Below are 57,671 nucleotides of genomic sequence, written 5' to 3'. Positions count from 1 at the left end.
TGCCCGACGCACTGCCCGCCCGCGCGGCCGCGCTGCGGCGTCTCGCCGAGGCGCTCGTGGCCGCAGGTGAACTCGATCTCGCCGATGCGCGCGCACTGCATCCGAAGGCCGCCGCAACGCTCGATTCTTGGCGCGATGCGGGTTGGGTCGAATACGAGTGCGTGGAGTTCGGCGCCGCGCCGCGCGCATCCGGGCAAATCCCGACCGTAAAATCTACCGACGAATGCGACGGTGCGAGTGGCGGCGTAATCCCGTCCATCAGCACGAATGGAAACATCGGTGCCCGCGCAACGATCGCGCCGCATCGGCTCAGCGACGAGCAGCAGGAAGCCGTCGAAGCGATTGTCGATTCGAGCGGCTTCGCGCCGTTTCTGCTGCACGGCGTAACGGGCAGCGGCAAGACCGAGGTCTATCTGCGCGCGCTGGCCGCGCGGCTCGAACGCGAGCCCGACGCGCAGGCGCTGGTGCTGGTCCCCGAAATCAATCTGACGCCGCAGTTCGAGGCGGCGTTCCGCACGCGCTTCGCGGGCGTGCTGCCCGAAGGCGCGATCGTCACGCTGCACAGCGGGCTGGCCGAAGGCGAGCGCGCGCGCCACTGGCTCGCCGCGCATACGGGCCGCGCGCGCATCGTGCTGGGCACGCGGCTGGCCGTGATGGCCTCGCTGCCGCATCTGGCGATGATCGTCGTCGACGAGGAGCACGATCCCGCCTACAAGCAGCAGGAAGGGCTGCGCTACTCGGCGCGCGATCTGGCTGTGTGGCGCGCCAAGCAGCTCGCCATTCCGGTCGTGCTGGGCTCGGCCACGCCGTCGCTGGAAAGCTGGTGGCAGGCCGATCAGGGCCGCTATACGCGCCTCACGCTGTCACGGCGCGCGATGGCCGACGCCGTGCTGCCGACGGTCAAGCTGATCGATCTGGAAGAGGAGCGGCGGCGCGGGCGCGCCTCGTTCGAGGGGCTGTCCGGCCCGCTGGTCGCGGCCATGAAGGCGCGCCTGGAGCGCGGCGAGCAGAGCCTGATTTTTCTGAACCGGCGTGGCTATGCGCCGACGCTCGCCTGCGACGCCTGCGGCTGGGTCGCGGGCTGTCCGCGCTGCAGCGCCTACGTCGTGCTGCACAAGCCCGAACGGGCGCTGCGCTGCCATCACTGCGGCTGGGAAGCGCGCATTCCGCATTCGTGCCCGGAGTGCGGCAACGTCGATATCGCGCCGATGGGACGCGGCACGCAACGCATCGAGGAAGCGCTCGCGAGCGCGGTGCCGGGTGCGCGGGTGCTGCGCATCGATGCCGACAGCACGCGCCGCAAGGGCAGCGCGCAGGCGCTCTTTTCCGACGTGCACGCGGGCGAAGTCGATATCCTCGTGGGCACGCAGATGGTCGCGAAGGGGCACGACTTCCAGCGCGTCTCGCTGGTGGGCGTGCTGAACGCCGACAACGCGCTGTTCTCGCACGATTTCCGCGCGAGCGAGCGCCTGTTCGCGCAACTGATGCAGGTGAGCGGGCGTGCGGGCCGCGCCGGATTGCCCGGCGAGGTGCTGGTGCAGACGCGTTATCCGCGTCACGCGATCTACCACGCGCTCGCGCGCCACGATTACGTGGGTTTCGCGAATTCGCAGGTCAAGGAGCGCCGCGACGCGCATCTGCCGCCGTTCGTCTATCAGGCCTTGCTGCGCGCCGAAGGGCGCACGCTCGAAGCCGCGCTCGCGTTTCTCGCCGAAGCCGCCGCCGCGCTCACGGCGATTCCCGCCGCCTCGCGCGTGATGGCCTACGACGCCGTGCCGCTCACCATCGTCAAGGTGATGAACGTGCACCGCGCGCAGCTGCTCATCGAGAGCCAGTCGCGCGCGGCCCTGCAGGCGACGCTGCACGCGTGGCAACCGGCGCTGCGCGCGCTACGCGGCGTGCTGCGCTGGAATCTCGAAGTCGATCCGCTCGATATCTGACGCGCCTGGCGGGCAACCCCCGTTGCCTGCTGTCGGCGCCTTAGCGCTTCGCCGCTCCCGACGCGTCTCCCTGATCGGCGCGGGCGACGCGCAGCTTGCGCGTCTCCGACAACGTCGCGCCACGAATGAACAGCACGGCGCACAGCGCGCACATGCTCCAGACACCTGCCACCACCAGCCACTTTTCCATTTTTTGGTCCTCGCGCCGGTTCGAACGTCCGGCTCCCCGTTGTTCTTTGTATAACGGCACGGCGACAGAAACGATTAGGGTTACCCAGAAAGTGTGGGCCAGGGAAAATACCGAGTGCAGCCGCACTGCCACGACTGGCGGGCATCCGGCGCAAACCCAGGCCACACGGGGCTTCACGCGGGGTGCAACCAGACATTTTGAATGGTTGCACCTTTTTAATTGGAGGGGTACGATTCGCCAACTTTTTCAGTCTTGGCCGGTGCGGGTCAGCCGGCATACGAAGGAAACATGGCTAGCACCACCCTTGGCGTCAAGGTCGACGACCTCCTCCGCTCGCGGCTCAAAGACGCCGCCACGCGCCTCGAGCGCACCCCGCACTGGCTCATCAAGCAGGCCATCTTCGCTTACCTCGAGAAGATCGAGCACGGCCAGCTGCCGCCGGAACTGAACGGCCACGTCGGCGCTACCGATCTGGGCGACGGTTCCACCGACGGCCCCGACGAGTACGCCTCGCATCCCTTCCTCGAATTCGCGCAAAACGTGCAACCGCAGTCGGTGCTGCGCGCGGCCATCACGGCCGCGTACCGCCGCCCGGAGCCGGAGTGCGTGCCGTTCCTGATCGGCGAAGCGCGCCTGCCCGCCAATTTGACCGGCGACGTCACCAAGCTCGCGACCAAGCTCGTCGAAACGCTGCGCGCCAAGCGCACGGGCGGCGGCGTCGAAGGCCTGATCCACGAGTTCTCGCTGTCGAGCCAGGAAGGTGTCGCGCTGATGTGCCTCGCCGAAGCGCTGCTGCGCATTCCCGACCGCGCCACGCGCGACGCGCTGATCCGCGACAAGATCAGCAAGGGCGACTGGAAATCGCACGTGGGCCACGCGCCGTCGCTGTTCGTGAACGCCGCGACCTGGGGCCTCATGATCACCGGCAAGCTGGTCACGACGAATAGCGAGACGGGTCTGTCGTCGGCGCTCACGCGCATGATCGGCAAGGGCGGCGAGCCGCTGATCCGCAAGGGCGTCGACATGGCGATGCGCCTGATGGGCGAGCAGTTCGTCACCGGCGAAAACATCTCCGAGGCGCTCGCGAACAGCCGCAAGTTCGAAGCGCGCGGCTTCCGCTACTCGTACGACATGCTCGGCGAAGCGGCCACGACCGAAGCCGACGCGCAGCGTTACTACGCCTCGTACGAGCAGGCGATCCACGCGATCGGCAAGGCCGCGGGCGGACGCGGCATTTACGAAGGCCCGGGCATCTCGATCAAGCTTTCCGCTCTGCATCCGCGCTACTCGCGCGCGCAGCAGGAACGCACGATGAACGAACTGCTGCCGCGCGTGCGTGCGCTCGCGGTTCTCGCGCGCCGCTACGACATCGGCCTCAATATCGACGCCGAAGAAGCCGACCGCCTCGAACTCTCCCTCGACCTGCTCGAAGCGCTCTGTTTCGATTCGGAACTCGCGGGCTGGAACGGTATCGGCTTCGTGGTGCAGGCGTACCAGAAGCGCTGCCCGTTCGTGATCGACTACATCGTCGATCTGGCGCGCCGCAGCCGTCACCGCATCATGGTGCGCCTCGTGAAGGGCGCGTACTGGGACACGGAAATCAAGCGTGCGCAGCTCGACGGCCTCGAAGGCTATCCGGTCTACACGCGCAAGATCTACACGGACGTCTCGTACCTCGCGTGCGCGAAGAAGCTGCTCGGCGCGCCCGACGCGGTGTATCCGCAGTTCGCCACGCACAACGCGTACACGCTGGCCGCGATCTATCACCTCGCGGGCAACAACTACTATCCCGGCCAGTACGAATTCCAGTGCCTGCACGGCATGGGCGAGCCGCTGTACGAAGAAGTCACGGGCCCGCTCGCGCAGGGCAAGCTGAACCGTCCGTGCCGCGTCTACGCGCCGGTCGGTACGCACGAAACGCTGCTCGCGTACCTCGTGCGCCGTCTGCTCGAAAACGGCGCGAACACGTCGTTCGTGAACCGCATCGCCGATGAAACCGTGCCGGTCGCCGAACTCGTGACGAACCCCGTCGACGACGCCGCGAAGGTCGTGCCGCCGGGCGCGCCGCACACGAAGATTCCGCTGCCGCGCGAACTGTTCGGCGCCGAGCGTCTGAATTCGATGGGCCTCGATCTCTCGAACGAACATCGCCTCGCGTCGCTGTCGTCGGCGCTGCTGGCGAGCGCGCATCATCCGTGGCGCGCCGCGCCGATGCTCGCCGATATCGATCAGGCCGAAGGCACCGCGCGCGACGTGCGCAATCCGGCCGATCATCGCGATCTGGTCGGCACCGTGGTGGAAGCGACGAGCGAGCACGTGAGCGCCGCGCTCTCGCACGCTGTCGCCGCCGCGCCGATCTGGCAGGCCACGCCCGTCGATGCGCGCGCCGACTGCCTCGCGCGCGCCGCCGATCTGCTCGAAGCGCAGATGCACACGCTGATGGGCCTGATCGTGCGCGAAGCGGGCAAGTCGCTGCCGAACGCCGTTGCGGAAATCCGCGAAGCGATCGACTTCCTGCGCTATTACTCGACGCAGATCCGCGAGGAATTCTCGAACGACACGCATCGTCCGCTCGGTCCGGTCGTCTGTATCAGCCCGTGGAATTTCCCGCTGGCGATCTTCATGGGCCAGGTCGCCGCCGCGCTCGCCGCCGGTAACACGGTGCTCGCGAAGCCCGCCGAACAAACGCCGCTGATCGCCGCGCAAGCCGTGCGCATCCTGCGCGAAGCGGGCGTGCCTGCCGGTGCGGTGCAACTGCTGCCGGGCGATGGCGAAACCGTGGGCGCGGCGCTGGTCGCCGATCACCGCACGCGCGCCGTCATGTTCACGGGCTCGACCGAAGTCGCGCGCCTGATCAACAAGACGCTCTCGCAACGACTGGATTCGGATGGCCGTCCGATTCCGCTGATCGCCGAAACGGGTGGTCAGAACGCGATGATCGTCGATTCGTCGGCGCTCGCGGAACAGGTCGTCGCCGATGTGCTGCAAAGCGCGTTTGACTCGGCGGGCCAGCGCTGCTCGGCGCTGCGCGTGCTGTGTCTGCAAGACGATGTGGCCGAGCGCACGCTCGAAATGCTCACGGGCGCGATGAAGGAACTGGCGATTGGCAATCCTGATCGTCTCTCGGCCGACGTCGGTCCGGTGATCGACGTGGAAGCCAAGCGCGGTATCGACACGCACGTCGCGACGATGCGCGAGAAGGGCCGCAAGGTCACGCAGATGTCGATGGCCGACAGCTGCGGCGCAGGCACCTTCGTGCCGCCGACGCTGATCGAAATCGACAGCCTCGACGAACTCAAGCGCGAAGTGTTCGGCCCGGTGCTGCACGTGATCCGCTATCGCCGCAGCCAGCTCGACAAGCTGCTCGAACAGATCCGCGCGACGGGTTACGGCCTCACGCTCGGCATCCACACGCGTATCGACGAAACGATCGCGCACGTCGTGGGCCGCGCGCATGTGGGCAACATCTACGTGAACCGCAACGTGATCGGCGCGGTGGTCGGCGTGCAGCCGTTCGGCGGCGAAGGGCTGTCGGGCACGGGTCCGAAGGCTGGTGGCGCGCTGTATCTGTCGCGTCTGCTGGCCAAGCGTCCGGCGGGTCTGCCGCAGTCGCTCACGAAGGCGCTGGTGGTCGACATGCCGCAAGGCGAGAACGGCGAGCGTCCGCAGTCGGCGCAAGCGAATCTCGCGGTGCTGCGCGACTGGCTGATCGCCGAACGCGAACCGGCACTCGCGGCGCGCTGCGAAGGCTATCTGGAATACGTGCTCGCGGGCGCCACGGCCGTGCTGCCTGGCCCGACGGGCGAGCGCAACACCTACACGCTTTCGGCGCGCGGCACGGTGCTGTGCGTGGCCTCGACGCCGACCGGCGCGCGCGCGCAACTCGCGGTCGTGCTGGCGACGGGCAACCGCGCGCTGTTCCAGGGCGCGGCCGGTGAAGCGCTGGTGACCGCGCTGCCTGCTTCGCTGAAGCCGCACGTTGCGATCAAGAAGACGGCCGATGCCGACTTCGACGCCGTGCTGTTCGAAGGCGACAGCGACGAACTGCTCGGTCTCGTGAAGGACGTGGCCAAGCGCGGCGGTCCGATCGTCTCGGTGCAAGGCGTGGCGGCGCATGCGCTCGCCAACGGCGACGAAGATTACGCGCTCGAACGCCTGCTCACGGAACGCTCGGTGAGCGTGAATACCGCGGCCGCAGGCGGTAATGCAAATCTGATGACGATCGGCTAAGCACAGTCCATACTGTCGATCGTCTCAAGACAAGGAAGCGGCAAGGCTCGCGCCGAAGCCGCTCATTTGATACCTGGTACCAAGGAGAAGCTATGCAACACACGATGAAGCAGCTGGCAGGCGCAGCGCTGGTTGCGGCCCTGTCGCTGGCGGGGACCGCGCAGGCGCAGCAGGCGGAAGACGTCAAGATTGGTTTCGCGGGCCCGATGACCGGTGCGCAGGCGCACTACGGCAAGGACTTCCAGAACGGCATCACGCTGGCCGTCGAGGAAATGAACGCGACCAAGCCGGTGATCGGCGGCAAGCCGGTTCACTTCGTGCTGGATTCGGCGGACGACCAGGCTGACCCGCGCACGGGCACGACGGTCGCGCAGAAGCTCGTCGACGACGGCATCAAGGGCATGCTCGGCCACTTCAACTCGGGCACGACGATCCCGGCTTCGCGCATCTACGCGAACGCAGGCATCCCGCAGATCGCCATGGCGACCGCGCCTGAGTACACGCAGCAAGGCTTCAAGACCACGTTCCGCATGATGACCTCGGACACGCAGCAAGGCTCGGTGGCCGGCGCGTTCGCGGTGAAGAACCTGGGCCTGAAGAAGATCGTCGTGATCGACGACCGCACGGCTTACGGCCAGGGTCTCGCCGACGAATTCGCGAAGGCTGCGAAGGCTGCGGGCGGCAACATCATCGACCGCGAATACACCAACGACAAGGCCGTCGACTTCAAGTCGGTCCTGACGAAGGCCAAGGCGATGAACCCCGACCTCGTCTACTTCGGCGGCGCCGATTCGCAAGCCGCGCCGATGGTCAAGCAGATGAAGTCGCTGGGCATCAAGGCGCCGCTGATGGGCGGCGAAATGGTCCACACGCCGACGTTCCTGAAGATCGCGGGCGACGCGGCCAACGGCACGGTGGCTTCGCTGGCGGGCCTGCCGCTCGACCAGATGCCTGGCGGCAAGGACTACGTCGAGAAGTACAAGAAGCGCTTCGGTGAAGACGTCCAGACGTACTCGCCGTACGCTTACGACGGCGCGATGGCCATGTTCGACGCCATGAAGAAGGCCAACTCGACCGACCCGGCGAAGTACCTGCCGTTCCTCGCGAAGACGAGCATGCCGTCGGTCACGTCGGCTGACCTCGCGTATGACGCGAAGGGCGACCTGAAGAACGGCGGCATCACGCTGTACAAGGTCGTCGACGGCAAGTGGACGACGCTGCAAAGCGTGGGCGGCAAGTAATCGCTGCCTGACCCTGACCGCTCTGCGCGGTCAGGCGCTGTAAAAAAGCCCCGCAGGCTTCAAACCTGCGGGGCTTTTTGTTTGGGCTTCGATCGCGACGGTGCGCGACTCGCGCGAAAGGTGAGGCTATTCAGGATCGCTAACGACTTGATGGCACTTCACTGCGCTCGCGCCTTGCGCCCCTGTTCGCGAACCTGTTCGAGCGTGGCGGCGGGCGTGCTCGCTTCCTTCGTCACGCGAATCTCGATCAGCGCGGGCTTGCCCGCGTTCAACGCGCGATCGAGGGCACCCGCGAACTGCGCCGTGCTCGTCACTGTTTCGCCGTGCGCGCCGAACGACTGCGCGAAGGCCGCGAAATCCGGATTGGTGAGCTGCGTGCCGTGCACGCGGTCCGGATAGTTGCGCTCCTGATGCATGCGGATCGTGCCGTAGTGGCTGTTGTTCACGACGATGAACACCACGTTCAGGCCGTACTGCATCGCCGTCGCAAGTTCGGACGAGGCCATCATGAAACAGCCGTCGCCCGCGAGCGCGACCACGGCGCGTTGCGGATACAGCGACTTCGCCGCGATGGCCGCGGGCACGCCGTAACCCATCGCGCCGCTGGTGGGCGCGAGCTGCGAGCGGAAGTGTCGATACGCGAAATGCCGATGCAGCCACGTCGCGTAGTTGCCCGCGCCGTTGGTGACGATGGCGTCGTCGGGCAGGCGCGCGCGCAGTTGCTGCATCACTTCGCCGAGTTGCACGTCGCCGGGCATCGGGCGCGGCGCGCGCCACGCGAGATAGGCGTCGTGCGCCTGCGTCGCGCTGCCGGTCCAGGCGACCGAATCGGGCGCGGGCAGCGCGGCCAGTTGCGCGGCGAACTCCGCGAGACCGGAGACGATCGGCAGATCGGCGGCATAGACGCGCCCGAGTTCTTCCGCGCCCTGATGCACGTGAATGAGCGTCTGCTTCGTCTTCGGAATATCGAGCAGCGCATAGCCCGCCGTGGTGGCTTCGCCCAGACGCGGCCCGAGCGCGAGCAGCACGTCGGCTTCGCGGATGCGCGCGCTCAGCGCCGGATTCGCGCCGAGGCCCACGTCGCCCGCGTAGTTCGGATGATCGTTGTCGAGCGTGTCCTGGAAGCGGAACGCGAGGCCCACGGGCAACTGCCAGTTCTCGACGAAACGTTGCAGATCGGCGCACGCCTGCGGCGTCCAGCCGTGGCCGCCCGCGATCACGAACGGCTGCTTCGCGTTCGCGAGCAGATCGCGCACGCGCTCGATCTGCGCCTGCGACGGCGAGGCCTGCACGCGCTGCGCGGCGGGCGGCGTGGCTTGCGCTTCGGCGGCGGGAATCGCGCCGCTGAGCATGTCCTCGGGCAGCGCGAGCACGACGGGACCGGGACGCCCCGACATCGCCACATGAAACGCGTGGCTCAGGTATTCGGGCACGCGGCGCGCGTCGTCGATTTGCGCGACCCACTTCGCCATCTGGCCGAACATGCGCCGATAGTCGATTTCCTGAAACGCCTCGCGGTCCATCTGCTCGCGCGCGACCTGGCCGATCAGCAGGATCATCGGCGACGAATCCTGAAACGCGGTGTGCACGCCGATCGAGGCGTGCGTCGCGCCCGGCCCGCGCGTGACGAGCGCCACGCCCGGCTTGCCCGTGAGCTTGCCGACCGCTTCGGCCATGTTGGCGGCGGCGGCTTCGTGACGGCACACGAGGGTGTCGATGCGCGTGGTCTCGTCGGCGAGCGCGTCGAGCACGGCAAGATAGCTCTCGCCGGGCACGCAAAACACGCGCTCGACGCCATTGGCGACGAGCGCATCGACGACGAGGCGCGCGCCGGTCACGCTGGCCTTGTTGTCGTGATCGGCGCGATTCGGTTCGTTCGGCTGCTGCATGGCGATGCCATCTCCTTCGTTCTTGTCGTGAATCGGGTGGATCGTTTCGAGTTGCTTCCAGTCGCTTCGAGTCGCTTCGGGTGACGTCAGCAGCCGCACGCGCTCACATCAGCATTCGACGATGTTGACCGCGAGCCCGCCGCGCGACGTTTCCTTGTATTTGGTCTTCATGTCGGCGCCGGTTTCGCGCATCGTCTTGATGACCGAATCGAGCGAGACATAATGCGCGCCGTCGCCGCGAAGCGCCATGCGCGCGGCGTTCACGGCCTTCACCGAGGCCATCGCGTTGCGCTCGATGCAGGGAATCTGCACCATGCCGCCGACCGGATCGCAGGTCAGGCCGAGGTTGTGTTCCATGCCGATTTCGGCGGCGTTCTCCACCTGTAGCGGCGTGCCGCCGAGCACGGCGGCGAGCGCGCCCGCCGCCATCGAGCAGGCCACGCCCACTTCGCCCTGGCAGCCGACTTCCGCGCCCGAGATCGACGCGTTGAGCTTGTAGAGAATGCCGATCGCGGCGGCCGTGAGCAGGAAGTCGATCACGCCTTGCTCGTTCGCGCCCGGCGTGAAGCGCACGTAGTAGTGCAGCACGGCGGGGATGATGCCGGCCGCGCCGTTGGTGGGCGCGGTGACGACGCGGCCGCCCGCGGCGTTTTCCTCGTTCACGGCGATCGCGTAGAGATTGATCCAGTCGATCATCGAGAGCGGATCTTGCAGCGCGCGCTCGGGATGCGCGGTGAGCGCGCGATAGAGCGTCGGCGCGCGGCGCTTGACCTGGAACGGGCCGGGCAGCGTGCCGTCGGCGTCGGGATTGTTGATGCCACAGCCGCGCGACACGCAGGCCTGCATCACGTCCCAGATGCGCAGGAGGCCGGTGCGGATTTCCTCGTCGCTATGCCAGATGCGCTCGTTTTCGAGCATCAGCTGCGCGATGCTTTTGCCCGTCGACGCACACAGCGCGAGCAGTTCCGCGCCGGAGGTGAACGCATGCGGCATCTGCTGCGCGGCGGCCAGCACCTTGGTGTTCGGCGCGCCCGCCGTGACGACGAAACCGCCGCCCACCGAGAGGTAGGTGCTTTCGCGCAGCGTCGCGCCGTTGGCGTCGAGCGCGCGCAGCTTCATGCCGTTCGGATGCTCGGGCAGCGCCTGGCGATAGAACGCGATGTGCTCCTTCATCACGAACGGAATCGTGTGATGGCCGAGCAGCGCGAGCAGGCGCGAGGTGCGCACGGCTTCGAGACGCTGGTTGATGGTCTCGGGGTCGACGGTGTCGGGCGCGTCGCCCATCAGGCCGAGCATGACGCCGCGGTCGGTGCCGTGGCCCTTGCCGGTCGCGCCGAGCGAGCCGTACAGCTCGACCTTCACCGAGGCGGTGGGCGCGAGCAGCCCGTCGCGCTCGAGTCCTTCGGCGAACATCAGGGCCGCGCGCATCGGTCCGACCGTGTGCGAGCTGGACGGCCCGATGCCGATTTTGAAAAGATCGAAAACGCTGACTGCCATGGGTACTGCTCCTGCTTGATCGTGTCGGTTTCAGGGGATGCAGCGCGGTGCGGTGCGCGGCATCGAATACATGCGCCACCGCTGCAACCCGAAACGCGCGATCAGCGCGCCGGCAACGGCAGGCAGACGGCAAGCCACGCGGGTGGCGTGGCTGCCAGTTTCAGGGCGATCGGCGCATAGCGGCCGTCGAGCCGCGCAGCGAGGTGAAACAGTTCGGCGGCGTTCTTCGGGTCCCAGGCGCCGGTGTAGCCGGGCAGACCGGCCTCGCGGCGCTTGGCGTCGAACGGCACGCTCGAATGCACGAACTCGTCGTGCGTCTTTTCGCCGAGCGCGTAGGGCGTGAGCCAGTCGAGCGCGCCCGCGAGCGTCGCGCCGTTGGCCGCGCGCTCGGGCAGCCAGTTGCGGTTGTGGCGGCGCGCGGCGAGCGCGGCCGTCACGAGCGGCTGCAAATCGTAGGTCACGTAGTGCAGCGCGTCGCGCTCGGTGAAATCGAGCGTGGAACCGTCGGGCGCGACGTTGTCGCCGATATGCTCGACGAACAGGCGCTGCGCCGTGGCGATCATCTTGCGGTTGTCGAGCGTGAACGCCGTCATCGCAATGAGTTTGACCCGATGGCTCTGCCAGTTGTTCGCGAACGTGCCCTTGAGCGGGCGCGGCTGCGCATCCACCTGCTGGATGTAGCCGTTTGCGAACTTGTTCAGAAACAGCATGGTCGCGTTGCGCGTCTTCACCGGCAGCGCGCTCGCGGTCATGTCGTAGGCGAGGATCAGCGCCTCGAAGCGCGTTTCGTCGATCGGATTGAAGCTCGGCTGATAGGTCGTGACCCACGCGAACAGGAAGCGGTCGACGAGCTTCAGGAAGCGGTCGTCGCTGGTGGCGCGCCAGGCGAGCGCCGCGTTGCGCATCAGGTCGAGTTCCTTCTCGGCCTCCACGCTCTGGTCGTAGATGCCCTCGTGCGGCAGCGTGCCTTCGGTGTGCAGTTTCGCGAGCGGATGCGGCACGTCGTTCACGTGCGCCTGCACCTCGGCCACCAGCGCTTTCACGCCGGGGTCCGCATTGGTGCGCTCGCTGGTCTGCAGGGCGGGCGCCGCGCAGAAGTTCATCGCCGCGCGCGCCGGCTGCGCCGCGCTCAAGGCCGCGAGGCCCGCACTCACGAGACACGCCGCCGCAAGCGTGCGCGCGCGGCCGCGCGCCATGCGGCCCGTGGCCTGCGTGATTGCCGGATGCCCGGCAAAGGCCGTTCCCACCTTCCGCGCCATGCGCGACTCCCTGGTTCAAGGCTGACAGGTGTGTGATGTTAACGGTTTGGCGGGTTTTGGCGAAGTTTCGCGGCGGCAAATGTAACGAAAGTAATGGCGTCAGTCGGGGCGCAAGGCGAGACACGAGGCGGGTCGCAGGGCGGCGCGCACGCCGCCGCGTCAACCGGAGGTCGCGCGGCGGCATGGCGGTGTCCAACACCTGTGACTCGTTCGTGACCCGACTGTTACTCGCCTGTTACGGTCATTCGCCCGCGGTTTCGTCGGCGTAATCGGCGATCGGCACGCACGAGCAGAACAGGTTGCGGTCGCCGTAGACGTTGTCGGCGCGGCCGACCGGCGGCCAGTACTTGCGCGCGACCAGCGACGCAACCGGATACGCCGCCTGCTCGCGCGAGTAAGCGTGCGCCCAGCCGTCGGCGACCACCACGGCGGCCGTGTGCGGCGCGTGACGCAGCGGGTTGTCTTCCGCGTCGGCGCGGCCGTCTTCCACGGCGCGGATTTCCTCGCGGATCGCGATCATCGCGTCGATGAAGCGGTCCAGCTCCTCCTTCGACTCCGACTCGGTCGGCTCGACCATCAGCGTGCCCGGCACCGGGAAGCTCATGGTCGGCGCGTGGAAGCCGTAGTCCATCAGGCGCTTGGCGACGTCGTCGACGGTGATGCCGCTCGCGTCCTTGATCGGGCGCAGGTCGAGAATGCACTCGTGCGCGACGAGGCCGCCGGGGCCGCTGTAGAGCACCGGGAAGTGCGGCGCGAGCTTGTTCGCCACGTAGTTCGCGTTGAGGATCGCGGTTTCGGTGGCTGCGGTGAGGTTCGCCGCGCCCATCATCGCGATGTACATCCACGAAATCGGCAGGATCGAGGCCGAGCCGTAGGGCGCCGCGCTGACCGCGCCGATGCCGTGGCCCTGATCGGTCGAGCGCTTGTAGCCCGACGAAAGCTGGTTCGGCAGGAACTGCGCGAGGTGCGCGCCGACCGCGACCGGACCGACGCCCGGGCCGCCGCCGCCGTGCGGAATGCAGAAGGTCTTGTGCAGGTTCAGGTGCGAGACGTCGCCGCCGAACTGGCCCGGCGCCGCGAGACCGACCATCGCGTTCATGTTGGCGCCGTCCACGTAGACCTGGCCGCCCGCCGCGTGCACGATCTCGCAGACTTCGCGCACGTTTTCCTCGAACACGCCGTGCGTGGACGGGTAGGTGATCATGATCGCCGCGAGCTTCGCCGCGTGCTGGTCGGCCTTGGCCTTGAGGTCGGCGAGATCGATGTTGCCTTGCGCGTCGCACGCGACCACCACGACCTGCATGCCGGCCATTTGCGCCGACGCCGGGTTCGTGCCGTGCGCCGAAGCGGGAATCAGGCAGACGTTGCGGTGCGCTTCACCGCGCGAGGCGTGGTACGCCTGGATGATCAGCAGACCGGCGTACTCGCCTTGCGAGCCAGCGTTCGGCTGGAGCGAGACGGCGGCGTAGCCGGTCGCGGCCACGAGCATCTGTTCGAGCTGATCGACCATTTCGCGGTAGCCGACGGTTTGCTCGGCGGGCGCGAACGGGTGGATGCGGCCGAACTCGGGCCACGTGACCGGCAGCATTTCCGAGGTCGCGTTGAGCTTCATCGTGCACGAGCCGAGCGGGATCATCGAACGGTCGAGCGCGAGGTCCTTGTCCGACAGGCTGCGCAGATAGCGCAGCATTTCCGTTTCCGAATGGTGACGGTTGAAGACCGGATGCGTGAGGTAGGCGCTTTCGCGCGCGAGCGATGCCGGGAAGGTGGTGCAATTCGTGGCGGCGCTGGCGGCGGCGAGTTCGGCGTCGAGTGCGTCGACCGACGGCGTTTCGCCCGCGAACGCGGCTTGCGCGAACACGGCGAGCAGATCGGCCAGATCGCCGCGCGTGGTGGTTTCGTCGACGGAGACGCCCACGCGCGTGTCGCTCACGCGGCGCAGGTTCATGCCGCGCGCGAGCGCCGCGTCCTGCAGCGCCTGGGTGCGCGCGCCCGCTTCGAACGTGATCGTGTCGAAGAACGACGTGTTGACGAGCGTGTAGCCGAGCTTTTGCGCGCCCGCGGCGAGGATCGCGGCCACGCGGTTCACGCGCTGCGCGATGCGCTTCAGACCCTGCGGGCCGTGATAGACCGCGTACATGCTGGCCATGATCGCGAGCAGCGCCTGCGCCGTGCAGACGTTCGAGGTGGCCTTTTCGCGGCGGATATGCTGTTCGCGCGTTTGCAGCGCGAGGCGCAGCGCCGGGTTGCCCTGCGCGTCGACGGTCACGCCGACGAGACGGCCCGGCATCTGGCGCTTGAAGTCGTCCTTCACCGCGAGGTAGGCGGCGTGCGGGCCGCCGAAGCCCATCGGCACGCCGAAGCGCTGCGAGTTGCCCACGGCCACGTCCGCGCCCCATTCGCCGGGCGGCGTGAGCAGCGTGAGCGCGAGCAGGTCGGCGGCGGCGATCACCGCGCCGCCCGTGGCGTGCACGGCTTGAGCGAGTTCGCGGTAGTCGCGCACGTCGCCGTTCACGCCCGGATATTGCAGCAGCACGCCGAAGGCGTTCGCCTGCGCGGCCTCGGCGGCCGGACCGACCTTCACTTCGATGCCGATCGGCCTGGCGCGCGTCTGCACGACTTCGATCGTTTGCGGCAGCACGTCGTCGGCGACGAAGAACACGTTCGACTTCGACTTGCCCACGCGCTGCACGAGCGTCATCGCTTCGGCGGCGGCGGTGCCTTCGTCGAGCAGCGATGCGTTGGAAATGGCGAGGCCCGTCAGGTCGACGATCATCTGCTGATAGTTCAGCAGCGCTTCCAGACGGCCCTGCGAGATTTCCGGCTGGTACGGCGTGTAGGCCGTGTACCACGCCGGGTTTTCGAGCACGTTGCGCAGGATGACGGCCGGCGTGTGCGTGTCGAAATAGCCCTGCCCGATGTACGAGCGGAACACCTGGTTCTTGTCCGCGAGCACGCGCAGCGCGGCGAGCGCTTCGGCTTCCGAGCGCGGCTGCGAGAACGGCCCGAGCGGCAGCGTTTCGGTGCGGCGGATCTTCGCCGGAATCACCGCGTCGATCAGCGCCGCGCGCGACGCGAAGCCGAGCGCGTCGAGCATCGCCTGCTGGTCGGCCGTGTCGGGGCCGATGTGGCGGGCGGCGAAGGCGTCGTGCGCTTCGAGCGCCGCGAGCGAGAGAGCCGTGGGCGAGGTGTTCATCAGACGATCCGGGTGTTCGAGCTTCATGAGGTTTCCTGCCGGCGCGGGCGGCGCGTCGCGTGTGCCGCGATGCCGCCGCGCCTGTGCGTTGGGACGGGCTTTCGACGAAAGCCGTCCCGGGGTTTAGGCGCCGATGGCCTTCTCGTAGGCGGCGGCGTCGATCAGCGCGTCGAGCTTGGCGTCGGCGGCCGGCTTGATCTTGAACAGCCACGATTCGTAGGGCGCGCCGTTCACGCCTTCGGGGGCGTCGACGAGCGCGGCGTTCGATTCGACGATCTCGCCCGACACCGGCGCGTAGATGTCCGAGGCGGCCTTGACCGATTCGATGACGGCGATGGCGTCGCCCGCCGTGACGGCGCGGCCGGCTTCGGGCAGTTCGAGGAAGACGATGTCACCGAGCGCTTCCTGCGCGTGATCGGTGACGCCGACGGTCAGCGTGCCGTCGGCTTCGGTGCGGATCCACTCGTGCGATTCGGTGTATTTCAGATCGGCCGGGATGCTCATGGTTGCTCCAGTGCGTGGTTCGGTTTATGGCTTGAAAAAGGGTGGGCGTGCGCGCCGGAATCCTTGCGGATCAGGCGACCAGCACCTTGCCGTTGCGCACGAACGGCAGTTTTACCACGCTTGCGGGAAGGGCTTTGTCACGGATCTGCACCTGCACGACGTCGCCCGGCTGCACGCCCGCGGGCACGCGCGCGAAGGCGATCGATTCCTGCATCGTCGGCGAGAAGGTGCCGCTCGTGATCTCGCCGTCGCCGTGCGGCGTCAGCACTTTCTGGTGGGCGCGCAGCACGCCGCCGGCCTTGCCGTTTTCCTTCTGCAGGATCAGGCCGACGAAGGTCGAGCGCGTGCCGTTCGCTTCGAGCGCGGCGCGGCCGACGAACGCGCGCGGCGTCTTCAGATCGACGGTCCAGGCGAGGCCCGCGTCGAGCGGCGAGACGGCGTCGTCCATGTCCTGGCCGTAGAGGTTCATGCCCGCTTCGAGACGCAGCGTGTCGCGCGCGCCGAGGCCGCAGGGCTTCACGCCCTGATGTTGCAGCGCGTCCCAGAATTCGCAGACGGCGGCGGCGGGCAGCACGACTTCGAAGCCGTCCTCGCCCGTGTAGCCGGTGCGCGCGATCATCAGCTCGCCGAACGGCGTGGCTTCGATCTTCGCGGCGTTGAAGGGCTTGAGGATTTCGGTGGCGCTGCGCGAGGAGGGCGCGACCGCCCAGACCTTCTCGCGTGCGTTCGGGCCTTGCACGGCGACGATCGCGAGATCGCGGCGCGGCGTGATGGTGAGGCCGAAGCCGCCTTCGGCGTTGAGCTTCTCGAACCAGGCGATGTCTTTTTCGGCCGTGCCCGCGTTGACGACGGTGCGGAACGTGTCCTCGGCGAAGTAATAGACGATCAGGTCGTCGATCACGCCGCCTTCGGGGTTGAGCATGCAGGAGTAGAGCGCCTTGCCGGGCGTCGTCAGCTTGGCGACGTTGTTGGCGAGCGCGTGCGAGAAGAAGTCGCGCGCCTTGGCGCCCGAGAAGTCGACGACGCACATGTGCGAGACATCGAACATGCCGGCGTCGGTGCGCACGGCGCGATGTTCGTCGATCTGCGAGCCGTAGTTGACGGGCATGTCCCAGCCGCCGAAGTCGACCATGCGGGCGTTCAGCGCGCGGTGCGTGTCGTTCAGCGGGGTGCGTTTGAGTTCGGTCATGAGGCCTCAGGCGGTCGCGAGGTTTTCCGTGCGAAATTCGCGCGAAAACGAAAAAGGCCATGCAGGACTCGCCGCAGGCACGATGCCCGTGGTCGGTTCTTGCATGGCCCCTCTGTCCTCGGTACCTGAGAGATTGCGTCGGGAAAGACGCGCGCCCCTTCGGTGGGCAGCCTGAACGCCAGGGTTACGATCCCTCCGCCGTTCTACTGCCGCTCTCCAGAGTTGCGGACCTGAGTGCCGTCTCGCGCGTCTCGCACGCGGGTGCGAAACAGGCGAAGCAGCGGTCCGGCGCGCACGGTCCTTTTGCCTGAGAGTTTGTGGGTTGCCCCTTCGGCGGCGGCGTTCGGATTCGACTCGCGAACGTCGCGCTCTCCCGGCGCGCGCAGCGATTGTGCGGGACGCCGGCGGGCTGTGTCAATGCGGAAAAATTGGGCGCGCTTTGTGGGCGCGTTGTGTCCACGTTCTGTGCGCTTGGGGCGTGCTTTGGGCGGGGAACAGGTGTGGAACGTGCGGACGCCGCTCGCGCTTGCTCGCAGACGATGCGCCGAACGCCGTCGCGCAAGGCTCGCCGTCATGCGGCCCCGAAAAATCCGCGCGCGTGCCGCGAGCGCGATCCGCGAATCCGCGCCAAAAGAAACGGGCCGCGCAGGGCGGCCCGTGAGATCGCGATGAGTTCGTCGACTTATTCGCCGACTTATTCGCCGATCGCGCGCGCCGCCGTATCGAGTTCCTGATTGAGCACGTGCTGCTCGTCGCCGGAGATGCCGCCGCCGTGCTGCGTGGCCATGTCGTGCGCTTCGGCGCGGATCGTGTCGAGACGATGATGGAGTGCGGCGCCCTGCGGCGGCGGATAGTAGCCCTGGCTCACGCGCGCGTCGATGCGGTGGCCGAGGTTGTCGATGCGTCCGTCGATCTGATGCAGACGATCGACAGCCGCTTCATGCGGATTCGGGCCGGAGTGCGGCGCAGGCTGCTGGTTGACGACGCACGCGGCGAGCGTCGAAACGAGTGCGGTGGCGCAGACCAGCCGGATGGCACGGTTGAATCGGGTCATTGAGACTCTCCTTGTTGTCGACCTGGCGCGGGCTTGCGCACCGCGCCGGTCCCCCGCAACCCGGAGGTTGCGGAGTGTTGTTGCGCTGTTTTTCGGCGTTGTCCGTCGGCAAACGCGTCGCGCGCGCCGCGCGATGACGGCGCGGCGGCACGGACTTGTAACCGTTTGTATGGACCTTTCGGATGCGTCGGCGGATTGCAAGCCGCGCGGCCGTGGGTGACACGGCGCGCGATTCAGCTTTGGGTTCGGCTTGTGGTGCGGCCCGTGACGCGGCCTGTGATTCAGCCCGCGCGCGTGAAAGCGAGCGTGCGGCCTTCCTCGGCGCTCTGCATCGCCAGCTCGACGATCGTCATCACGTCGATGGCATCCTGCGGGCTCACCGGGAACGGCTTGCCCTCGCGGATGGCGGCGGCGAGCGCGCGGTACAGATCGGCGTAATTGCCCGCGGCGTTGGGCACTTCGCGGTCGGACTCCTGGCCGTCGTCGGCCATGACATGCAGACGGCCCGCTTCGTTGCCGTCGCCGAAACCGGGCTGGCCGGGGCGCAGCCCCGCCTTCAGCTGGTCTTCCTGCGTATCGAGCCCGTTCTTCAGATAGCTGCCGCGCGTGCCGTGAATCGCGAAGCGCGGCGCATACGCGGCCAGCGCGCTCGCATGCAGCACGGCGTCGAGCCCCGCGTAGCGCAGCACGAGGTGCGCGTAGTCGGGCGCGCTGGCGTTGTCGCGGCGCGTGTGCACGAAGGCCGTGACCGACTCGGGCGCGCCGAACAGCGCGAGCGTCTGGTCGATCAGATGCGGGCCGAGATCGTAGAGCAGGCCGCCGCCGCGCGTGGCGTCCTCGCGCCAGCGCTGGCGCACCTGCGGACGGAAGCGGTCGAAGTGCGATTCGTAATGCGTGACGCGGCCCAGTTCGCCGTTTTCGATCAGCCGTTTCACGGTGAGGAAGTCGCCGTCCCAGCGGCGGTTGTGGAACGGCGCGAACACGAGGCCGCGCTGCTTCGCGATGGCCGCGAGCGTGCGCGCTTCGTCGGCGGTCAGCGTGACCGGCTTGTCGACGAGCACGTGCTTGCCGCGCTCCAGCGTGCGGCGCGCGAGGTCGTAATGCGTGTCGTTGGGCGTGGCGATCACGACGCATTCGATCGCGTCGAGCGAGAGCAGCGCGTCGAGGTCGGGGACGATCGCGGCGTCCGGGTAGTCGGCTTGCGCGCGCTCGGCCTGGCTCGTGGCGATGGCGGCAAGGGTCACGGGCAAATTCGCAGCGCCGCTATGGGCGATCACGGGTGCATGGAAGGTCTGGCCGGCGAAGCCGTAGCCCATCAGGCCGATTTGCAGCGGTGCTGTCATGTAAGCGCGTCCTTTTTCCAGCGTGGGAGCGGCACGGCGGGTAGCGATGCCGCGGGTGGCGGGAGCCCGTTATTGTGGCACGCGCGGTGGCGCTCGGGTGGCGCGCACGGTTCGGGGCACGGCACGGCGCGCCTCGCAGCGAACGGGGACGGATCGGCATATCGGCGTATCGGCGTATCGGCATATCGACGTAGCGCCTCACCGCCCAGCCGCGACGTCCCGGAAGGGCGCGAACCAGGCGGCACAGGACACGCCGTCGCGCCATTAGCGGGGCGACATCGGTGCGACGCCGCGTCGTGTTAACATCGCTGCTCTCGCGTGAAGGGCCGCCGCGCCATGAGCATCGTCTGCATCATGCGCAGGTCTTGCGCCGCACGCCTCCCGGCAGTACCACCCGTTTTTCCAATCCAGCAACGATGTCCGCAGGCCTGAATCCCGCCCAGAACGAAGCGGTACGCTATCTCGACGGTCCCTGTCTCGTGCTCGCCGGCGCGGGCAGCGGCAAGACGCGCGTCATTACGCAGAAGATCGCGCATCTGATCGAAGCGAAAGGCTTCGAGCCGCGCCATATCGCCGCCGTCACCTTCACCAACAAGGCCGCCGCCGAAATGCGCGAGCGCGTGGGCAAGCTGCTCGAAGGCAAGACGCTCACGACGCCCGGCAAGGAAGGCCGCAAGGTGCCGGCCAACCAGCTGACCGTCTGTACGTTCCACTCGCTGGGCGTGCAGATCCTGCGTCAGGAGGCCGAGCATCTGGGACTCAAGCCCCAGTTCTCGATCATGGATTCGGACGATTGCTTCTCCATGATCCAGGAGCAGGTGGGCTCGACCGACAAGGGCTTCATCCGCAAGATCCAGTCGATCATCTCGCTCTGGAAGAACGGCCTCGTGATGCCCGAGGAAGCGCTGGCCACGGCCTCGAACGAGGACGAGCACCAGGCCGCCATCGTCTACCGAAACTACATGGCGACGCTGCATGCCTATCAGGCCGTCGATTTCGACGATCTGATCCGCCTGCCCGCCGAGCTGTTCGCGAAGAACGAGCCGGTGCGCGAGCGCTGGCAGAACAAGCTGCGCTACCTGCTGGTCGACGAGTATCAGGACACCAACACCTGCCAGTACGAGCTGCTCAAGCTGCTGGCGGGCCCGCGCGCGGCGTTCACGGCGGTGGGCGACGACGACCAGGCGATCTACGGCTGGCGCGGCGCGACCATCGAAAACCTCGCGCAGCTGGGCAAGGATTATCCGAAGCTGCACGTCGTGAAGCTGGAGCAGAACTACCGCTCGACGGTGCGCATTCTCACGGCGGCGAACAATGTGATCGCCAATAACCCGAAGCTGTTCGAGAAGAAGCTCTGGTCCGAGCACGGCATGGGCGACACGATCACCGTCACGCCCTGCAACGACGAGGAGCACGAGGCCGAATCGGTCGTGTTCCGCCTCTCGGCGCACAAGTTCGAGCGCCGCGCGCAGTTCCGCGACTACGCGATTCTGTATCGCGGCAATTTCCAGGCGCGCATCTTCGAACAGGTGCTGCGCCGCGAGCGCATTCCGTACGTGCTCTCGGGCGGCCAGTCGTTCTTCGACAAGGCTGAAATCAAGGACATCTGCGCGTATCTGCGCCTGATCGCCAATCACGACGACGATCCCGCGTTCATCCGCGCGATCACGACGCCGCGCCGCGGCGTGGGCAACACCACGCTCGAAGCGCTCGGCTCGTTCGCGGGGCAGGCGAAGGTGTCGCTGTTCGAGGCGGTGTACATGGGCGGCATCGAGGCGCGGCTGTCCGCGCGCCAGGTCGAGCCGATGCGCGTGTTCTGCGACTTCATGCAGCGTCTGGCCGAGCGCGCAGTGAAGGATCCGGCGACCGTCGTGCTCGACGAGCTGATGGACGCGATCCACTACGAGGCGTATCTCTACGACGCCTTCGACGAGCGCCAGGCGCAGTCGAAGTGGCAGAACGTGCTCGAATTCCTGGAGTGGCTCAAGCGCAAGGGCACCAAGCCCGAGCAGGAAATCGGCGAAGACAGCGAGGCGACCGGTTACGACAACACCGACGGTCTCGCCGACACCGGCAAGAACCTGATGGGCCTGATCCAGACCGTCGCGCTGATGTCGATGCTCGAAGGCAAGGAAGAGGACCCGGACGCGGTGCGCCTGTCGACGGTGCATGCGTCGAAGGGACTGGAGTATCCGCACGTGTTCCTGGTGGGCGTCGAGGAAGGGATCATGCCGCATCGCGGCGGCTCGGAAGACGACGTCATCGACGATTCGCGCATCGAGGAAGAACGCCGCCTGATGTACGTGGCGATCACACGCGCGCAGCGCAGCCTGCATCTGAACTGGTGCAAGAAGCGCAAGCGGGCGCGCGAGACGGTGGTGTGCGAGGCGTCGCGCTTCATCCCCGAAATGGGACTCGACGACGCGCCGCCGCCCACCGCCGAGGAAGCGCCGATGTCGCCGAAAGACCGGCTCGCAAGCTTGAAGGCGCTGCTGCAGAAGGGCTGATTTTTTCCGCTTTTCGCGCGCGCGGGTTTGGCGTGAACTGGAAACGAGAAGGGCCGCATCGGAATCCGATGCGGCCCTTTGTTTTTGCCGCGTGGGTGCGTAAGCGGCGTGCGGCTTACTTCGCGGCGCTCACCATGTAATCGACGGCGGCCTTCACATCGGCGTCCGAGGCGTTCGAGCCGCCCTTGGGCGGCATCGCGCCCTTGCCGTGCAGCGCGTAGTTGTAGACCGTGTCCATCGGTTCCTTCAGGCGCGGCGCCCAGTCGTCCTTGTTGCCGAATTTCGGCGCGTTGAGCACGCCTGCCGCGTGGCACGCCTGGCAAACCTGCGTGTAGAGCGCCTTGCCGGCCTGCGAGGCGTCGGCGCTTTGCGTGGCGCCACCGGCGGCTGCATTGCCGCCCGACGCGGCTTGCGGGATTGCCGCGATGGCGGCTGCGGCGGCGGAAGCCTGCGCGGCGTTCGCATCGGCGCCCGATGCGGCCGGAGCGGCTGCCGCTGCACCCGAGGCGGCGTTCGCCGCGCCCGGCGCGGGTTTCGGCGGGTCCTGGAAATTCGCGCCGCCGTGATTCGCCATGTAGGCGACGGCGAGGCCGATTTCGTAGTCGCTGTAGTCGTCGGGGCTGGTGCCGCCGCGCGGCGGCATGGCGCCCTTGCCGGAGAGCGCGGTGTGCCAGAGCGTGTCGTAGCCCTGCGCGATGCGCGGCGCCCAGTCGCCCGCGTTGCCGAACTTCGGCGCGCCCGCCGCGCCGCTCGCGTGGCAGGCGGAACAGACGGCCTGGTAAACCTGCTCGCCGGTCTTGTAGACGCGCGGCGCATTGGCGTCGCGGATCGAGACCTGCGCGATCGGTGCGATGCGCGAGGCGATCTGCTGGGCGGAGAGTTCTTCGGTGCCCGCGCCGGTGCGCGTCGTGTTGTCGACGTAGTAGGCGAGCAGAACGATGATGACGATAGGGACGGCAAACCCGGCGATGACAGCGGCGATCAACTGGCCGGGCGTTTTGATCGGGGCTCCGTGGGGTGCTTCGCTCATGCTTGTCTCGACTCCCGTTGGTATTGTGGTGAGCGGTACAGCAGGACGGCAATGGCCTTGAGAATGATCAAACAGGAACGATTATAGACGCAAGGTTTCGCGCCCGGTGGCGGCGCGCGGGGGCGCTTAAGCGGGCGTTTACCCGCATTTTTAACCGCGTTGCCGCGTGCCGCGCGAGGTGCTGTGTAAACGGTGTCGGATCATAACGCATCGTGTGCCTGCGGTCCGTTGTGCGTCGGCTTTGGGGCCGCGCTGGAACCGTCCGGGACCCGCCGTGGCCGCGATCGCGGTGGCCCGCGCGCGGTGGACGTTGTCACCGAAACCGGGTATCCTCTCGGTCTCTACGGCGCTGCTATCCCCGTATTTTTCGGTCTGGCTGGCAGCGCTTTCGCACGAATGGGCCCGGAGTGCATCACCTGGCCGGTTCGCGCGAGTCTCGCGCCCGTAGCTCAATGGATAGAGTACTGCCCTCCGAAGGCAGGGGTTGCTGGTTCGATCCCAGCCGGGCGCGCCAAGCCTATCAAGCCTTTCTGGCTTTTTTCCCTTTTCCCGACTCGAAAGCGTTGCCCAATAGGGCAGCAGCAGGGCAAATGTCGCGCGGGAAATGTAAAAAAGCCCGCTCGTCGGCGGGCTTATCGTCGTCACAGTTGGCCTAGACTTGCGGCACGGGCCCTGGGGTCGGAACGTTCAGGCGCTGAATACGGCTAACACCTTCGCCATTCTCGATGATTTTTGTGATGCTCATCAGGGCGCAGGTGTGCATGTAGCAGTGGTGCACTGTCAGCACGAGATCTTGCAATTCGCCATCCGCTTCCAATCGCTCAATTTTGAGGCCGATGTCCTCGCACTTATCGAAGTGGAGGTGTCGAGCGTGAGTTTTTTGGCCATCGTGATCTGCAAGAACATCAACGATCTTCTTTGCTTTTTCGGCAGCGTCTTTATCGCCTTGGAACATGCCCGTTTCCAACCAATTTTGGACCATGTTCTTGGACCAGTCGATCGCTCGATGGCACGAGTCGAGGAAGGTCGGGTGATATTTGCCGATGATCGTTTGCCACAAAGGCAGGCTCGCTGGCTGCGTGCGAATTTCTTCGATTGCTCGCTTGAACTCGTCGAGGACAGCCGGTGCCGATACGCCGCCCAATTGTGGGTCGATAGGGCCCAGACTGGACTGCTTGCCAAGCACAATGGACTTGGCTGAGCAGGCAATCATTGTTCCAGCCGACATGGAAATCTGCGGCACGATGACTCGTACATCCGTGCCGAACATTGCACGGAGATAGAACACAATCGACTCCGCTGCTGCGATGTCGCCGCCGGGGGTGTGGAGAATCAGATCCAGACCTTTTGACCGGTCCATCCCGTGGATGGCAGTCATGAACCCACTCTTATCGTCGTCGTTAATGGACAAACCCGGCGAGTTCCCCACCGCCGGGTTTAGCCATCCTGAATAGTACGCAACGATATTCCGGCCAGTCTTGGCAGCCAAAAGCGCCAAATACTTATGTCGGACGGTGTCATGCGAATTGGGTACGTGATTGTTTTCGGCCTGCTGGATTTCGTCTAGTACTTCGGACCAATTCGGCATTGAAACGTCGTGTCCTGCTTATCGGGTGTGATTGGTGTAGACGACGGGCGTGGCGGCGTCATACATGGAAAAGATCTGGAACGAGCGAAGCTCAGCCTGCGGCGCAGCGTTCACTGCATTCGCGGCAGTAGTAAACATCGCGGCATGAAGCTCGGCCAACGTCTTTTCCCCGACGAGGTTGGCGTCGACCGGCATGGCTTGCGGCGAGGTAGTCATTTTGTTCTCCGAGAGTCGGGAAATTGGTGCCACAACAGTTATACGGGCGAATAACTTCGATTGGCTATCGCACCAAGCGCAGCACGGCGGCTGCGCTTGGCCAGAGCGTACAAAGATTGTATTTGCTTGTCAATATTTATGCGCGGAAGTGTGCATAAGTACTTGTACAGTAACTGTTAACGGCGCGATCTCTCAGTTGTGAAGCGCACACGGCGTTCCGAATGCACAGACCCGTAGTCGGCGAGTGGTTTTAGTGAGAAAACTTAACAAGTGCCAGCCGTCTTAACATGAACCAAAATGCCGGAAAGGCCGCGTAGATCGAGGTTGGGCCACTGTGCAGGTTGTTAATGCTTTAACAAAATTTGCAAAGGGAAAATTTTCTGCGCGTGGGGTAACGGTCGGTCGAGGCGGCCGGGGCGGCCAAACTTTCGACCGCCCCGGCCCCAATTGCGTTAGCTCGCAACGGCCTCGATCACCGTGATTGCCTGCGGGTAGTTCGCGATCACGTCCACGCGAGCGTGGCAGAGGAAGCCGATTTCGCCAGTCTTGGCATAGGCTTCGCGCAGCAGGCCGATGTTCAACGTCTCGCGCAGCGCGTATTGCACCGTCGAGAAGTTACCGACGAACACCAGGCTCTTGGCGTTGCCGTCGCCGAGGTTGACCGGTACGCCGTTGGTCGAGAGCTGACGCACGCCAGCCAGCAGCGGCGGCGCGTTGAGCGGTTGACCCGTCGTATCAACCAGACCAGCGAGGCCGACCAGCGTGCGCGGTGCCATGATTGCAGCAGTCGGCGCGGGCGCCTTGTGTTCGAGCTGGGTCTGATACGCGGCAAGCATGTCGCTATAGGCGAACTTCGCGCCTGCCTGCTCGATCTTCGTCACTGCCTCCATGCCGTACAGGCCGAGCGGCTGCGGTGCCACGCCACTGCCGACGAGGCCAGCGCGGTCGAACTCCAGCGCGAAAGCTTGCGAGATTGCCTGCGTCACTGCGCGCGACACGTCGTCAGCATCGGCCAGCAGTTCGCGGCTGATACGCACGATGCAGGCGAGCGAGCGGGGCGTCGCCACCACGCCGCGGAACGTCGGTTCGCTTTCGGCGACGGCGCCCAGCTCGTTACGCCATGCGGGCGTGGGCAGCGTGTCGATGCCCGCCACGGTCACGCTCTTGGCTCCGTCCGTCACCGGCAGGATGCCTGCGCCAGCCGTGAGCAGTGCGCTTTGGTCGACCATTGCGTCGAGGATCTTCGGCATGACGATGCTCGGCACGGCATAGCCGCCCGCCGAGTCCGTACCGACTGCGAGCGATGCCTTGACCGCATCCGAGCACTTCATGCCCGCTACGCCGCGCAGGAAGTCGGCCATGTTGATGCTGGCGTCTTCACCAGCGGCTTGGGCGCGCTGCTTGTAGTGCGCCGAGATTTGCGCCGAGCGCAGACCGCGGGCCGCATAGATCGGCAGTTGCTCTTCGCGTGCGTTCGCACCGCTAGCGCCGCCGTGCATCTGATGCGATGCGAGTGCGACGGAGTGCTCGTCGACTGCGGTACGCAGCTCCGCCAGTTCGGCCTCGTTTTTTTCCTTCAGGCCGTTGACGGCTGCCGCCACGCCTTCAACCAGAGCTTTGATGTCCGCGCCGCCTTGGGCGTGAACGGATTGGATGCCGCGCGGAACGCGAACCGAGTTATTCGTTTGCATGTGATGCCTCATAAAGTGAATTCGGGAATTTGCTTCGTCACGACCCGCTCAACAGCGCACGGCGTGTTGTGCATCGTGGATACGGTAGCGCCCGGCATACCGCCTTATGCATCGGCCCCATGACGCGCGAACGCATACATGAGGCCGTTTGTCAATAGTGTATAGGACTACTTAGTGGTTAACAACACCGGCCTCAAGGCGGCACACCTCCGCCGTCTCGCCCGCAGCGTCAACGACGCTGATGACCGTCTCCAGCAGCCCGCCCGCCATCGCGCAACTGCGTAGCTCGATCATTCCGCCTGCGTTGAGCACGTGCGAGCAATTCGCGTAATGCTGCGGATTCTCGACACGCAATTGATCGAACGCGGCTTGAAACAGGTTCTTCACAGCGCCCTGATATGCGGCGATGGTCTTTTCGGTCGTGTTCATCGGTCAAACCTCCAGGTGCGTTTCTCGACGGCTGCGCGCGCGGCCGCTGCGGCGGTCGCGTCCGTCAATCGTTGATTGAAGTGGTGCAGGTTCGGCAGCAGGTCTGCCAGCGGACCCCGCACGGCGCGCGCGAGTACATCGTCGCGTTGCTCGTCGGGCCATTCCTCCAGATCTGCTAGCCGCTCGATCATTCCGACCAGTTCGGTTTGCATCCGCTGGACGTCGGCCGCTCCGATGTATGGCGCCCACGGCCAGAATTCGCCGAATGCGTTTTTCTCTGTGGGGCTATCCGGGGCACTGACAAAACTGACAGAAGGTTGCGCGGCGGGCTTCGCTGTGTCCGTCACGGATTGCAGGCGAGCGAGGTACTTGTTCATCGTGTGGCCTCCGGTTGACTGGCCGCGCGCGTGGCGCACATCAGCCGAGTAACAAGCGAGTCACGCGTGGTCACGCGTGCGGGTAACGAGTCACGGCGGGGAGTCACTTCCGTGCCCCCGGGTGAATGCGGTAAGTAGTCTTCGCGCGCCCGCCAGTCTCGGCGGCTTCAGGCAGGAGATAGCCGTACTCGATCAGCACGCCAATGGCTTTTGTCGCTGCCTCGCGGTTCTCCAGTCCCGACCATTGATTGCGGTACACGTCGCGCGCCGTGAATCCGTCCGTCAGGTCGCCCGCCTTGATTCGCCGCAGCAGCGCCTTTGCGCCGCTCACCTCCGCGACCAGCACGGAGCCATAGGCGCGCTCTGCGTGACTGCGCAGGTACGCGGCCCACGCGAGCGCCTGATTCATTGCGTAGTCCGTTACCGGGCCAATGCCGCCGTTGGCGAGGTGCAGCACGAGCGCGAGCGAGGGCACCAGCTTCCGGTACTTCGCGAGGTGCGATTCCATAGCGGGGTGCAGGTCGCCACTGCGCAGGGTGTTTTCGTGCTCCGTTCGCCATTCGACGAAGATTTCCATCGCCTCAGGCGAGAGACGCAGGAAGGGCGGGTTGCCGTCCGGTTCGCCGTCAGGGTCGGCGGGAATTTCCGCCTGCCACGTGTCGACCGGGTCGGCATCGACCAGGCGCTTGAACGCGGCGTGCGCCGTGTGCTTCGCCTCAGCGTCCGGCCAGCAATCGACGTTCTCCCACGTCTCGCGTGGCACGTCGGGCCAAACCAGCACGCCGAAGCGTTGCACGAGGCCATCGTCCGCCGACCCGCCACCGATCGCGCTGCGCAGGTATTCGGATAGGCGCCCGGGTTGCGTCGATCCGATCAGCGACAGACACACGGCTTCGATGCGCTGATGTCCGCGCATGATGCGGTCGACAACGTAGCCATCGTTACCATTCCAGCCGGTCAGGTAGAAGCCGCGTGCGCTCTCCTGCCCGTCGCGGTCGAGTCCCTTCAGCAGACTCACCAGCTCGTCACGGAACACGCCCACGCCCTGCGGGTTGTCGGCGCAGATCTCGCCCAGCTTCTCGACCGTCGCATCGTTGACGAGGTAGCGCGTCAGTTTCGGTGGTTCCAGCGGTTCGGATTCGTACTGGGTGATTGCCGCGTCGGGGTTTTTCTTGAGCGCCGCCATAGCCTTCTTATCCGCCGCGTCCTGACGCATCTTGTGGATCTTCGATTCGGACTCGTGCAGCGCGAGCTCGTCGTCAAAGCGCTGGCTCGCCTCCATGTCGAGACGCTTTACCGGCGCGAGCACGGCGCTCATCGCTGGCGACTTCATCACGCCTGGGCGGCCAACGATGCAGACCCACTGATTGGCGTATTCGGTCCAGTCGTCGCGCAGCTTCGGACGAACGCCTACGCGCCGGCCGATGGCGATACCCAGCGCGCCGATGATCGTAGCGCCGATGAAGTCAGGTGGACATTGCACACGGTTGGCAATGTCCTGCGCCCACGGCCGCAGGCTCTCGGGCAGCAGTGCCATGTTGAAGGGTTCGACCGGACGCAGCGAATCCGGCAAGGGCTCGATCTCCGGCCATGCAACGCCGCCAGTCGCGTCGCCCTTCGCAAGAAAAGCCATGCGCGCCTTGTTGACTTCGCGGCGCTCGCGCGCGGCGCGCAGATCGTCGTCAGTGAGCGCGAGGTCATCGAGAAAATTGCTCACAGGCTTCCCTCCCGCAGCGCGCGCATGATCCAGATCTTCGCGGCCGCCACGATGTTTTCCGTTACCCACGTTCCGTGGAGCTTCCATTCCTCTTCACCCATCCTTTTCCTGCTGATTTCGATTTCGCGCGCGATCTGTCGATTGACGCGATCCTTGATGGTTTGGGCTTCGCTCATGACCGGCCTCGTAAGGACTGCTGATCGCTTTGAATACGCCGAAATTTGCGGGGCGCTTTCGTGGCGGCGCCTTCTGCGAAAACCGGCTCAACAGCGCTGATGGTGAAGCCGATGCCGCCAGTTTCGTCGCACATGCGTCGAGCTTCTGCCCACGCTTCGCGTTGGTCAGCGCGCGCGGCGCCGTAGTGCGTGCAGGAGCGCCAGAGGCCGTCAACCTCGCGGCCAGCATCAAACCAGATCGGCATCCAGAGGGGCTGGTTCATTGCGCACCCTCCGAAAATCGAACTGCTTCGGCCTGCGCGCGCTCGGCGTAGTTACCGGCCAATTCCTTGCCAATTTCTGCCAGCGTGAGGTCGTCAAAGCCGCACGCGTCTCCGGCCGAAGCGATGTATTCCAGAACGTGAAACAGGGCGTTTGCCTGGCGAAGAGCGCGGGCCGCCGCCGCCAGTTCGTCGGCCGCGCGGGCGGCGGTTTTGCGGGCAGACTTCTCCAGCTCGGGAAACTGAGCCACGCGGCGCTCCTGCTCACGCACCGCCTCGGTTTCCTGCGCCGCTGCTTGCCTGCGCAGTGCGAGCGTTGCTGCTTTCTTGCTCGTGCCGTTCGAGGTTGCACCCGCGATATGGGCAGAGAAAAGCGCCGGATCGTTGAGGGTTTGGGCTGCGTCAAGCATGGCGCACCTCCACCGGCTGGGCGAGCGCGGCCAGCACGAGCAAGGCGTCGGCGCAGATGTCGAGCGCGTCAAAGACGGTGGGCGCGAGCGCAGCGGCGCGCAGGGCGCAGTTTGCGAGTTCGATCGGGGATTGCGTTTGCTCGGGACGAGCGAGGGCTTGGCGCATGGTGCGGCCTCCTAGAACGGGGTTCACCCGCTCCCCATCGCCAAATGGGGTGGGCGGGCACTGGGCGGGGTTGGCGAACCGGCGTTCTAGGAAACCGGCAGACCCGAAGGTCTCCCCACCCAGGCCCACCCATTGATCGTATAGGCGCGCAAAGGCAGTACGGACGTAAAAAATCCGCCGAGTGGCGGATGTCCGCCTAGAACCAATCAGGTCGCCAAACCCGGTGGCTTTTGTGTCGGCCACGGAAAAAGTATACGCGCCTCCGTTTACGCCATGCAAGTGCATTTTTTCGAAAAGAGCCCCCGGGGTCACTGACACAACTGCCACAAGCCCCCTTTTGTCAGTTGTGTCAGTGAGAGGTGGGGCAGTATTCAGAAATTCGAGCATCAGTTCACCCCCTTCGGATCGAAGGAGTGCGCCGCGAGCGCGAGTCCGCGCATCAGCTCGGCCGCCAGTGCGGGCTTGAACATGACGCCCTTGCTCGACGGTCGATAGTCGCCGTCGTCAGTCACGTACCAGACGCGGATGTCGATGTAGGTGTTGCCGCGGTATTCCTTCACGTCCACGCGCAGGCGTTCGCTCGGGTTCTTCACCGCATCAAGGAAACGCACCAGAGGGGCGACTTCGGCGGTAGAATCCGCGATGTTGTTTTTGGTTTGAGCAGTTCCGAGGGCGCCCTGGCCGGCGCCCTTATTCTTTTGCATCATGTCCACCTCTGATTAGGCTGCATGAGTGGCCGGAGCCTCGTGGCACGATTGCCCGGCAGTCTGTTCCGCGAGCATTCGGGCTTCCCATTCTTCGGCGCACTTGTGCGTGATAACCACGCGGCGACCGAGGCGCAGCTCTTTCGGTGCTTTGCCCTGGGCTTTGAGGGTGTAGTAGTAGACGCGGCTGAAATGGTAGGCCGCGCAAAACTGCGGAATGGTGTAGCTTTTTTCCATCTTTTCTCGCCTCTGAATATTCGATTGCTCTGATGAACAACCGTGAGCGCGAGTCTAGATTTCGAATATCGAAAGCGAGCAGAAAAGCACGGCCAAGATTAACCGGCTATTTCCTTGACGGCCTGTTAGATTTTTGATAGGGGCGCGCCAGCTTTCTTAAGCCAGTATGCGGGGTCGCCTTTATAGGAGCCCGCTAGCGAAAGGATTTCGGTTATCGCTAGCACCGCGAACCCGTTTCGCGACCGATTGAATTCGGCCCCGATGCCCGCGTCATCAAACATCTTCTTCATGCGCAGCGCAGCGACTAGCCTAGGTTCGTTCGCTTTGAAGTCATGGGCCGGAAGAGACTCCGCCGCTGCGGTGGAGGCTCGTGACAGCGCCCTCAATTGACGAAATAGCTCTGGAATGTCTAGCTCCACGTCGAAATGCCTGGCATATATTCTCGGGTCGGCTTCGTACTCACTCGCCATAGCGGATCTGAGGCATAGCAATGCTTCGCGGTCCAACTCCCGAAGCGATTTATTTATTCGCTGGGCCTGCGTGGAAATGGAATGGAGAAGTTGTGTCCGTTTCTTCTGCGAATGAGGTACTTTGCCGATGCGCTGAAAAAGCTCGCGGGCAAGATCTTCAAGCGCATCAACGAATGCATGAGCATCGCCGTCAATTACCGGAGCGGCGACTGCTTTCGCTTGCCCGTAGGTAGCAGACAAGCGGTCGCGCACATCGCCACTGAAGTGCAGGCCGTGATGGTCTTGGAGCAGATCAAGCGAAATGCGGCTGCCTGGCTTATTCATTGACTGGCCTCACGTGCATTTCCTTCTGTGCTGGGTGTCGGTCGATTCAGCTTTGCCACTGCGGCCGATAGATGCTCGGGCGCGAGGTGTGCGTAGCGTAGCGTCATCGCTAAATCTGCATGGCCCAGTAACTCGCGCACCGTGTTGAGGTCCACGCCCGCCATCACAAGACGCGACGCGAAATGGTGTCGCATGTCGTGCCATCGGAAGTTGGTGATCTTGGCGTCCTTTAGCAGCTTTTGCCATGCCGTTTTGACGTCCACGCGCACGCCGCCATCTGCACTCGCGAAAACAATCGAGTGATTGGACTGCTCCCGCCACGCCCTGAGCGTTGTCAAGGCCTCGGTGTTGAGCGGAATATGCCGCTGCCGCCCGGACTTTGCCGAGGCGTCGATTACGGTGAGGATTGCGCGGTCGAGATTGACGTGTTGCCAGTCGAGCTTGAGCAGTTCACCTTGCCGCAAGCCGGTATTGATCGAGAGCAGCACCGCAGGCTTGAGGTGGTCGACAAACGCCGGTTTGCGCAAACCCGGCATGAGATCGTAGCCGCGCGCCGCCCGCCAGGCATTCGCGCTTTCGCGCCCCTTCCTTTCGCGTTCCTCCCGGGCATCGAGCGCAGCTCGCAAGCGGCTTTCCTCATCGTCTGACAGCCAGCGTACCTTGCCACTGGGCGCTTGCAATGCCTTGACCGTCCGCATTGGGTGTTCAGCAATCACGCCCCATTCGAGCGCGCGAGAGAACAGGCCGCGCAGCGCGGACAGATCGCGATTGACCGTGGCCGCGCCGATTCCCGCCTTGATGCGGCCGGATCGCCATTTCTCTATGATCCAGCCGTTGAATTCGCCGAGTGGCTTGTCGAGGTGGTCCGCGAACGACTTGCGCAGGCGCGCGAGAGTCGCGGCGCTGCTCCGGGTGTTGGCCGTCAGCCAGTCGGCGTAGCGGTCATTTATGAACGCCGCGAGGGTCGGCGTGCCCGTAATCTTCTCGGCCTCTACCTTGCGTCGGCGACGCTCAAGGACGTCCGCCGTTGTGTCGCCGCGCTTATCCACGTCGCGCAACTCGACCTTCACAAGGTCGCGCATCGGCTTGGGATCTTTCTCAGGCCAGTAGCCGATAACACGGCGCCCCTGCTTTCCGTCGGGTTTCGTCCACCGGATCGTGTACGAGACTGTGCCCGCCGGCGTCACTTTGACAACGAATCCACGCTCGACCGAATCCACGAATTCCTGATACTTGCCGGTCGGCTTGATTGCCCGCATGAAGTCGCGGTCGATTTTGAACTTCTGCCCCATGCCCTCACCCCTGCAAGTAGGGCAAAAGTATAACCTAGGGCAAAGCTAGGGCAGATCCTGCGCTGAACATGCAAATACTCGCCAGAACAGTGAATTACTAAGCCATTGATTTTAAACGGTGTGCGAGACGCTCATTTACACCCAAAAACAGCTTTTCCGACTCTCCGAAGGCAGGGGTTGCTGGTTCGATCCCAGCCGGGCGCGCCAGAATTTAGCATCACGCGGTATCGAGCAAGGCCCTATGGCGAAAGCCTGGGGCCTTTGTTTTTTGCGCCGCGTTTTGTGTCTGCCAAAACGCGCCCGCCAGACCGCCCGCCAAAACGCGCCCGCCAGACCGCGACACCCGCCTCACACGCCCAGCCACTCGGCGCACGCCACGCGCACGCGCTCCACGACGGCGGGCCACGGCTCATCCCGTCCGCGTCTGAACAGCCGGACCGTCCCCGGATACCACGGCGAGTCGTCGCGGCCATGCATCCAGCGCCAGTCGACGTCGTACGACGGCAGCAGCACCCAGCACGGTTTCCCGAGCGACGCCGCGAGATGCGCCGTCGAGGTATCCACGCAAATCACGAGATCGAGTTGCGCGATCAGCGCCGCCGTGTCGGTGAAATCGCCGAGTTCCGCGCCGAGCGGCAGGATCGGGAAAAACGCCGGCAAGGACAGCGCCTCGTCTTCCCCCGCGCCTTTTTGCAGGCTCACGAACTTCGCGCCCGGCAGGCTCCAGAGCGGCGAGAGCGCGTTGAGCAGCGGCAACGAGCGGTGCGCGTCATTGTGATGTTTCGGGTTGCCCTTCCAGACGAGGCCGATGCGCGGCCCCGCGCCCAGTTCGTCGAGGCGCGCGCGCCAATGCTCGACGCGCGCCGGTCGCGGCGCGATGCGCAGCGGCGGCGGAATCGTATCGGGCGTGGTGCCGAGGCGCAGCGGCGCGCTCAGCGGACTGATCCAGTAATCGAATTCGCCGGCGCGCGCGAGCGCGATCGCGGCTTCGTGACTGAGCACGGCGTCGACGCCATCGGCATCGGCGAACAAGGCGTGCAGCGGCGGCATGCACGCAAACTCGACGCGCGCCGCGCCGCGGGCCTTCAGCATGCGCAGATAACGGCCGAACTGCAGCATGTCGCCGAGCCCGTCCTCCTGCCAGACGAGCAGCGATTTCCCGTCGAGCGGCTCACCTTGCCAGCGCGCGCACGGCAGCATCGACTGCGTCGCGTGCGGCGCGAAGCCGGGCATGCCGTAACGGCATTCGTAGAGCAGAAAGCCTTCCTCGAAACGTCCCACGCTGATGAGCAGCATGGCGAGCCGGAACATCGCATCGCCGTAATCCGGGCGTAGCGCGAGCGCGCGGCGATAGGCGGTTTCGGCGTGTTCGAGCTCGCCGAGTTCTTTCATGATGCTGCCGATGTTGAAATGCGTTTCGGCGATATCGGCGCGCAGCGTGAGCGCGTGGTGAAACGCGGCAAGCGCATCGTGCAGACGCCCGCGCGCGAGCAGCGTGCAGCCCAGATTGTTGGCCGCTTCGACGCGGTTCGGCGCCAGCCTGAGCGCGTCGCGATAGGCGGATTCGGCATCGGCCAGCCGCTCCGTCGCGTGCAGCAGGCAACCGAGGTTGTAGTGCGCTTCTGCGAAGTCGGGGCGCAGCGCGAGCGTCTGGCGGTAGGCGTTTTCCGCTTCGGGCACACGCTTGAGCGCGGCGAGCACGCAACCGAGATTGTTGAGCGCCTCCACGTAATCCGGGCGCATCTGCAGCGCGAGACGGCAGGCGAGTTCGGCTTCCTGATTGCGGCCGCGCTGTTTATAGAGCGCGGCGAGATTGTTGAGCGCCTCGGGATACTGCGGCTGCGCGAGCAGCGCCTGGCGAAACGCCTCTTCGGCTTCGTCGAGCTGACCGCGTTCGCGCAGCAGATTGCCGAGGTCGTGATGCGCGAGCGCGAACTGCGGATGCGCCGCGATCGCCTTGCGCCAGGACGCTTCCGCTTCGGCGGGCTTTCCGTGTGCCGCGTGGATCAAGCCGAGGCCGTGATGCGCGGTGGCGCAATCCGGCTTCGCTTCGATGCAGCGCTGCCAGAGCGCGTGCGCCTGCGCAGCCTGGCCCGCACGCATCGCGCACGCGGCGGCGAGTTCGAGCGCATCGATCCGCTGGGCGTCCTCGGACGTGGCCGCGGCGCCGACGAGCGGCGCCAGCAGCGCCAGGGCTTCTTCGAACCGCTGGCTGAGGCCGAGGGTCGCGGCTTCGCTCAGAATGGACGGGAGCGAGGGAGAGCGGGTTGCAGTCACAGTGATCGCAGCAGGGGGAGGCTGCACAGATTAAGCGATGCGCTCGCGCGACGACGGCTCGATCTGAGCGCATAGCACGGCTCAATTCTGCCGATCGGATATTGCGCGGCGTGTCGGTTAGCCAGGCGTAAGGTGGCTCGCGCGCCCGGCGCGGAATGTCATGACGTTATTGCGGCAATTAAAGCAATACGCATCGCCACGCGAAATCGCCGATCAAAGACGCGGTATTTCCGCCTCCGTCGCGCCACCGTGCCGAACCCGCTCGAAACCCGCGCCAGCCCAGCGTGCGCGGGCTGTTGCGGCGACTGGCCCACGCCCTGTCCGCGTGAAATATCCGCATCAATCGTGTAAGGAATTGGGCGCGTCGCTAAAGATTTTCCAGGCCGGGTCGTTATCACAAACAAGGCGGCCGGCCATCGCACCGCTGCCGTTACCAGGGCTGACTGGCCCCATCTGGAGAATATCCATGCTTGGAATCAATACCAACATCAACTCGCTCGTCTCGCAGCAGAATCTGACGGGCTCGGGTAGCGCACTTTCGCAGGCGATCACGCGCCTCTCGTCGGGCAAGCGCATCAACAGCGCGGCAGACGATGCAGCAGGTCTGGCGATCTCGAACATCATGCAGACCCAGATCAACGGTCTGAATCAGGGCGTGTCGAACTCGAACGACGGTACGTCGATGGTCCAAACCGCATCGAGCGGTCTGGCTTCGCTGACGAGCAGCCTGCAACGTATCCGCCAGCTGGCTACGCAAGCAGCTAACGGTTCGATGACCGACGACGATCGTGCAGCACTCCAGAAGGAAGTGACGCAGCAGATCTCGGAAGTGAACCGTATTGCGTCGCAAACGACGTACAACGGCATGAACCTGCTCGACGGCTCGATGGGCACGGTCACGTTCCAGGTCGGCGCAAACGTCGGTCAGTCGATCACGCTGAACCTGTCGCAAGACATGTCGTCGGCCAACCTCGGCACGGGCGTTCCGCAAGCTGGCAACACGCTGGGTTCGTTCACGAACCTGTCGCTCGACTCGACCGGCGCGCTGAGCTCGGACGCTGGCGGCGCAACGACGGCTGGCCCGGCAACGATCACGACGATCAACGTTCTGTCGGACGGCAGCGGCGGCTTCACCCTGACGGACCAGAACAACCAGGCTGTCAGCTACGCAGACGTCTCGGCAGCGTTCTCGGGCGCAGGCGTCACGTCGGATGCGAACGGCAACGCCGTCATCGATTCGAGCGCAGCTTCGGCAGGTGCAGCAGGTTCGACGTTCGCTTCGGCAATCGACACGGCGATGTCGGGCGCGAGCACGAGCGTTGGCTTCTCGTCGGCAGCTGACGACGCAGTCGGCGCACAGATCGACTACCTCAACACGACGTCGAAGGTTTCGGACATCAACATCAGCACCGCAAGCGGCGCAAGCATGGCGATGGAATCGATCGACAACGCGCTGACCACGCTGAACAACCTGCAGGCAACGCTCGGCGCGGCACAAAACCGCTTCAGCGCAATCGGCTCGACGCAGCAAGCTCAGTCGACCGACCTGGCAAGCGCACAGTCGTCGATCCAGGACGCGGACTTCGCGCAGGAAACGGCGAACCTGAGCAAGGCACAGGTTCTGCAGCAAGCGGGTATCTCGGTGCTGGCACAAGCGAACTCGCAGCCGCAGCAGATCCTGAAGCTCCTCCAGTAAGGCGCTTCCCGCTGCAGGCACACGGCGCGCGGTTCATCGCGCGCCGGTCGTGCACCCGTCGGGAGGCTCGCCTCCCGATTGTCGTTTTTAGCGTTACCCCGTTCCAACCGCACGTTACAGCACGCTAACCCGCGCTAACCCGCCTTGCCGACGCACGGAGCCTTTTCATGTCCACCGTAACCGGATCCACCACCAGCGCGATCGCCAGTGCCGTCGCCACCACGACAGCCGCCGCCAACGCAACGGTGCAGTCAGCCGCCCAGTCGATCATCAGCGGCTCGACGAATTCGTCGATGGACACCAATTCGCTCGTGACTGCGCTCGTCAACGCGAAAACTGCAGGCCAGGCTGCGACCATCGCCGCCACGCAGACGCAGGACAACACGCTGATCTCGGCCTACGGCACGCTCTCCGCGGCACTTTCCGCGTTGCAGGCAGCCGTCGAGCCGCTGAGCGACGGCGCGACGCTCGGTACGTTTTCCACCACGCTGAGCGGCACCGGCGTGACCGCCTCGGCGACCACCGGCGCAGTCGCGGGCTCGTACTCGCTCAACGTGTCGCAGGTCGCCACGACCCAGGTGCTGACCTCGGGGGGCTACACGGCGACCACGAGCCTGGCCTCCGGCCCGGCCACGATGACGCTGAGCGTCAACGGCAAGTCCAGCACGATCAACCTGACCAGTTCGAACAGCACGATTTCGGGCATCGCGTCGGCGATCAATTCGGCCAGCGACAATCCTGGCGTGATCGCGACCGTGGTGACCGGCTCGGACGGCGCCCACCTCGTGCTGCAATCGTCCTCGACCGGCGCGTCGAACGGCATCAGCATCAAGGTCAACGACACCAATACCGATTCGAGCGGCAACGCCGACGCGCTGAACAATCTCGCCGTGACGACCACCGCCGGCGGATCGATTTCGAGCGCCAGCGACCTGACCGCCACGGACAGCGGCGGCAAGACGTATAACCCCAGCCAGTCGACCATTTCCGGTTCGGGCTGGACGCAGACGCAGGCCGCCCAGAACGCCTACTTCACGCTCGGCGGCGTGGGCGTGACGAGCGACACGAATGCCGTGAAATCCGCGCTGACCGGCGTGACGGTGAACCTCACGTCGGCGGCCGTCGGCACGACCCAGACGCTGACGATCGCGCAGGACACCGACGCGGAATCCGCGGCGATCGACAATTTCGTCACGCTCTACAACACGCTCGTCACGACGGTGAACTCGCTGACGGCGTACTCGTCGACCTCGACTTCGCAGGGCGTGCTGCTCGGCGATTCGACGGTCAACATGATCCAGAATCAGCTCGCCAAGATCGTGGGCAGCGGCGTGGGCAGCGGCACGGCGAAGTCGACGCTGGCCGCTATCGGCATCACGCTGCAGGCGGACGGCACGCTGTCCGTCGACGACACGACGCTGAGCGACGCGCTGAAGAACAACCAGTCGGTCGTGGCCTCGCTGTTCAATCCGACGACCGGCATCGCCGCGCAGCTCGACGACAGCATCACGACCTACACGTCGGCGGGCGGTATCATCCAGAACCGTACGGACGCGATCAACTCCGACCTGACGAGCCTGACGAACCAGCAGACGCAGCTCACCACGTGGCAGGCGCAGCTCACGAGCATGTACACGGAGAAGTTCTCCGCGCTCGACACGCTGATGGCGACGATGAACAACAACTCGCAGTACCTCACGCAGCTGTTCGGCGGCACCAACAGCGCGGGTGCGCTGGCCACCAACAAGAGCTAACCCGCGGCAGGGAGCGAAACATGCAGAACGTAAGCACGATCGAGCGCATCTGGGCGATGACGAAGGACCTCGAGCTGGCGGCCGCCGTCGGCGAGTGGGAGCGCGCAACGGAGCTCGCGAACGAGCGCTCGCCGCTGCTGACGTCGCTCGGCGCGCAGCCGTCTCAGGAAGTCATGGCGCGGCTGCGGGCGATCCACGAGATCGACGCGCGCATCGTCGAAGCCGCGCGCGCCGCGCAGGTCGCGCTCGGCAGCGAGTATCAGGCGAACATGCAGGCGAGCCGCAATGCGGGGCGCTATCTGAGCATGGCGCGTTACTGACACGACTGTCGCTCCTGCTCGCTGCGTCCTTCGCGGCGCACACGTTGTTGATGAAGCCCGCCTTGCGCGGGCTTTTTTGCGGCCATCGTTTGCGAAGTGCTCTTTTTTCGCGCCGCAGGGGAGCAGGCCGCACGCGCGCTTCGCGCGGCAGAAAGGAGGGCCGCGCCCGTCCGCTATCTGGCGCTCCCTAATTCCCTTCGGACTCCGCGCGTTTTCGCCGGATTTCCCGCGCGAAACGGACTTCGAGGGCAAATTAGCGCCCGTTTTGGCGCTAGCTCGGCCCATCGACGCGCGAGCCCCCGCCTCATAATTTGACGGTTCCGACTATCCGACGCATGCGCGCCTTTTTGTCATGACCGCCTTCCTTACTCCCGATCGCACGGCCTCGCCTGCGGCCGACGCGCAGCACAATCGCGACCTGGCGTTCGCCATGCAGAGCGCGATCGAACATCATCGCCAGCAGCAGTTCGATACGGCCGCCGCGCTCTATCGCTCCGTGCTGCAAATCGCGGGCGATCACGCCGACGCGCACTATCACCTCGGCGTGCTGTTCATGCAAACGGGGCGTCCCGCCGAAGCCGTGCCGCATTTCGAGGCGGCGCTCGGCCAGGTGCCGAAGAACGGACAGATCTGGGTCTATTACATCAACGCGCTGGTCGCCAGCGAGCAGACCGAGGCGGCGCGCATGGCGCTCGATCTCGCGCGGCAGCACGGGCTGCCCGAGCCGGCCGTCCAGACGCTGCGCGCGCGTATCGAAGGCGAAGAAGACGCGCCGGTCGTCGCGGCGCCTGCGCCGGAAACCGCCGCCGTGGCCGTGGCGAGCGCCGACGATGAGGGCGCTGCCGAGGCCGTGGCCGAAAGCGCAACCGAAGAAGCCGCGCCCGAGTCCGACGAAGCGGACAAGCGCGTGAAACTCGACGTTCGCCGAGCGAGCGCCAAGGAAATTCGCCAGTTCCAGCAACTCGTCAGCAGCGGCAAACTCGACGCGGCGCTGAAGGCCGGACGTCGCCTGACGCAGCAATATCCGGCGCATGGCGATTGCTGGATCGAACTGGGCCGCGTCCTGCAGAGCACGGGCCACTATGGCGAAGCGGTCGAGGCCGCCGAGCACGCCGCCCGCCTGCTGCCGAATCATCTCGTTGCCCAGCTCGTGCTGGCCGACCGTCTCGTGGTGGCGCGCCAGTACGGCCGCGCCGCGGCGCACTGCGAACGGGTGCTCGAAAAGCATCCCGAGAACGCGGCGCTGCATCGCAATCTGGGTTCGTCCTTGCTGGAACTGGGCCGGATCGACGAAGGCTTCGCCGAATTGCGGCGCGCCGTCGAGCTTGCGCCGACCAATGCGATCGAAATCGACGCGCTCGCGACCGCGCTCGGCAAGCACGGGCTGTTCGACGAAGCGGAAGCCGCCTATCGCCGCGCGCTCGAACTGGCGCCGATGCAGGCGTCGACGCACAGCAACCTGCTGTTCTATCTGATGCACAAGCCCGACTTCGACGCGGCCAGCCTGTTCGCGGAGTTCCGCGAATTCGCCGCGCGTCATGAAGCGCCGCTGCTCGGGCAGCGCGTCGCGCACGCGAACGATCGCGATCCGGCGCGGCAACTGCGGATCGGCTTCGTGTCGGGCGACCTGATCAATCACCCCGTTGCGTACTTCTTCCTGTCGGTGCTGGAGCATCTGGCGCGCGATTCGAGCCTGTCGCTGCACATCTACTCGAATTACCTGATGACGGACGCGTTCACCGACCGCATCCGCCGCCACGCGCAGACGTGGACCGAAGTGTTCGGCATGAACGATCAGGCCGTGGCGCAGAAGATCCGCGACGATCGCATCGACATCCTGATCGATCTGTCCGGCCATACCGGCCGCAACCGCATGGTGGCCTTCGCGCACAAGCCGGCGCCCGTGCAGGCGAGCTGGATCGGCAATCCGTCCACGACGGGTCTGGATTCGGTCGACTACTACTTGTCGGATCGCTTCGTCACGCCGTTCGAGGCGTTCGAGAGCCGCTTCTCGGAGAAGCTCGTGTTCCTGCCGGCGCTCGCGCCGTTCAAGCCGCACCCCGACGCGCCGGCCGTCAATGAACTGCCCGCGCTGAAGAACGGCCACATCACGTTCGGCAGCTTCAGCCGGATCGTCAAGATCAGCAAGGACGTCGTGGCGCTCTGGGCGCGCGTGCTGCGCGAGGTGCCCGATTCGCGCATGATCATCGGCGCGGTGGCGGCCAAGGATCAGATGATCAAGCTGACGCAGATGTTCGTCGACGAAGGCATCGACGTGAGCCGCATCAGCTTCCTGCAACGCGCGGGCGTCACGACCTATCTGCAGCAGCACAACGTGATCGACGTCTGTCTCGATACGTTCCCGTTCGGCAATTCGACCACGACCATGCAGGCGCTGTGGATGGGCGTGCCCACCATGACGCTGCCCGGCGACTCGATGGCGAGCCGCAGCAGCACCGGCTGGCTCACGCTGCTCGGCCTCGACGCGGCGTTCGTCGCGCAGGACAAGGACGATTTCGTGCGCAAGTGCGCCGCGCTGGCCGCGGACCCGACGGCGCTCGCGATCGTGCGCAGCGAGCTGCGCGAGTATTGCCGCCAGTCGGTGCTGATCGACGCGGAGGCGATCGCCGATTCGGCGTCGCGCGCGTTCCGCATCATGTGGCAGCGCTGGTGCGACGGCCTCGCGCCCGAGCACTTCGAAGTGGAGGCGCAGGCCACGCAGACGCCGGCTTCGATGCTTGCCGAGCCGGCGCAGGCCGACATGGCCGCGGCGCCGGTCGTGATCCCCGAACCTGCTCCCGCAGCGCGTTCGCCTGTCACGGAGCACGCGCACGTCGCCGTAGCGCAAGCAGCGATTGCCGCGACGACCGCCATCGCCCAGATCGATGCCGCGTCGGCAACGACGTCGACGGCGTTGCAGCCTTGCTACGAGCAGGTCGTGGTGCTGTGCCCCGTCGTGACCACGGGCGGCCCGGAAGCGCTGCATCAGTTGGCTCAGGTCATCAACGCCAACGGCGGCAACGCGCAGATGGCGTACTACGGTCAAGGCTCGACGCTCGCTGAAGACGGCCACTTTCTGCGCGCCGCCTATGCGCCCAACGCCGAATTCGAAGCCGCTTACGCGCGCTACGCACCGACGCCGCTGAAAGAGGCGCCGCTGAACCCCGGCACGCTGATCATCTTCCCCGAGGTCCAGGCCGCGCGTGCGCGCACATTCCCCGGCGCGAAACGCGCCGTCTGGTGGCTCTCGGTGGACAACGCGATTGGCTCGATTCCCGAACTGGCGGACCCGGCCTATGCGTCGGAACTGCTGCGCGAGCCGGGCATCATCCATTTTTATCAGTCGGATTACGCACGCCGCTTCCTCGAACGGCACGGCGCGCGCGAAGTGCTGCCCCTGTTCGACTTCATCAATCGCGACTATCTGAACGCGGATCTGAGCGCGTCGGCGCCGGCTCGAAGACTCATCGGGTTCTTCCCGCGCAAGGGCGGCGCGCTGGCAACGCGGTTCGTCAACCAGCACCGCGATCTGCCGGTTGCGCCGATCCAGAACATGTCGCGCGAGCAGGTTCGCGCGACGCTGGCGCAGTGCGCCGTCTATATCGACTTCGGCCATCATCCGGGCAAGGATCGCGTGCCGCGCGAAGCCGCCGTGTCCGGCGCGGTCGTGTTCCTGCACGAACGCGGCGCCGCGAGCTGCTACGCCGATCATCCGCTCGATTCGTTCTACCTGTTCCGCGAGCAGGACATCGAAAGCGGGCTGCTGCACGCGAAGATCACCACGGTGCTGGCGCGCCATGCCGAGCACTTCGCGAAGCAGCGCTTGTATCGCCAGCGCGTGCTGATGGAAGTCGACGAGTTCGCCCTGCAGGTCAAGACGGCCTTTTTCGACAAACAGTCACGCACCTGAAGCACCTGCACGATGAATATTCTGATCGTTGGCTCCGGCCTGTATGGATCGATTTGCGCGTATGAGCTGGGCCGGCAGGGCCATACGTGCAAGGTGATCGAGAAGCGGGCGCACATTGGCGGCAACGTCTTCACGCGATACGAGGAAGCCGCCGACTGTCACGAGCACGTCTACGGCGCGCATATTTTTCACACCAATTCCGAGAAGATCTGGAATTACATTCGGCAGTTCGCGGAGTTCAACCACTACGTCAATCGCGTCAAGGTTGCGCACGGCGACGCGCTGTACAGCTTTCCGATCAATCTGCTGACGCTGTACCAGGTGTTCGGCACGCGCACGCCGGAAGCGGCGCGCGAGCGCCTCGCGGCCGAGCTTGTCGCGAACGACAATCCCGCGAATATGGAGGAGTTCTGCCTTTCCGCGATTGGTCCGACGCTCTACAAGCTGTTCATCGAGGGCTACACGGCCAAGCAGTGGGGACGGCATCCGAGCGAGATGCCCGCGGCGGCGGTGAAGCGGCTTCCGGTGCGCTTCACGTTCGACGACAACTATTTCAATGACCGGAATCAGGGCATTCCGGTCGGCGGCTATACGGCGATTATCGAAAAGATGCTGGAGCGCGCCGACGTGGAAACCGGCGTCGATTTCAACGCCGACCGCGACGCGTGGATGAAGTCCTATGACATGGTCATCTACACGGGCGCGCTCGATGCCTTTTTCGATTATCGGCTGGGCACGCTCGAATACCGCTCCTTGCGCTTCGAGCGCGAGCTGCTTCCGGTACGCGACTATCAGGGCAACGCGGTGATCAATTACACGGAGCAGTCGGTGCCGTGGACGCGTGTCATTGAACACAAGCATTTCGATTTGAGTCTGAAGGCCGACAAGACGCTGGTGACGCGCGAATATCCTGCGTCGTGGGAGCGAGGCCAGATCGAGTACTACCCCGTGAACAACGACACGAACGACGGGCTCTACCAACGCTATCGTGCGCTGGCGGACGCGCTGGGTCACAAGGTCCATTTCGGCGGACGACTCGCCGAGTATCGCTACTACGACATGCACCAGATCGTCGGGGCCGCGCTGGCGTTTTGCAGCAGGGTTTCGGCTTGATGGGACGCGCGACGGTGCGCGAATTGAGGTGTGAGGACGCAAGGCGCGGCTAAAGCGCCGGGCGGCGCGCATCGGTGAGGGCGCGGACGGTCATGGCATCCGCGCGATGGTTTCAGGCGTTGTGCGATGGCTCGCTGCAAGCAGGCACAAGGCGGCGTATGCTCAGCCGTCTTGGGTCCGCCCACGCGGCCGGCCCGCAGCCGTTTGCCCACCTCAATCTGGAGCCACCATGGAACAACGCAGGATCGGCACTTCCGCCTTGCAGGTCGCACCGCTCATGTTCGGCGGCAACGTGTTCGGCTGGACCGCCGACGAAGCCACCTCGTTCTCGATTCTCGACGCCTTCACCGACGCGGGCCTGAACTTCATCGATACCGCCGACGTCTACTCCGCCTGGGTGCCGGGCAACGAGGGCGGCGAGTCGGAGACGATCATCGGCAAGTGGCTCGCGCGCAGCGGCAAGCGCGACAAGGTGGTGATCGCCACCAAGGTCGCGAAGTCGGCGTGCCGTCCTGGCCTCTCGGCCGCGAACATCGAGGCTGCTGTAGAGGATTCGCTGCGCCGCCTGCAGACCGATTACATCGACGTGTATTTCTCGCACGAAGATGACCAGAAGGTGCCGCTCGAAGAAACGCTGGGCGCATACCAGCGTCTGATCGACGCCGGCAAGATTCGCGTGGCGGGCGCGTCGAACTATACGGGCGCGCGCATCGAGGAAGCGCTCGCGGTCGCGCAGAAGCACGGCCTGCCGAAGTACCAGATCATGCAGCCGGAGTACAACCTGTACGACCGCGCCGCCTATGAAGCCGATCTGGAACCGGTCGCGCTGGCCCAGCAGATTGCGGTCGTGCCCTATTACAGCCTCGCAAGCGGCTTTCTGTCGGGTAAATATCGTTCGCGCGAGGATCTGTCCAAGAGCGCGCGCGGCTCGCGCGTGGAGAAGTATCTGGATCACCGCGGCATCCGCATTCTCGCGGCGCTCGATTTCGTGGCGGAACGCCACGGCAGCACGCTCGCGGCGGTGGCGCTCGCGTGGCTGATCGCGCGTCCGAGCATCACGGCGCCGATCGCGAGCGCGACGTCGCTTGAACAACTCGAAAGTCTCGTCGCGGCGGTGCGCCTCAAACTCGACCCGGCGGATATCCAGGCGCTCAACGACGCGAGTGCCTGATCAGACGATTGCCGGCGAACGACCGCCTGACGGCCGCGCGAGCGGCGCTGGGCGGTTAATCCAGGTGTCCTAACGGACATGGCGGACGGGCCGGACGCCGCCCGCCACGCAAGTCACTGAGTAGAATCAAGAAAGTGTGGTCTGCAAGATCGTTTCCTGATATCATTGAGAGTGAATTGAGATCTTTGCCTGTTTTGTTGCCGTGTTCGTTACTGTTGGCGGCCGCAAACCGGCGGTCAGGTGTGTTGCAGCAAGGTCAACCTGATCGCGTTCCGCTGTGAACCCCCTACTTCTCTTTTCCGGCCTCCGTGGCCGCCTTGCCTCTCGTTCAGCCCCCGTGTGGCGAACGACCGGAGGGCCGGTGCGTGAAACGTCATTCGACGTTTGCGCCTTTGAACATATCAAGTGTTTTGAGTTAGGAAATACATGACGACGATTCTTCTGAAGGAAAACGAGCCGTTTGAAGTGGCTATCCGCCGCTTCCGCCGCGCAATCGAAAAGAACGGCCTGATCGCTGAACTGCGTGAGCGCCAATCGTACGAAAAGCCGACAGCCGTTCGTAAGCGCAAGAAGGCTGCTGCAGTCAAGCGCCTGCACAAGCGCCTGCGTAGCCAGATGCTGCCGAAGAAGCTCCACTAAGAGCTTTTTCAGCGCTTCGGCGTTCCGCCAGACGGCGGCGCATGCTTCGAAAGAAGCTGCGCCGCCGTTTGCATTTCTGCGCGGGTTTCGTTGATCGCGCGTTCAGGCGGCTCGCATCAAGTAGCGGCTTGCGCGCGCGATTTCGCGGGTGCCGCCCTGGTCTTCGCCTTCGCTTTTGGCTTGACGCCGCCGAGCGCGGCACAGGCGGCGCGGCAACTGCAATCGCGTTCGTGGTCGTTCACCATGCCGACCGCCTGCATGAACGCATAGCAGATCGTCGTGCCAATGAACTTGCAGCCGTACTGCTTGAGCGCCTTGCTGAGCGCGTCTGAAACTTCCGTGGACGTGGGCGCATCGCGATACGACGCGAGGTCGTTTTGAATGGGCGTGTCGTCGACGAATGACCAGATGAACTGCGCGAGCGAGCCGTGCTCGGCGCGAATCTGCTGCACGGCGCGCGCATTGAGAATGGTCGCTTCGATCTTGGCGCGGTTGCGCACGATCGAGGCGTCCTGCATGAGCGCTTCAACGTGCTTCGGCGTGAAGCGCGCGACCTTGTCGACGTCGAAGCCCGCGAACGCGCGGCGATAACCTTCGCGCTTGTTCAGGATCGTCGACCACGACAGCCCCGCCTGCGCGCCTTCGAGAATGAGCATTTCGTAGAGGTGCTGGTCGTCGCGCGAAGGCACGCCCCACTCTTCGTCGTGGTAGCGCGCGAGTGCATCGCTCGTCACCCAGTTGCAGCGGTGTGTCACGTTGAGTTCTCCTGGCCAGTGGCGCGTGCGGTGTTGTCCGGTCGTGGCGCGTTTTGATCTGCGTTTTGGTCTGTGTTGCAGTCTGTTTAGTCTATTGCGCCAGGCAAGGATAGAGGATCGCGCTCGCCGCGCCACCTGGCCGTCCGGCTAATTGTGCGAACGCCGCCAAGCCGTTAGTCTCTGCGGCACGGCGGGATTTCGCGGTTTCGTGATGTATCGGCGAAACTTCGGCTCAACTTCGGCAAAACATCGATTCAACATTCAACGGCGCGCGCGGCGCGGCAAACACTATGCAGACAGAGACCTGGTTGATCGGCGTGGACGGCGGCGGCACCGGCACGCGCGTCGCGCTCGGCAACGTTCAGGGCGAGGAGATCGCGCGGGCGTCGGCGGGACCGTCGGGGCTCGGCCTCGGCATCGCGCGCGCCTGGCAGGCGATTGAGGAAGGCGCGCGCGGCGCGTTCGCGCAGGCCGGCATCGCGTTCGACTGGTCGCGCTGCGTGCTCGGCTGCGGGCTCGCGGGCGTGAACAATCCCGACTGGCTCGCGCCGTTTCTCGCCACTGCGCCGCCGGTCGCGGGCCTCGTGGTCGAAAGCGACGTCTACACCACGCTGCTCGGCGCCTACGGCGGCGAACCCGGCGTGGTGGTCGCGCTCGGCACCGGCAGCATCGCGGCAGCGCTCGATGACCAGGGCGTGTGCCGAATCGCCGGCGGCTTCGGCTTTCCGTCCGGCGACGAAGCGAGCGGCGCGTGGTTCGGTCTGCGCGCGATCGCCTGGGCGCAGCAGTCGCTCGACGGCCGCGTCAAGCCCGACGCGCTCTCGCAGGCGCTGCTCGCGCAAACGCAATCGAGCGATCGCGAGAGCCTGATCGTCTGGCAGTGCGCGGCCAACCAGACCGCCTACGCGAGCCTTGCGCCCGTGGTGCTCGCGCATCGCGAGCATCCGTTCGTGCGCAAGCTGCTGGCGGAAGCCGGCGAGGCCGTCGCGCGGCTGATCGATGCGCTCGATCCGGCGGCGTCGCTGCCCGCCGCGCTCGCCGGTGGCCTCGGTCAGCCTTTGCGCGAATGGGTGCCGGAAACCGTGCGCGAACGTCTGCGCGCGCCGCTGGCCGATTCCGCGAGCGGCGCGCTGCGTCTCGCCCAGCGCGAAGCGGCGCGGCTCGGACGCGCTTGAAGGTATTTGAATCGGGTCGAAACCGTTTGAGCGCGCGGCGCGGGCAGCGCCGTGCGGCTCACCCCGCCGCTGCCACGCCGCCTCGCACAAGGTGCTAGCATTCTGGGTTTCCCCGCTCATCGACTGAATTGCCATGTACAAGGTCATCGCAACCGATCTCGACGGAACGCTGCTCAACGCCGACCATCAGGTCGATCCGTTCACGGTTGCCACGCTCCAGACGCTCGACGCCCAGGGCATCCAGTTCATCATCGCGACCGGCCGCCATTACTGCGACGTCGCGGCCATTCGCGGCGTGCTGGGCGTGCCCGCGTATCTGATCACCTCGAACGGCGCGCGCGTGCATGCGCCCGACGACGCGCTGATCCACGCGAGCAATCTGCCCGAGCCGATGATCCGCCGCCTCGTCGCGCCCGACACCGTGGGCGCGCATGGCCGCGTGATCGTGAGCCTCTACACCGACAAGGAATGGTTCATCGACCGCGACGCGCGCGAACTGCTCGCCTTCCATCAGGACTCGGGCTTTACGTATAACGTCACGGACGATCTCGCGTCGCTCGGCGGCGCGGGCATCGCGAAGGCGCTGTATATCGGCGAACCGGCCGATCTCGCGCATGTGAGACACAGCCTCGAACGCGAGTTCGGCGACGCGCTCTACATCACCTACTCGCTGCCCGACTGTCTCGAAGTGATGGTCGCGGGCGTGTCGAAGGGCCGCGCGCTGCGCGTCGTGCTCGAGCGACTCAATGCGGAAGCCGCGCGCTGTGTTGCTTTCGGCGACAACATGAACGACATCGACATGCTCGAAACGGCGGGTCATCCGTTCATGATGAACAACGCGAATCCCGATCTGATCGCGCGTTTGCCGCAGGTGCCGCGCATCGGCAACAACTTCGAAGCGGGCGTGGCGCATCATCTGCGCAAACTGTTCGCGATCGAAGACGAAATCGCGCGTTAATTCCGGCGGTATTTTTAAGCGGTATTTGTTAGGGATTCGGGCGGCTTGTGTGCCGGTCAAGCGCCGCGTGGAATGCGCGGCGCTCGCTCACCTGGCTCGCTGACATCCTATTGCGCCGAAGGCAGCGCCGCGCACGGACAGTCGTCCGCGCGGCCGTCGAGACCTTCGCGATCGTGCGCGAAACTCGCGCGCGGCGTCTCTCCGCTCCAGTCGATACGCACCACGTAGATGCTGTCGAAATCGGCGCTCTTCCATTTCGGCACGTCGGACGCCGTACCGCCGTGCTCGGTGACGATCTTGCGCACGAGCGATTCGATCTCGCGATGCTCCCAGCCGATCAATACCGTGCGCTTGTTCCACGTCGGATCGAGCAGCGTTTTTTCGAGCGCGTCGGTGCTCGAATGACCGTAGGGCGTTTGAATCGGCAAGCCGAACTGGATGGCGGTCGGTTCGACGGTCGCGAGCGGGCGCACATAGTAATAGGCGTGGCCGCGGTCGTCTTTTTGCTCGCCCGGATCGGGCGCGAACACGGCGTCGGGCTTGCCGTATTTCGCGGCGATCACCGCAGGCAGCGCGAGCGCGCGATTCAATCCCTTGCAGTTGAGCTGGCCGAGCCCCGCATCGGGCTTCTCGCCATGACGCACGAAGATCAGCGTTTCGACATCGTGGCTGGTTTTTGCCTGTGCGGCGCTCGCACCCACAGGCGTACCCACCAGCGCGGCCACAGCCAGGGCGGCGCACATCGCAGCACGTTTCGCGAACGGGATCGGAAGGCGGTTCGCGCGAGGCGCCAGCGCCGAATATCGTGAATGCGTCATGCCGGGCGCCTTGATGTCGGGGTGAACGGGTCGCCCGATTCTAGCCGAGCCAACGAAAACGGGCGCCGCAGCGCCCGTGACCGTCGCGATGCGGGCGTGGCCCGCACCTGCTGTTGCCGTGTTCGATCAGGCTTCGCGGCGGCCCGCGATCATCGGATAAACCACGCCCGCGATCACCGCGCCGATGATCGGCGCGACCCAGAACAGCCAGAGCTGCGAGACGGCTTCGCCGCCCACGAAGAGTGCCGGGCCGGTCGAGCGCGCCGGGTTCACCGACGTGTTGGTGACGGGAATCGAGATCAGGTGAATGAGCGTGAGGCAGAAGCCGATTGCGATGGGCGCGAAGCCGGCGGGCGCGCGCTTGTCGGTGGCGCCGAGAATCACGAACAGGAAGAACGCGGTCATCACGACTTCGCAGACGAAGGCGGCGACGAGCGTGTAGTGGCCCGGCGAATGGTCGCCATAGCCGTTGGTGGCGAAGCCGCTCGCGACGAGGTCGAAGCCCGGCTTGCCCGTGGCGATGCACGCGAGCACCGCCGCGCCGATGATGGCGCCGATGACTTGCGCGACGATATACGGCACGAGGTCGCGCACCGGGAAGCGGCCCGCGACCGTGAGGCCGACGCTGACCGCCGGGTTCAGGTGGCAGCCCGAGATATGGCCGATGGCGTAGGCCATGGTCAGGACGGTGAGGCCGAATGCGAGCGCGACGCCCATGAAGCCGATGCCGAGCCCGTGCTCCGGGCCGGCGAAGCTGGCGGCGAGCACTGCGCTGCCGCAACCGCCGAGTACGAGCCAGAACGTGCCGAACATCTCGGCGAAAAGCCGTTTGGATAAGTGCATTGTGTGACGCCTCAATAAGTCATTTGATGGGGCCGCTTAATGCACCGGCTCCAGGAAATGCCAGATTCTAGGCAGTCGCGTAAAGAGTGGGTGTCAAGGATTGTCAATTCTGATGTAATTGTTCTCATTATTGCGACGGATGCGTTCCGAATTTCATCGCCTCTGCCGAATAGCTATTTATCCGAATAACGGCATAAAACAGTATTAATAGCGATTGCTAATTCGCTGCATTGCGTCTAATCTCCGTTCGAGTCGGTTACATTGACAAAGAAGGGGGGAGGAAAAATGTCGCAATATTCAGAACTCAAAGCCCAGATCGCGCGTCTCCAGGAACAGGCCGACGAGGCGCGGCGCACCGAAATCTCCGACGTGATCACCATGATTCGCGAGAAGATCGCGGAATACGGTTTGTCGGCGCAGGACCTCGGCTTTGCCGTGGCTGCGCGTCGCGGACGCCCGCCCAAGAAGGCGCCGCTGCCCGCGCGCTATCAGGACCCCAAGACCGGCGCCACGTGGAGCGGGCGCGGCAAGCCGCCGAAATGGATCGCCGGCAAGAATCGCGAACGCTATCTGATTGCCTGAGCGTCGGGGCGTCCGGCCACGCGGCGCGCTCGTCTGCATTCGTGCGCCGCATTAGCGCGCAGACGTTCGCATTCACTCACATTCGCGCGCATTCACTCGCATTTGCAGATTGCTTATCCAATAAAAAGAGCCGCATGGATCATGCGGCTCTTTTTTGTGACATGCGCTAAATCGGTGCTAATGTGCGCTACCGATCGTTCATGCATTGCGCAATTACAGCTGGCGCAAACGATTCACTTTGCGTTTTCTTCTGGTTTCCAGTCATTTATCCCAGAAAAAGGCATGCAGCCTGATTAGCCGCCCGCGGCGACACGGCGCAGCACCGGACGGCGAGCCGCTTCGATCAGCGTCGAATAGCTTTCGAGATAATTACTGGCCATGATGTGCGAAGTGAAACGATGCTCGAATTGCGCGCGAATGGCTTCGCGCGAGAGCGAATCGATGTTCTGCAGCGCCGCCACCGCACCCTGCACGTCCTCGCAGATATAGCCCGTCACGCCCGGCTCGATCACTTCGGGCACCGAGCCGCGGTTGAAGGCGACCACCGGCGTGCCGCAGGCCATCGCCTCGATCATCACGAGGCCGAACGGCTCCGACCAGTCGATCGGGAACAGCAGCGCCTTGGCGCCCGACAGGAACTCGGGCTTCTGCGCCTCGTTGATTTCACCGACGAACTCCACGTGCGCCTGCGACAGCAGCGGCTCGATCTCGGTCTTGAAGTATTCCTGGTCGACCTTGTCGACCTTGGCGGCGATTTTCAGCGGCAGGCCGGACAGCGCCGCAATCTTGATCGCCGTGTCCACGCGCTTTTCCGGGCAGATGCGGCCGAGGAACGCGAGGTACTCGGGCTTCTTGTCGGTGCGCGGCGTGAGCAGGTCCTTCGGCAGGCCGTGATAGATCGTGTTCAGCCAGTTCGCCTGATGCAGCGGCTGGCGCTGCGAATCCGAAATGGAAATCACCGGCGCTTCCGGGAACGAGTCGAACACCGGCTGCAGTTCCGGCAGGTCGAGACGGCCGTGCAGCGTCGTGACGAACGGCGTGTCGAGCGTCGAGAACAGCGGGAACGGCAGATAGTCGAGGTGGAAATGCAGCACGTCGAACTCGTGGGCCATGCGGCGCACGCGTTCGAGCAGCACGATGTGCGGCGCGAGCGCGTCGCGCACGGTCGGGTCGAGCCGCAGCGCGCGCGGCCAGGCGGATTCGAGCTGGGCCGAGGTGACCGAATCGCCGCTGGCGAACAGCGTCACGTCGTGGCCGAGATCCACGAGCGCTTCGGTCAGATAGGACACGACACGCTCGGTGCCGCCGTAGAGTTTCGGCGGAACGGCTTCGTAAAGTGGCGCAATTTGGGCGATTCGCATAGGTCTGATCTCCTTGGCAAAGACCGCGTGAAAGGCGTCTGACAACGCGGTCACTGCGGTGGGTCACACAGTGGTTCACTGCGGTTTCGGGTTATCCCTGAGTCCGATTATGAAGATTTGAGGATACGTGACGAGTTGTTTTTCAATCACTTAATGTTGTTACAGCGGGAAACACCCGCTGTAAGGACGCGTTGCAAAGCGTGACGCGCGTCGCGCGGCGATTGAGCAATCCGCGTGCCCGAATAAATGAATAGGTTCCGTCCCTGTGAAATAAAGGCGAATGACCGTGCACATCTCTGTTACGCGTCAATGAATTCGCTTTTATAATCTCCAGAGGATTCGGGCTGTTATGCCAATAACATCGTTAGTTGCCCTTCCTCTCTCCCTTTTCTAGCCTTTGTCAGAAAAACACCTACACAACGTGCGGTGTTTTTCTCGCATTGCGTCGCGGCATCCTTCCGATTTCCATTTGGGGCCACCCTAGCCACAATGCGGGGACGACCACTAAACGGGCCGTTCGCCTCGCTTTTGCGCTGTCCGCGCTGCGTCGAACGAGCAAACGTTTCCGCAACAGGCCTGACCAGCCGCTACGTTTCGAATTCGGGGGTATCCATGAGCGCGACGACGCCAAGCGACATGCTCAGCGAGATCAAGGAAGTGAATCTGTCGTACCTGTTGCTCGCGCAACGACTGCTGCGCGAAGACCGGCCGACGGGCATGTTCCGTATGGGCATCTCGGAGCAGCTGGCCGACGTGCTGGCCAATCTGACCTTCGCGCAGACGGTGCGGCTTGCCGCATCGAATCAGCTGCTGTGCCGCTTCCGTTTCGACGACCACGCCATCCTCGGCGCGCTCGCCGACAAGGGCAAGGCCGCGCAAACCCATTCCGCCATCCTGATGGCCGGCCAGGGCGTCGAGCAGGTCAACTGACCCGCCGCCCGGCTCACCTCGCGGCCCCCAGGCGCCGCGTCCATCACGGATCCACGCGTGATCCATTCGGGGGTCTATGGCGACACTACCGGCGACGCATGCCGCGGCAGGCGCAGTCTCTCAGGCTGCGCCCGGCGCGCTGCTGAATCCCGCGGCCGGTTCCGCGGACGAGAGCGACACCCACAGCGGCACGCAGAACGCTATCCAGCCGGACAGCGCGACGAAGCCCGCAGCGAAGAAAGGCGCGACGAAAAGCGCGACCCGCGGCCCGTCGCGCAGCGTGGTGCTCGAGGTCAAGGAGATCGCGCTCGCGATCGAGATGATCGAACTCGGGGCACGTCTGCAGATGCTCGAAGCGGAAACCTCGCTGTCGCGCGACCGCCTGATCCGTCTGTACAAGGAAGTGAAGGGCGAATCGCCGCCCAAGGGCATGCTGCCGTTCTCGACCGACTGGTTCATGACGTGGCAGCCGAACGTGCACTCCTCGCTTTTTTACAACACCTTCCTGTTCATGAGCGGACAGGGGCGCTGCGACACCGTGCGCGCGATCGTGAAAAGCTACCGGCTCTATCTCGAACACATGCGCCTGCACGAAGAGGAGCCCGCGCTGAGCCTCACGCGCGCCTGGACGCTGGTGCGCTACTTCGCCTCCGGCCTGTTGCAGATGACGTCGTGCACGCGCTGCGGCGGCCGCTTCGTCGCGCATGCGCACGATCCGCAGCGCGGCTTCGTCTGCGGGCTGTGCCAGCCGCCCTCGCGCGCGGGGCGCACGCGCCGCAACAGCGTGGCGGCGCACGCTTCCTGAGCCCGGCGCGCGCATGCTCGGGGTAAACACCGCGCACCCGGAAACGGCGACAGATTGCCGCTGTGCGCATCCCCCGTCATCGTCGCTCATCTCGCCGCTGTCTTGCCCGAAGCCGCCCGCACCGCCTGGCGCGGGCTGGCGGTCCGGCCCTCCAACGTTTGCGTGCGCGAGGGCCGCGCACCCATCCAATCCCAAAGTTTTTCGCACCCGTGCCGTAAACCCAACTAAGGGAGCGGGCCAATGACGGCTCGCCACGCATTCTTCCAGTGAGGATCCGGCAGTGCTGATTATCGTGGGAACACTCGTGACGTTGTTGTCGGTCTTCGGCGGCTATGCGATGGAGGGCGGCCATCTCGGCGCGCTCATGCAGCCCGTGGAAGTGCTGATGATCGCCGGTGCGGGCGTCGGCGCGTTCATCCTCGGCAACGGCATCAAGACGATCAAGGCCACGCTCGGCGTCCTTCCGACGCTGTTCAAGGGCGCGAAATACAACAAGGACGTCTACATGGAGCTGCTCGCGCTGCTCTATGTCCTGCTCGCCAAGGCGCGTAAGGAAGGGACGCTCACGCTCGAAGCGGATATCGACGATCCGCAGAAAAGCCCGATCTTCACGCAGTACCCGAAGATCCTGGCCGACAAGCACGTCGTCGAATTCCTGAGCGACTACCTGCGTCTGATGGTGGGCGGCAACATGAACGCCTTCGAAATCGAAAGCCTGATGGACGAGGAAATCGAAACCCATCACGCCGAAGGCGAAGCGCCCGCGCACGCGCTCTCGAAGGTGGGCGACGCGATGCCGGCGTTCGGTATCGTGGCCGCGGTGATGGGCGTGGTGCACACCATGGCGTCGGCCGACAAGCCGCCCGCGGTGCTCGGCGAGATGATCGCCCAGGCGCTGGTCGGCACCTTCCTCGGCATTCTGCTTTCGTACGGTCTGATCGGCCCGCTCGCCTCGCTCGCCGAGCAGCGCGTGACCGAGTCGACCAAGATGTTCCAGTGCATCAAGGTGACGATCCTCGCGAGCCTGAACGGCTATGCGCCGGCGATCGCCGTGGAATTCGGCCGCAAGGTGCTGTTCTCGACCGAGCGCCCGTCGTTCTCCGAACTGGAAGAACACGTGCGCCGCGTCAAGGCGAAATAAGGCGGGCGGCCCGATGAGCAACAACAAGGATCGCGCCATCGTCGTGAAGCGCGTCGCCCCGAAAAAGGGCGGCCATCACGGCGGCGCATGGAAGCTGGCCTACGCGGACTTCATGACCGCGATGATGGCGTTCTTCCTGCTGATGTGGCTGCTCAGCTCGGCCTCGACGGTGACGTTGAAGGGCATTGCCGACTACTTCAACGAGCCGCTCAAGGTCACGCTCTGGGGCGGCGACCGCAGCGCCGAAGATTCGTCGATCGTGAAGGGCGGCGGCCGCGACATCTCCTCGCAGGACGACGGCGTCACGCGCCGCAGCGACGGCATGAGCTCGCGCACCGACCGCAGCACGGTCAAGCACAACGACGACGAAGCCTCGAAGACGCAGCAAGGCTCGCTCGAACGCCAGGAACAGGTGCGCCTGCACGATCTGCAGGTGAAGCTGATGGCGGCGATCGAGGCGAATCCGGTGCTGCGCCAGTTCAAGCAGCAGATCCGCATCGATTCGACGCTGCAGGGCTTGCGCATCGAGATCGTCGACTCGCAGAAGCGGCCGATGTTCGCGACGGCGCGCGACGTGGTCGAGCCGTACATGCGCGACATCCTGCAGGCGATCGGCAAGACGCTCAACGACGTGCCCAACCGCATCGTCGTGCAAGGCCACACCGACGCCGTGCCGTACGCGGGCGGCGAGAAGGGCTATAGCAACTGGGAACTGTCGGCGGACCGCGCGAACGCGTCGCGCCGCGAGCTGATCGCGGGCGGCATGGACGAAGCGAAGGTGCTGCGCGTGCTGGGTCTCGCGTCGACGCAGAACCTGAACAAGGCCGATCCGCTCGATCCCGAGAACCGGCGCATCAGCATCATCGTATTGAACAAGAAGTCGGAAGACGCGCTGATGCGCGACGACTCGACCACGACCACGCTCTCCGACGACGCGGCGGGCTCCGGCAAGGCGCTGTCTGCAGGCTCGCTGATGTCGGGCGGTCCGGCGGGCACGACGGGCGGATCGCCGGCGGACGCCGCGCAGGCGCCGCAGAAACTGCCGCCGCTGCTGTCGCCCACGCCCACGAGGCGCGCGCCGGTGGCCGCGGTCGCGCCGCCGGCACCGGCGGTGGCTCCCGCGATTGCTCCCGAGATGGCGCCTGCGTTGCCCGCCAGACCGGAGGCGCCGTGAGGGCGCGGAACAACAACAACGGGACAACGGCGGCGTGGCAAGCGCGAACGAGGAACGGATGATCAGAAATATTCTGGCGATCGACGATTCGGCGTCCATGCGGGAGATCCTGCGTGCGGCGTTCGGCTCGGCGGGTTACGAGGTCACGGTGGCCAACGACGGCGAGGACGGTCTCGAGCATGCGCTCGCGCAGCGCTTCGACCTCGTGCTCACCGACCTGTACATGCCGCGCATGGGCGGGCTCGACCTGATCAAGCGCTTGCGCGACAACCCGTCGTACCAGGAAACGCCGATCCTCGTCTTGACCACGGAGTCGGATGAAGGCTTCAAGGCAGCCGTTCGCGAGGCAGGCGCGACCGGCTGGATCGAAAAACCGGTGGACCCGGAGCTGCTCGTCGATCTGGCGAGCGCCCTCGGTGAAACGAATACATGACATGAGGCGCGCTGCGGCGGTCGATCAGCACTGCCAACGGCAGACGCAGCGGCTACCCACGCATTAATCGCGGTGAAAGAGCAATGACTCTCGACATCACTCAGTTCTATCAGACGTTTTTCGACGAGGCGGACGAGCTGCTCGCGCAGATGGAGCAGCTTCTCCTGAACCTGAACGTCGGCCGCCCCGATCCCGAAGATCTGGCGGCAATCTTCCGCGCGGCGCACTCGATCAAGGGTGGCGCGGCGACGTTCGGCTTCACGGCGCTCACCGAGACGACCCACATCCTGGAGTCGCTGCTCGATCGCGCGCGCAACAACGAACTCGTACTGCGCAAGGACATGATCGACACGTTCCTTGAAACCAAGGACGTGCTCTCCGACCAGCTCGCTGCGTACCGCGCGAGCGCCGAGCCCGACGCGGCGGCCGCAGCGGCCGTGTGCGCCAAGCTCGAGCGTCTCTACGCGGAAAGCCGTGGCTTGCCCGCAGCCGTCGAAGCGGCGCCGGCGCCCGTCGCGGCTCCGGCTCCGGTCGCGGCGGCGCCCGCACCCGCACCGGCGATGGACTCGGAAGAAGATCTCGACGCCGCCTTCGAGGCGAACCTGCCGTCGGCGACCGCCGCTGCCGCGTCCGGCAACGGCGCGCCCGAGCACGTCGTCGACGAGGCGATGCAGGCTGCGCCGGCCGCGC

Annotated in this window: 49 protein-coding genes, 1 tRNA gene and 2 riboswitches (1 of these 52 running past the window's edge); of the genes, 21 read left to right on the top strand and 29 right to left on the bottom strand. The window is 65.2% G+C overall.

From position 1 onward, the window contains the following. Positions 1-1,940 carry the 3' portion of a primosomal protein N' gene (locus tag LDO54_RS03815; RefSeq protein ID WP_224006600.1) on the top strand. 394 nt of this gene lie to the left of the window's left edge, so the window shows 1,940 of its 2,334 coding nt (coding positions 395-2,334); its start codon lies off the left edge, out of view; the stop codon is at positions 1,938-1,940. Positions 1,941-1,980: 40 nt separating this feature from the next. On the opposite strand, the gene LDO54_RS03810 is transcribed toward LDO54_RS03815, so the two are convergent. Then, positions 1,981-2,130, bottom strand: a complete 150-nt coding sequence (locus LDO54_RS03810; RefSeq protein WP_224006597.1) for a hypothetical protein — start codon at positions 2,128-2,130, stop codon at positions 1,981-1,983. A gap of 288 nt (positions 2,131-2,418) precedes the next feature. Between LDO54_RS03810 and putA the strand changes: the two genes are divergently transcribed. Both putA and LDO54_RS03800 read left to right on the top strand, forming a co-directional pair. Continuing rightward, a complete protein-coding gene (gene putA, locus LDO54_RS03805; RefSeq protein ID WP_224006594.1) occupies positions 2,419-6,360 on the top strand; it encodes a trifunctional transcriptional regulator/proline dehydrogenase/L-glutamate gamma-semialdehyde dehydrogenase in 3,942 nt (1,313 codons plus the stop codon). Positions 6,361-6,452: 92 nt separating this feature from the next. Continuing rightward, positions 6,453-7,601 (top strand): branched-chain amino acid ABC transporter substrate-binding protein, encoded by a 1,149-nt coding sequence (locus tag LDO54_RS03800; RefSeq protein ID WP_224006590.1) that lies wholly within the window; start codon positions 6,453-6,455, stop codon positions 7,599-7,601. A gap of 158 nt (positions 7,602-7,759) precedes the next feature. On the opposite strand, the gene LDO54_RS03795 is transcribed toward LDO54_RS03800, so the two are convergent. The 8 genes from LDO54_RS03795 to LDO54_RS03760 all read right to left on the bottom strand — a co-directional run bounded on the left by LDO54_RS03795 (position 7,760) and on the right by LDO54_RS03760 (position 19,532). Next, entirely contained in the window at positions 7,760-9,490 is a 1,731-nt protein-coding gene (locus LDO54_RS03795; protein WP_224006586.1) for a thiamine pyrophosphate-binding protein, read from the bottom strand. Between the two features lie 108 nt (positions 9,491-9,598). Further along, positions 9,599-10,987: an L-serine ammonia-lyase gene (locus LDO54_RS03790; RefSeq protein ID WP_224006583.1), complete on the bottom strand. Its 1,389-nt coding sequence runs from the start codon at positions 10,985-10,987 to the stop codon at positions 9,599-9,601. A 101-nt stretch (positions 10,988-11,088) separates the two neighbouring features. Beyond that, positions 11,089-12,183 (bottom strand): alginate lyase family protein, encoded by a 1,095-nt coding sequence (locus LDO54_RS03785; protein ID WP_405045154.1) that lies wholly within the window; start codon positions 12,181-12,183, stop codon positions 11,089-11,091. Positions 12,184-12,487: 304 nt separating this feature from the next. Then, positions 12,488-15,469, bottom strand: coding sequence for an aminomethyl-transferring glycine dehydrogenase (gene gcvP / locus LDO54_RS03780; protein ID WP_224006580.1), 2,982 nt, complete (start codon positions 15,467-15,469; stop codon positions 12,488-12,490). Positions 15,470-15,565: 96 nt separating this feature from the next. Then, a complete protein-coding gene (gene gcvH / locus LDO54_RS03775; protein ID WP_224006577.1) occupies positions 15,566-15,946 on the bottom strand; it encodes a glycine cleavage system protein GcvH in 381 nt (126 codons plus the stop codon). Between the two features lie 70 nt (positions 15,947-16,016). Beyond that, positions 16,017-17,135 carry a glycine cleavage system aminomethyltransferase GcvT gene (gene gcvT, locus LDO54_RS03770; RefSeq protein ID WP_224006574.1) on the bottom strand — a complete coding sequence of 373 codons (1,119 nt, stop codon included), beginning with the start codon at positions 17,133-17,135 and terminating at the stop codon, positions 16,017-16,019. A gap of 102 nt (positions 17,136-17,237) precedes the next feature. Further along, positions 17,238-17,365, bottom strand: a riboswitch (glycine riboswitch). 56 nt (positions 17,366-17,421) lie between these two features. Beyond that, positions 17,422-17,521: riboswitch (glycine riboswitch) on the bottom strand. 308 nt (positions 17,522-17,829) lie between these two features. Then, on the bottom strand, positions 17,830-18,189 hold the full coding sequence (locus LDO54_RS03765) for a hypothetical protein (protein ID WP_224006571.1): 360 nt from the start codon (positions 18,187-18,189) through the stop codon (positions 17,830-17,832). 281 nt (positions 18,190-18,470) lie between these two features. Further along, positions 18,471-19,532, bottom strand: coding sequence for an oxidoreductase (locus LDO54_RS03760; protein ID WP_224006568.1), 1,062 nt, complete (start codon positions 19,530-19,532; stop codon positions 18,471-18,473). Positions 19,533-19,948: 416 nt separating this feature from the next. Here LDO54_RS03760 and LDO54_RS03755 point away from each other — a divergent pair, with 416 nt between their 5' ends. Next, the gene (locus tag LDO54_RS03755; protein ID WP_224006566.1) at positions 19,949-22,039 is read left to right on the top strand and encodes a UvrD-helicase domain-containing protein; all 2,091 of its coding nucleotides are present in this window, start codon (positions 19,949-19,951) and stop codon (positions 22,037-22,039) included. 115 nt (positions 22,040-22,154) lie between these two features. On the opposite strand, the gene LDO54_RS03750 is transcribed toward LDO54_RS03755, so the two are convergent. Continuing rightward, complete coding sequence (locus LDO54_RS03750) at positions 22,155-23,069, bottom strand: c-type cytochrome (protein WP_224006563.1); 915 nt, start codon at positions 23,067-23,069, stop codon at positions 22,155-22,157. 438 nt (positions 23,070-23,507) lie between these two features. On the opposite strand from LDO54_RS03750, the gene LDO54_RS03745 reads away from it, so the two are divergent. After that, a tRNA-Arg gene (locus tag LDO54_RS03745) sits at positions 23,508-23,583 on the top strand. A 138-nt stretch (positions 23,584-23,721) separates the two neighbouring features. Here LDO54_RS03745 and LDO54_RS03740 read toward each other — a convergent pair. The 15 genes from LDO54_RS03740 to LDO54_RS03670 all read right to left on the bottom strand — a co-directional run bounded on the left by LDO54_RS03740 (position 23,722) and on the right by LDO54_RS03670 (position 35,409). Further along, entirely contained in the window at positions 23,722-24,657 is a 936-nt protein-coding gene (locus tag LDO54_RS03740; protein ID WP_224006546.1) for an SDH family Clp fold serine proteinase, read from the bottom strand. A gap of 18 nt (positions 24,658-24,675) precedes the next feature. Continuing rightward, positions 24,676-24,873, bottom strand: a complete 198-nt coding sequence (locus LDO54_RS03735; RefSeq protein ID WP_224006543.1) for a hypothetical protein — start codon at positions 24,871-24,873, stop codon at positions 24,676-24,678. A gap of 452 nt (positions 24,874-25,325) precedes the next feature. After that, entirely contained in the window at positions 25,326-26,564 is a 1,239-nt protein-coding gene (locus LDO54_RS03730) for a phage major capsid protein (protein WP_224006540.1), read from the bottom strand. A 171-nt stretch (positions 26,565-26,735) separates the two neighbouring features. Then, a complete protein-coding gene (locus LDO54_RS03725) occupies positions 26,736-26,993 on the bottom strand; it encodes a hypothetical protein (protein WP_224006537.1) in 258 nt (85 codons plus the stop codon). Continuing rightward, positions 26,990-27,370, bottom strand: a complete 381-nt coding sequence (locus LDO54_RS03720; protein ID WP_224006533.1) for a hypothetical protein — start codon at positions 27,368-27,370, stop codon at positions 26,990-26,992. Before LDO54_RS03720 ends, LDO54_RS03725 begins: the two co-directional genes overlap by 4 nt. Before the next feature lie 103 nt (positions 27,371-27,473). After that, a complete protein-coding gene (locus tag LDO54_RS03715; protein ID WP_224006531.1) occupies positions 27,474-29,087 on the bottom strand; it encodes a YfjI family protein in 1,614 nt (537 codons plus the stop codon). Next, positions 29,084-29,263, bottom strand: coding sequence for a hypothetical protein (locus LDO54_RS03710; protein WP_224006529.1), 180 nt, complete (start codon positions 29,261-29,263; stop codon positions 29,084-29,086). The genes LDO54_RS03715 and LDO54_RS03710 overlap by 4 nt, the downstream gene beginning before the upstream one ends. Beyond that, complete coding sequence (locus LDO54_RS03705; protein ID WP_224006526.1) at positions 29,260-29,526, bottom strand: hypothetical protein; 267 nt, start codon at positions 29,524-29,526, stop codon at positions 29,260-29,262. The genes LDO54_RS03710 and LDO54_RS03705 overlap by 4 nt, the downstream gene beginning before the upstream one ends. Continuing rightward, positions 29,523-29,933 (bottom strand): hypothetical protein, encoded by a 411-nt coding sequence (locus LDO54_RS03700; protein ID WP_224006523.1) that lies wholly within the window; start codon positions 29,931-29,933, stop codon positions 29,523-29,525. The genes LDO54_RS03705 and LDO54_RS03700 overlap by 4 nt, the downstream gene beginning before the upstream one ends. Then, positions 29,926-30,099 carry a hypothetical protein gene (locus LDO54_RS03695; RefSeq protein WP_224006520.1) on the bottom strand — a complete coding sequence of 58 codons (174 nt, stop codon included), beginning with the start codon at positions 30,097-30,099 and terminating at the stop codon, positions 29,926-29,928. The genes LDO54_RS03700 and LDO54_RS03695 overlap by 8 nt, the downstream gene beginning before the upstream one ends. Positions 30,100-30,485: 386 nt before the next feature. Next, on the bottom strand, positions 30,486-30,806 hold the full coding sequence (locus LDO54_RS03690; protein WP_224006517.1) for a transcriptional coactivator p15/PC4 family protein: 321 nt from the start codon (positions 30,804-30,806) through the stop codon (positions 30,486-30,488). A gap of 12 nt (positions 30,807-30,818) precedes the next feature. After that, complete coding sequence (locus LDO54_RS03685) at positions 30,819-31,040, bottom strand: hypothetical protein (RefSeq protein WP_224006514.1); 222 nt, start codon at positions 31,038-31,040, stop codon at positions 30,819-30,821. Between the two features lie 125 nt (positions 31,041-31,165). Further along, positions 31,166-31,834, bottom strand: coding sequence for a hypothetical protein (locus tag LDO54_RS03680; protein WP_224006511.1), 669 nt, complete (start codon positions 31,832-31,834; stop codon positions 31,166-31,168). Next, positions 31,831-33,126: a tyrosine-type recombinase/integrase gene (locus tag LDO54_RS03675; protein WP_224006508.1), complete on the bottom strand. Its 1,296-nt coding sequence runs from the start codon at positions 33,124-33,126 to the stop codon at positions 31,831-31,833. The genes LDO54_RS03680 and LDO54_RS03675 overlap by 4 nt, the downstream gene beginning before the upstream one ends. Positions 33,127-33,474: 348 nt before the next feature. Continuing rightward, positions 33,475-35,409: a tetratricopeptide repeat protein gene (locus LDO54_RS03670; protein WP_436975497.1), complete on the bottom strand. Its 1,935-nt coding sequence runs from the start codon at positions 35,407-35,409 to the stop codon at positions 33,475-33,477. Between the two features lie 460 nt (positions 35,410-35,869). Here LDO54_RS03670 and LDO54_RS03665 point away from each other — a divergent pair, with 460 nt between their 5' ends. The 7 genes from LDO54_RS03665 (at position 35,870) to rpsU (ending at position 46,006) form a co-directional block, all read left to right on the top strand. Next, positions 35,870-37,099: a flagellin gene (locus LDO54_RS03665; protein WP_224006502.1), complete on the top strand. Its 1,230-nt coding sequence runs from the start codon at positions 35,870-35,872 to the stop codon at positions 37,097-37,099. A 167-nt stretch (positions 37,100-37,266) separates the two neighbouring features. Continuing rightward, positions 37,267-38,853: a flagellar filament capping protein FliD gene (gene fliD, locus LDO54_RS03660; protein ID WP_224006499.1), complete on the top strand. Its 1,587-nt coding sequence runs from the start codon at positions 37,267-37,269 to the stop codon at positions 38,851-38,853. A 20-nt stretch (positions 38,854-38,873) separates the two neighbouring features. After that, positions 38,874-39,173, top strand: coding sequence for a flagellar protein FliT (gene fliT, locus LDO54_RS03655; protein ID WP_224006496.1), 300 nt, complete (start codon positions 38,874-38,876; stop codon positions 39,171-39,173). 352 nt (positions 39,174-39,525) lie between these two features. Continuing rightward, entirely contained in the window at positions 39,526-43,083 is a 3,558-nt protein-coding gene (locus tag LDO54_RS03650) for a tetratricopeptide repeat protein (RefSeq protein WP_224006493.1), read from the top strand. A gap of 12 nt (positions 43,084-43,095) precedes the next feature. After that, positions 43,096-44,196 carry a UDP-galactopyranose mutase gene (gene glf, locus LDO54_RS03645; RefSeq protein WP_224006491.1) on the top strand — a complete coding sequence of 367 codons (1,101 nt, stop codon included), beginning with the start codon at positions 43,096-43,098 and terminating at the stop codon, positions 44,194-44,196. A gap of 229 nt (positions 44,197-44,425) precedes the next feature. Continuing rightward, on the top strand, positions 44,426-45,367 hold the full coding sequence (locus LDO54_RS03640) for an aldo/keto reductase (protein ID WP_224006488.1): 942 nt from the start codon (positions 44,426-44,428) through the stop codon (positions 45,365-45,367). 426 nt (positions 45,368-45,793) lie between these two features. Further along, positions 45,794-46,006 (top strand): 30S ribosomal protein S21, encoded by a 213-nt coding sequence (gene rpsU, locus LDO54_RS03635; RefSeq protein ID WP_006401410.1) that lies wholly within the window; start codon positions 45,794-45,796, stop codon positions 46,004-46,006. A 116-nt stretch (positions 46,007-46,122) separates the two neighbouring features. Here the strand turns inward: rpsU and LDO54_RS03630 are convergent, their stop codons facing one another. Continuing rightward, positions 46,123-46,761, bottom strand: a complete 639-nt coding sequence (locus tag LDO54_RS03630) for a DNA-3-methyladenine glycosylase I (protein ID WP_224006486.1) — start codon at positions 46,759-46,761, stop codon at positions 46,123-46,125. 290 nt (positions 46,762-47,051) lie between these two features. On the opposite strand from LDO54_RS03630, the gene LDO54_RS03625 reads away from it, so the two are divergent. Then, a complete protein-coding gene (locus LDO54_RS03625; protein ID WP_224006483.1) occupies positions 47,052-47,936 on the top strand; it encodes a BadF/BadG/BcrA/BcrD ATPase family protein in 885 nt (294 codons plus the stop codon). 133 nt (positions 47,937-48,069) lie between these two features. Then, positions 48,070-48,894, top strand: coding sequence for a Cof-type HAD-IIB family hydrolase (locus LDO54_RS03620; protein ID WP_224006480.1), 825 nt, complete (start codon positions 48,070-48,072; stop codon positions 48,892-48,894). Between the two features lie 107 nt (positions 48,895-49,001). Here the strand turns inward: LDO54_RS03620 and LDO54_RS03615 are convergent, their stop codons facing one another. Continuing rightward, the gene (locus LDO54_RS03615) at positions 49,002-49,637 is read right to left on the bottom strand and encodes a histidine phosphatase family protein (protein WP_224006477.1); all 636 of its coding nucleotides are present in this window, start codon (positions 49,635-49,637) and stop codon (positions 49,002-49,004) included. Positions 49,638-49,838: 201 nt separating this feature from the next. Next, positions 49,839-50,555, bottom strand: a complete 717-nt coding sequence (gene aqpZ / locus LDO54_RS03610) for an aquaporin Z (protein WP_224006475.1) — start codon at positions 50,553-50,555, stop codon at positions 49,839-49,841. A gap of 285 nt (positions 50,556-50,840) precedes the next feature. Here aqpZ and LDO54_RS03605 point away from each other — a divergent pair, with 285 nt between their 5' ends. After that, entirely contained in the window at positions 50,841-51,137 is a 297-nt protein-coding gene (locus LDO54_RS03605) for an H-NS histone family protein (protein ID WP_224006472.1), read from the top strand. A 293-nt stretch (positions 51,138-51,430) separates the two neighbouring features. Here LDO54_RS03605 and LDO54_RS03600 read toward each other — a convergent pair whose 3' ends face one another. Beyond that, on the bottom strand, positions 51,431-52,498 hold the full coding sequence (locus tag LDO54_RS03600) for a glycosyltransferase family 4 protein (RefSeq protein ID WP_224006469.1): 1,068 nt from the start codon (positions 52,496-52,498) through the stop codon (positions 51,431-51,433). A gap of 612 nt (positions 52,499-53,110) precedes the next feature. Between LDO54_RS03600 and flhD the strand changes: the two genes are divergently transcribed. The 6 genes from flhD to LDO54_RS03570 all read left to right on the top strand — a co-directional run. Continuing rightward, positions 53,111-53,428, top strand: a complete 318-nt coding sequence (gene flhD, locus LDO54_RS03595; protein ID WP_253074369.1) for a flagellar transcriptional regulator FlhD — start codon at positions 53,111-53,113, stop codon at positions 53,426-53,428. Between the two features lie 280 nt (positions 53,429-53,708). Beyond that, positions 53,709-54,233 carry a flagellar transcriptional regulator FlhC gene (gene flhC, locus LDO54_RS03590; RefSeq protein WP_224006758.1) on the top strand — a complete coding sequence of 175 codons (525 nt, stop codon included), beginning with the start codon at positions 53,709-53,711 and terminating at the stop codon, positions 54,231-54,233. Between the two features lie 280 nt (positions 54,234-54,513). Beyond that, positions 54,514-55,374, top strand: coding sequence for a flagellar motor stator protein MotA (gene motA / locus LDO54_RS03585; protein WP_224006466.1), 861 nt, complete (start codon positions 54,514-54,516; stop codon positions 55,372-55,374). A 13-nt stretch (positions 55,375-55,387) separates the two neighbouring features. Beyond that, complete coding sequence (motB, locus tag LDO54_RS03580) at positions 55,388-56,548, top strand: flagellar motor protein MotB (RefSeq protein ID WP_436975494.1); 1,161 nt, start codon at positions 55,388-55,390, stop codon at positions 56,546-56,548. Positions 56,549-56,606: 58 nt separating this feature from the next. Then, complete coding sequence (locus tag LDO54_RS03575; protein ID WP_224006463.1) at positions 56,607-56,981, top strand: response regulator; 375 nt, start codon at positions 56,607-56,609, stop codon at positions 56,979-56,981. A gap of 83 nt (positions 56,982-57,064) precedes the next feature. Beyond that, positions 57,065-57,671: Hpt domain-containing protein (locus tag LDO54_RS03570; protein ID WP_224006460.1), on the top strand; the 607-nt coding region annotated here is incomplete at its 3' end.

It is taken from the genome of Paraburkholderia tropica (assembly GCF_914484835.1).
GTDB classification, from domain to species: domain Bacteria; phylum Pseudomonadota; class Gammaproteobacteria; order Burkholderiales; family Burkholderiaceae; genus Paraburkholderia; species Paraburkholderia tropica_A.
Note: the sequence above shows the minus strand (reverse complement) of the source record. Positions and strands in the feature narration are given on the sequence as shown.

Coding starts and splice junctions, on each gene's coding strand:
- glf (WP_224006491.1), top strand. CDS start 43,096: ATGAATATTCTGATCGTTGGCTCCGGCCTGTATGGATCGATTTGCGCG.
- LDO54_RS03785 (WP_405045154.1), bottom strand. CDS start 12,183: ATGGCGCGCGGCCGCGCGCGCACGCTTGCGGCGGCGTGTCTCGTGAGT.
- LDO54_RS03695 (WP_224006520.1), bottom strand. CDS start 30,099: ATGCGCCAAGCCCTCGCTCGTCCCGAGCAAACGCAATCCCCGATCGAA.
- LDO54_RS03625 (WP_224006483.1), top strand. CDS start 47,052: ATGCAGACAGAGACCTGGTTGATCGGCGTGGACGGCGGCGGCACCGGC.
- LDO54_RS03790 (WP_224006583.1), bottom strand. CDS start 10,987: ATGGCAGTCAGCGTTTTCGATCTTTTCAAAATCGGCATCGGGCCGTCC.
- LDO54_RS03725 (WP_224006537.1), bottom strand. CDS start 26,993: ATGAACACGACCGAAAAGACCATCGCCGCATATCAGGGCGCTGTGAAG.
- LDO54_RS03640 (WP_224006488.1), top strand. CDS start 44,426: ATGGAACAACGCAGGATCGGCACTTCCGCCTTGCAGGTCGCACCGCTC.
- LDO54_RS03620 (WP_224006480.1), top strand. CDS start 48,070: ATGTACAAGGTCATCGCAACCGATCTCGACGGAACGCTGCTCAACGCC.
- LDO54_RS03710 (WP_224006529.1), bottom strand. CDS start 29,263: ATGAGCGAAGCCCAAACCATCAAGGATCGCGTCAATCGACAGATCGCG.
- LDO54_RS03680 (WP_224006511.1), bottom strand. CDS start 31,834: ATGAATAAGCCAGGCAGCCGCATTTCGCTTGATCTGCTCCAAGACCAT.
- aqpZ (WP_224006475.1), bottom strand. CDS start 50,555: ATGCACTTATCCAAACGGCTTTTCGCCGAGATGTTCGGCACGTTCTGG.
- gcvH (WP_224006577.1), bottom strand. CDS start 15,946: ATGAGCATCCCGGCCGATCTGAAATACACCGAATCGCACGAGTGGATC.
- LDO54_RS03615 (WP_224006477.1), bottom strand. CDS start 49,637: ATGTGCGCCGCCCTGGCTGTGGCCGCGCTGGTGGGTACGCCTGTGGGT.
- LDO54_RS03675 (WP_224006508.1), bottom strand. CDS start 33,126: ATGGGGCAGAAGTTCAAAATCGACCGCGACTTCATGCGGGCAATCAAG.
- LDO54_RS03800 (WP_224006590.1), top strand. CDS start 6,453: ATGCAACACACGATGAAGCAGCTGGCAGGCGCAGCGCTGGTTGCGGCC.
- flhD (WP_253074369.1), top strand. CDS start 53,111: ATGAGCGCGACGACGCCAAGCGACATGCTCAGCGAGATCAAGGAAGTG.
- LDO54_RS03690 (WP_224006517.1), bottom strand. CDS start 30,806: ATGATGCAAAAGAATAAGGGCGCCGGCCAGGGCGCCCTCGGAACTGCT.
- rpsU (WP_006401410.1), top strand. CDS start 45,794: ATGACGACGATTCTTCTGAAGGAAAACGAGCCGTTTGAAGTGGCTATC.
- putA (WP_224006594.1), top strand. CDS start 2,419: ATGGCTAGCACCACCCTTGGCGTCAAGGTCGACGACCTCCTCCGCTCG.
- LDO54_RS03720 (WP_224006533.1), bottom strand. CDS start 27,370: ATGAACAAGTACCTCGCTCGCCTGCAATCCGTGACGGACACAGCGAAG.
- LDO54_RS03600 (WP_224006469.1), bottom strand. CDS start 52,498: ATGCGAATCGCCCAAATTGCGCCACTTTACGAAGCCGTTCCGCCGAAA.
- gcvT (WP_224006574.1), bottom strand. CDS start 17,135: ATGACCGAACTCAAACGCACCCCGCTGAACGACACGCACCGCGCGCTG.
- LDO54_RS03650 (WP_224006493.1), top strand. CDS start 39,526: ATGACCGCCTTCCTTACTCCCGATCGCACGGCCTCGCCTGCGGCCGAC.
- LDO54_RS03755 (WP_224006566.1), top strand. CDS start 19,949: ATGTCCGCAGGCCTGAATCCCGCCCAGAACGAAGCGGTACGCTATCTC.
- LDO54_RS03795 (WP_224006586.1), bottom strand. CDS start 9,490: ATGCAGCAGCCGAACGAACCGAATCGCGCCGATCACGACAACAAGGCC.
- LDO54_RS03735 (WP_224006543.1), bottom strand. CDS start 24,873: ATGACTACCTCGCCGCAAGCCATGCCGGTCGACGCCAACCTCGTCGGG.
- fliT (WP_224006496.1), top strand. CDS start 38,874: ATGCAGAACGTAAGCACGATCGAGCGCATCTGGGCGATGACGAAGGAC.
- gcvP (WP_224006580.1), bottom strand. CDS start 15,469: ATGAAGCTCGAACACCCGGATCGTCTGATGAACACCTCGCCCACGGCT.
- LDO54_RS03700 (WP_224006523.1), bottom strand. CDS start 29,933: ATGCTTGACGCAGCCCAAACCCTCAACGATCCGGCGCTTTTCTCTGCC.
- motB (WP_436975494.1), top strand. CDS start 55,388: ATGAGCAACAACAAGGATCGCGCCATCGTCGTGAAGCGCGTCGCCCCG.
- LDO54_RS03740 (WP_224006546.1), bottom strand. CDS start 24,657: ATGCCGAATTGGTCCGAAGTACTAGACGAAATCCAGCAGGCCGAAAAC.
- LDO54_RS03605 (WP_224006472.1), top strand. CDS start 50,841: ATGTCGCAATATTCAGAACTCAAAGCCCAGATCGCGCGTCTCCAGGAA.
- LDO54_RS03685 (WP_224006514.1), bottom strand. CDS start 31,040: ATGGAAAAAAGCTACACCATTCCGCAGTTTTGCGCGGCCTACCATTTC.
- LDO54_RS03750 (WP_224006563.1), bottom strand. CDS start 23,069: ATGAGCGAAGCACCCCACGGAGCCCCGATCAAAACGCCCGGCCAGTTG.
- LDO54_RS03730 (WP_224006540.1), bottom strand. CDS start 26,564: ATGCAAACGAATAACTCGGTTCGCGTTCCGCGCGGCATCCAATCCGTT.
- LDO54_RS03665 (WP_224006502.1), top strand. CDS start 35,870: ATGCTTGGAATCAATACCAACATCAACTCGCTCGTCTCGCAGCAGAAT.
- LDO54_RS03765 (WP_224006571.1), bottom strand. CDS start 18,189: ATGACCCGATTCAACCGTGCCATCCGGCTGGTCTGCGCCACCGCACTC.
- LDO54_RS03760 (WP_224006568.1), bottom strand. CDS start 19,532: ATGACAGCACCGCTGCAAATCGGCCTGATGGGCTACGGCTTCGCCGGC.
- LDO54_RS03705 (WP_224006526.1), bottom strand. CDS start 29,526: ATGAACCAGCCCCTCTGGATGCCGATCTGGTTTGATGCTGGCCGCGAG.
- fliD (WP_224006499.1), top strand. CDS start 37,267: ATGTCCACCGTAACCGGATCCACCACCAGCGCGATCGCCAGTGCCGTC.
- LDO54_RS03810 (WP_224006597.1), bottom strand. CDS start 2,130: ATGGAAAAGTGGCTGGTGGTGGCAGGTGTCTGGAGCATGTGCGCGCTG.
- LDO54_RS03575 (WP_224006463.1), top strand. CDS start 56,607: ATGATCAGAAATATTCTGGCGATCGACGATTCGGCGTCCATGCGGGAG.